48 protein-coding genes and 2 tRNA genes (2 of these 50 cut by a window edge) are annotated in these 57,671 nt (G+C 63.9%); 29 read left to right on the top strand and 21 right to left on the bottom strand.

Annotated features, from left to right (window positions below; genetic code table 11):
- On the top strand, positions 1-678 hold the 3' portion of the coding sequence (locus AC1TXO_RS07435; RefSeq protein ID WP_486405713.1) for an ABC transporter ATP-binding protein. Its footprint begins 312 nt before the window's first position; only the last 678 of its 990 coding nucleotides appear in the window; its start codon lies beyond the left edge, outside the window; its stop codon occupies positions 676-678.
- A 13-nt stretch (positions 679-691) separates the two neighbouring features.
- Complete coding sequence (locus tag AC1TXO_RS07430; protein WP_486405712.1) at positions 692-1,345, top strand: HAD family hydrolase; 654 nt, start codon at positions 692-694, stop codon at positions 1,343-1,345.
- Positions 1,346-1,404: 59 nt separating this feature from the next.
- Here AC1TXO_RS07430 and AC1TXO_RS07425 read toward each other — a convergent pair whose 3' ends face one another.
- A complete protein-coding gene (locus tag AC1TXO_RS07425; protein ID WP_486405711.1) occupies positions 1,405-2,367 on the bottom strand; it encodes an NAD(P)H-quinone oxidoreductase in 963 nt (320 codons plus the stop codon).
- A gap of 141 nt (positions 2,368-2,508) precedes the next feature.
- On the opposite strand from AC1TXO_RS07425, the gene AC1TXO_RS07420 reads away from it, so the two are divergent.
- Positions 2,509-4,590, top strand: a complete 2,082-nt coding sequence (locus AC1TXO_RS07420) for a carboxy terminal-processing peptidase (RefSeq protein ID WP_486405710.1) — start codon at positions 2,509-2,511, stop codon at positions 4,588-4,590.
- 121 nt (positions 4,591-4,711) lie between these two features.
- Positions 4,712-6,508 (top strand): bifunctional diguanylate cyclase/phosphodiesterase, encoded by a 1,797-nt coding sequence (locus AC1TXO_RS07415; protein WP_486405709.1) that lies wholly within the window; start codon positions 4,712-4,714, stop codon positions 6,506-6,508.
- A gap of 8 nt (positions 6,509-6,516) precedes the next feature.
- On the opposite strand, the gene AC1TXO_RS07410 is transcribed toward AC1TXO_RS07415, so the two are convergent.
- From AC1TXO_RS07410 to pcaQ, 5 genes are all read right to left on the bottom strand, one after another.
- Entirely contained in the window at positions 6,517-6,894 is a 378-nt protein-coding gene (locus AC1TXO_RS07410; protein WP_486405708.1) for a hypothetical protein, read from the bottom strand.
- The gene (locus AC1TXO_RS07405; protein WP_486405707.1) at positions 6,891-7,250 is read right to left on the bottom strand and encodes a helix-turn-helix domain-containing protein; all 360 of its coding nucleotides are present in this window, start codon (positions 7,248-7,250) and stop codon (positions 6,891-6,893) included. Before AC1TXO_RS07405 ends, AC1TXO_RS07410 begins: the two co-directional genes overlap by 4 nt.
- A gap of 88 nt (positions 7,251-7,338) precedes the next feature.
- On the bottom strand, positions 7,339-7,779 hold the full coding sequence (locus AC1TXO_RS07400) for a YkvA family protein (protein WP_486405706.1): 441 nt from the start codon (positions 7,777-7,779) through the stop codon (positions 7,339-7,341).
- Positions 7,780-8,068: 289 nt separating this feature from the next.
- Positions 8,069-8,803, bottom strand: coding sequence for a BamJ family beta-barrel-assembly machinery protein (gene bamJ, locus AC1TXO_RS07395; protein WP_486405705.1), 735 nt, complete (start codon positions 8,801-8,803; stop codon positions 8,069-8,071).
- Between the two features lie 143 nt (positions 8,804-8,946).
- The gene (pcaQ, locus tag AC1TXO_RS07390; protein WP_486405704.1) at positions 8,947-9,879 is read right to left on the bottom strand and encodes a pca operon transcription factor PcaQ; all 933 of its coding nucleotides are present in this window, start codon (positions 9,877-9,879) and stop codon (positions 8,947-8,949) included.
- A 149-nt stretch (positions 9,880-10,028) separates the two neighbouring features.
- On the opposite strand from pcaQ, the gene AC1TXO_RS07385 reads away from it, so the two are divergent.
- From AC1TXO_RS07385 to AC1TXO_RS07350, 8 genes are all read left to right on the top strand, one after another.
- A complete protein-coding gene (locus AC1TXO_RS07385; RefSeq protein WP_486405703.1) occupies positions 10,029-10,454 on the top strand; it encodes a DcrB-related protein in 426 nt (141 codons plus the stop codon).
- Between the two features lie 30 nt (positions 10,455-10,484).
- Positions 10,485-15,017 carry an RHS repeat-associated core domain-containing protein gene (locus AC1TXO_RS07380; RefSeq protein WP_486405702.1) on the top strand — a complete coding sequence of 1,511 codons (4,533 nt, stop codon included), beginning with the start codon at positions 10,485-10,487 and terminating at the stop codon, positions 15,015-15,017.
- A gap of 3 nt (positions 15,018-15,020) precedes the next feature.
- Entirely contained in the window at positions 15,021-15,494 is a 474-nt protein-coding gene (locus AC1TXO_RS07375; RefSeq protein WP_486405701.1) for a hypothetical protein, read from the top strand.
- A complete protein-coding gene (locus AC1TXO_RS07370; RefSeq protein ID WP_486405700.1) occupies positions 15,491-15,865 on the top strand; it encodes a hypothetical protein in 375 nt (124 codons plus the stop codon). Before AC1TXO_RS07375 ends, AC1TXO_RS07370 begins: the two co-directional genes overlap by 4 nt.
- 78 nt (positions 15,866-15,943) lie before the next feature.
- Positions 15,944-16,381, top strand: coding sequence for a hypothetical protein (locus tag AC1TXO_RS07365; RefSeq protein WP_486405699.1), 438 nt, complete (start codon positions 15,944-15,946; stop codon positions 16,379-16,381).
- Positions 16,382-16,536: 155 nt separating this feature from the next.
- Positions 16,537-17,145, top strand: coding sequence for a hypothetical protein (locus AC1TXO_RS07360; protein ID WP_486405698.1), 609 nt, complete (start codon positions 16,537-16,539; stop codon positions 17,143-17,145).
- Between the two features lie 57 nt (positions 17,146-17,202).
- A complete protein-coding gene (locus tag AC1TXO_RS07355; RefSeq protein WP_486405697.1) occupies positions 17,203-17,658 on the top strand; it encodes a hypothetical protein in 456 nt (151 codons plus the stop codon).
- Positions 17,659-17,719: 61 nt separating this feature from the next.
- Positions 17,720-18,217 carry an Imm42 family immunity protein gene (locus AC1TXO_RS07350; RefSeq protein WP_486405696.1) on the top strand — a complete coding sequence of 166 codons (498 nt, stop codon included), beginning with the start codon at positions 17,720-17,722 and terminating at the stop codon, positions 18,215-18,217.
- Between the two features lie 445 nt (positions 18,218-18,662).
- Here the strand turns inward: AC1TXO_RS07350 and nirD are convergent, their stop codons facing one another.
- From nirD to AC1TXO_RS07335, 3 genes are all read right to left on the bottom strand, one after another.
- The gene (nirD, locus tag AC1TXO_RS07345) at positions 18,663-19,025 is read right to left on the bottom strand and encodes a nitrite reductase small subunit NirD (protein ID WP_486405695.1); all 363 of its coding nucleotides are present in this window, start codon (positions 19,023-19,025) and stop codon (positions 18,663-18,665) included.
- A complete protein-coding gene (nirB, locus tag AC1TXO_RS07340) occupies positions 19,025-21,577 on the bottom strand; it encodes a nitrite reductase large subunit NirB (protein WP_486405694.1) in 2,553 nt (850 codons plus the stop codon). The genes nirD and nirB overlap by 1 nt, the downstream gene beginning before the upstream one ends.
- Positions 21,578-21,897: 320 nt before the next feature.
- On the bottom strand, positions 21,898-25,926 hold the full coding sequence (locus AC1TXO_RS07335) for a bifunctional nitrate reductase/sulfite reductase flavoprotein subunit alpha (protein WP_486405693.1): 4,029 nt from the start codon (positions 25,924-25,926) through the stop codon (positions 21,898-21,900).
- Positions 25,927-26,252: 326 nt separating this feature from the next.
- Between AC1TXO_RS07335 and AC1TXO_RS07330 the strand changes: the two genes are divergently transcribed.
- The 4 genes from AC1TXO_RS07330 to AC1TXO_RS07315 all read left to right on the top strand — a co-directional run bounded on the left by AC1TXO_RS07330 (position 26,253) and on the right by AC1TXO_RS07315 (position 30,667).
- Positions 26,253-26,456 (top strand): ParD-like family protein, encoded by a 204-nt coding sequence (locus tag AC1TXO_RS07330; protein WP_486405692.1) that lies wholly within the window; start codon positions 26,253-26,255, stop codon positions 26,454-26,456.
- On the top strand, positions 26,453-27,226 hold the full coding sequence (map, locus tag AC1TXO_RS07325; RefSeq protein ID WP_486405691.1) for a type I methionyl aminopeptidase: 774 nt from the start codon (positions 26,453-26,455) through the stop codon (positions 27,224-27,226). Before AC1TXO_RS07330 ends, map begins: the two co-directional genes overlap by 4 nt.
- A gap of 73 nt (positions 27,227-27,299) precedes the next feature.
- Positions 27,300-27,992 (top strand): DUF1266 domain-containing protein, encoded by a 693-nt coding sequence (locus AC1TXO_RS07320; protein WP_486405690.1) that lies wholly within the window; start codon positions 27,300-27,302, stop codon positions 27,990-27,992.
- On the top strand, positions 27,989-30,667 hold the full coding sequence (locus AC1TXO_RS07315; protein ID WP_486405689.1) for a molecular chaperone DnaJ: 2,679 nt from the start codon (positions 27,989-27,991) through the stop codon (positions 30,665-30,667). The genes AC1TXO_RS07320 and AC1TXO_RS07315 overlap by 4 nt, the downstream gene beginning before the upstream one ends.
- Before the next feature lie 16 nt (positions 30,668-30,683).
- Here AC1TXO_RS07315 and AC1TXO_RS07310 read toward each other — a convergent pair whose 3' ends face one another.
- Complete coding sequence (locus AC1TXO_RS07310; protein WP_486405688.1) at positions 30,684-32,390, bottom strand: Hsp70 family protein; 1,707 nt, start codon at positions 32,388-32,390, stop codon at positions 30,684-30,686.
- Positions 32,391-32,660: 270 nt separating this feature from the next.
- Here AC1TXO_RS07310 and AC1TXO_RS07305 point away from each other — a divergent pair, with 270 nt between their 5' ends.
- Positions 32,661-33,041 carry a COG4315 family predicted lipoprotein gene (locus tag AC1TXO_RS07305; protein WP_486405687.1) on the top strand — a complete coding sequence of 127 codons (381 nt, stop codon included), beginning with the start codon at positions 32,661-32,663 and terminating at the stop codon, positions 33,039-33,041.
- 131 nt (positions 33,042-33,172) lie between these two features.
- Here AC1TXO_RS07305 and AC1TXO_RS07300 read toward each other — a convergent pair.
- Both AC1TXO_RS07300 and AC1TXO_RS07295 read right to left on the bottom strand, forming a co-directional pair.
- Positions 33,173-33,249: transfer RNA gene (locus AC1TXO_RS07300), tRNA-Asp, on the bottom strand.
- A gap of 13 nt (positions 33,250-33,262) precedes the next feature.
- Positions 33,263-33,338 (bottom strand) — tRNA-Val (locus tag AC1TXO_RS07295).
- Between the two features lie 206 nt (positions 33,339-33,544).
- Here AC1TXO_RS07295 and rdgC point away from each other — a divergent pair.
- The 3 genes from rdgC (at position 33,545) to sugE (ending at position 36,107) form a co-directional block, all read left to right on the top strand.
- On the top strand, positions 33,545-34,465 hold the full coding sequence (gene rdgC, locus AC1TXO_RS07290) for a recombination-associated protein RdgC (protein WP_486405686.1): 921 nt from the start codon (positions 33,545-33,547) through the stop codon (positions 34,463-34,465).
- Between the two features lie 145 nt (positions 34,466-34,610).
- Positions 34,611-35,576 carry a bile acid:sodium symporter family protein gene (locus tag AC1TXO_RS07285; RefSeq protein WP_486405685.1) on the top strand — a complete coding sequence of 322 codons (966 nt, stop codon included), beginning with the start codon at positions 34,611-34,613 and terminating at the stop codon, positions 35,574-35,576.
- Between the two features lie 213 nt (positions 35,577-35,789).
- Positions 35,790-36,107 (top strand): quaternary ammonium compound efflux SMR transporter SugE, encoded by a 318-nt coding sequence (gene sugE / locus AC1TXO_RS07280; protein WP_486405684.1) that lies wholly within the window; start codon positions 35,790-35,792, stop codon positions 36,105-36,107.
- Positions 36,108-36,122: 15 nt separating this feature from the next.
- Here the strand turns inward: sugE and AC1TXO_RS07275 are convergent, their stop codons facing one another.
- The 7 genes from AC1TXO_RS07275 to AC1TXO_RS07245 form a co-directional block, all read right to left on the bottom strand.
- Positions 36,123-37,997 (bottom strand): MFS transporter, encoded by a 1,875-nt coding sequence (locus tag AC1TXO_RS07275; RefSeq protein WP_486405683.1) that lies wholly within the window; start codon positions 37,995-37,997, stop codon positions 36,123-36,125.
- 140 nt (positions 37,998-38,137) lie between these two features.
- The gene (locus tag AC1TXO_RS07270; RefSeq protein ID WP_486405682.1) at positions 38,138-38,971 is read right to left on the bottom strand and encodes an amidohydrolase family protein; all 834 of its coding nucleotides are present in this window, start codon (positions 38,969-38,971) and stop codon (positions 38,138-38,140) included.
- Positions 38,972-38,996: 25 nt separating this feature from the next.
- Positions 38,997-40,271, bottom strand: coding sequence for an MFS transporter (locus AC1TXO_RS07265; RefSeq protein ID WP_486405681.1), 1,275 nt, complete (start codon positions 40,269-40,271; stop codon positions 38,997-38,999).
- Positions 40,272-40,404: 133 nt separating this feature from the next.
- A complete protein-coding gene (locus AC1TXO_RS07260; RefSeq protein ID WP_486405680.1) occupies positions 40,405-41,136 on the bottom strand; it encodes a GntR family transcriptional regulator in 732 nt (243 codons plus the stop codon).
- Between the two features lie 271 nt (positions 41,137-41,407).
- Positions 41,408-44,467 (bottom strand): efflux RND transporter permease subunit, encoded by a 3,060-nt coding sequence (locus tag AC1TXO_RS07255; RefSeq protein ID WP_486405679.1) that lies wholly within the window; start codon positions 44,465-44,467, stop codon positions 41,408-41,410.
- A complete protein-coding gene (locus AC1TXO_RS07250; RefSeq protein ID WP_486405678.1) occupies positions 44,464-45,570 on the bottom strand; it encodes an efflux RND transporter periplasmic adaptor subunit in 1,107 nt (368 codons plus the stop codon). Before AC1TXO_RS07250 ends, AC1TXO_RS07255 begins: the two co-directional genes overlap by 4 nt.
- A gap of 79 nt (positions 45,571-45,649) precedes the next feature.
- Entirely contained in the window at positions 45,650-46,264 is a 615-nt protein-coding gene (locus tag AC1TXO_RS07245) for a TetR/AcrR family transcriptional regulator (RefSeq protein ID WP_486405677.1), read from the bottom strand.
- A 91-nt stretch (positions 46,265-46,355) separates the two neighbouring features.
- Between AC1TXO_RS07245 and AC1TXO_RS07240 the strand changes: the two genes are divergently transcribed.
- The 6 genes from AC1TXO_RS07240 to AC1TXO_RS07215 all read left to right on the top strand — a co-directional run bounded on the left by AC1TXO_RS07240 (position 46,356) and on the right by AC1TXO_RS07215 (position 52,474).
- A complete protein-coding gene (locus AC1TXO_RS07240; RefSeq protein WP_486405676.1) occupies positions 46,356-47,804 on the top strand; it encodes an efflux transporter outer membrane subunit in 1,449 nt (482 codons plus the stop codon).
- 76 nt (positions 47,805-47,880) lie between these two features.
- Complete coding sequence (locus AC1TXO_RS07235; RefSeq protein ID WP_486405675.1) at positions 47,881-48,249, top strand: YidH family protein; 369 nt, start codon at positions 47,881-47,883, stop codon at positions 48,247-48,249.
- A gap of 7 nt (positions 48,250-48,256) precedes the next feature.
- The gene (locus AC1TXO_RS07230) at positions 48,257-48,583 is read left to right on the top strand and encodes a DUF202 domain-containing protein (protein WP_486405674.1); all 327 of its coding nucleotides are present in this window, start codon (positions 48,257-48,259) and stop codon (positions 48,581-48,583) included.
- Between the two features lie 107 nt (positions 48,584-48,690).
- Positions 48,691-49,869 (top strand): MalY/PatB family protein, encoded by a 1,179-nt coding sequence (locus AC1TXO_RS07225; protein WP_486405673.1) that lies wholly within the window; start codon positions 48,691-48,693, stop codon positions 49,867-49,869.
- A gap of 13 nt (positions 49,870-49,882) precedes the next feature.
- A complete protein-coding gene (locus AC1TXO_RS07220) occupies positions 49,883-51,076 on the top strand; it encodes an MFS transporter (RefSeq protein ID WP_486405672.1) in 1,194 nt (397 codons plus the stop codon).
- Positions 51,077-51,181: 105 nt separating this feature from the next.
- Entirely contained in the window at positions 51,182-52,474 is a 1,293-nt protein-coding gene (locus tag AC1TXO_RS07215) for an SLC5/6 family protein (protein ID WP_486405671.1), read from the top strand.
- 7 nt (positions 52,475-52,481) lie between these two features.
- Here the strand turns inward: AC1TXO_RS07215 and AC1TXO_RS07210 are convergent, their stop codons facing one another.
- Positions 52,482-53,414 (bottom strand): LysR family transcriptional regulator, encoded by a 933-nt coding sequence (locus AC1TXO_RS07210; RefSeq protein WP_486405670.1) that lies wholly within the window; start codon positions 53,412-53,414, stop codon positions 52,482-52,484.
- Between the two features lie 104 nt (positions 53,415-53,518).
- Between AC1TXO_RS07210 and AC1TXO_RS07205 the strand changes: the two genes are divergently transcribed.
- Positions 53,519-54,826, top strand: a complete 1,308-nt coding sequence (locus AC1TXO_RS07205; protein WP_486405669.1) for an OprD family porin — start codon at positions 53,519-53,521, stop codon at positions 54,824-54,826.
- Positions 54,827-54,839: 13 nt separating this feature from the next.
- On the opposite strand, the gene AC1TXO_RS07200 is transcribed toward AC1TXO_RS07205, so the two are convergent.
- Positions 54,840-55,988: a TDT family transporter gene (locus AC1TXO_RS07200; protein WP_486405668.1), complete on the bottom strand. Its 1,149-nt coding sequence runs from the start codon at positions 55,986-55,988 to the stop codon at positions 54,840-54,842.
- 161 nt (positions 55,989-56,149) lie between these two features.
- Between AC1TXO_RS07200 and AC1TXO_RS07195 the strand changes: the two genes are divergently transcribed.
- Both AC1TXO_RS07195 and AC1TXO_RS07190 read left to right on the top strand, forming a co-directional pair.
- On the top strand, positions 56,150-57,334 hold the full coding sequence (locus tag AC1TXO_RS07195) for an MFS transporter (protein ID WP_486405667.1): 1,185 nt from the start codon (positions 56,150-56,152) through the stop codon (positions 57,332-57,334).
- Between the two features lie 194 nt (positions 57,335-57,528).
- Positions 57,529-57,671, top strand: the 5' end (the start) of a protein-coding gene (locus tag AC1TXO_RS07190; protein ID WP_486405666.1) for a hybrid sensor histidine kinase/response regulator. 3,334 nt of this gene lie beyond the right edge of the window; the window shows 143 of its 3,477 coding nt (coding positions 1-143); the start codon lies at positions 57,529-57,531; its stop codon lies beyond the right edge, outside the window.

Raw genomic sequence — 57,671 nt, 5'->3', positions numbered from 1 at the left:
GTCAAGGCCGACGAGAGCCAGACGCGCGTGCGCGAGGCCCTGGAACTGGTGGAGCTGGGCAGCTTCGCCGGGCGTTATCCGCACCAGCTGTCGGGCGGTCAGTGCCAGCGGGTGGCCCTGGCCCGTTCGCTGGTCACCCGCCCGCGCCTGCTGCTGCTCGACGAACCGTTGTCGGCGCTGGATGCGCGTATCCGCAAGCACCTGCGCGAACAGATCCGTGCGATCCAGCGCGAGCTGGGGCTGACCACCATCTTCGTCACCCATGACCAGGAAGAGGCGCTGACCATGTCGGACCGCATCGTCCTGATGAACCAGGGGCGCATCGTCCAGAGCGGCGATGCCGAAACCCTCTACACCGCCCCCGTGGACCTGTTCGCCGCAGGCTTCATCGGCAACTACAACCTGCTCGACGCCGACAGCGCTAGCCGCCTGCTGCAGCGCAGCGTGAGCGGTCGCCTGGCGATCCGTCCCGAGTCCATCAGCCTGGGGCTTGACGGTGAACTGGACGGTCAGATCCGCAGTCACAGCCTGCTCGGCAACGTGATCCGCTACCGGGTCGAGTCCCGCGGCGTGGAAGTGGTGGTGGATGTGCTCAATCGCTCGTCCGCCGACCTGTATGCCGACGGCCAGCGCGTGTCGCTGTCGATCGACCCCACCGCGCTGCGGGAAGTGGCTTAAGGAGATTCAAGCAATGGCACTGGCAATTTTCGATCTGGACGAAACCCTGATCCACGGCGACTGCGCGTCGCTGTGGAGCGAACAGATGGCCCGGCTGGGCTGGGTCGACGGCAAGGAATTCCTGCGTCGTGACCATGAACTGATGGAAGCCTACGGCAAGGGCCACCTGCAGATGGAGGACTACATGGCCTTCAGCCTGGAACCCATCGCCGGGCGCACGCTGGAGGAAGTCGAGCACCTGGTCGAGCCCTGGGTCGAGGATGTGATCGAGCCGATCATTCATGGCGATGCCTGCCGCTGCATCGCCGAGCATCGACAGAAAGGCGACCGCATCCTGATCATTTCTGCGTCGGGCACGCACCTTGTCGGGCCGATCGCTTCGCGCCTGGGCGTCGACGAGTACCTGGCCATCGAGCTGGAAGCGGTCAACGGCGTGTATACCGGAAAGACCCACGGCGTGCTGACCTACCGCGAGGGCAAGATCACCCGCCTGCTGGAGTGGCTTGATCAGGAGCAGGAAAACCTGGAGGGGGCGAGTTTCTATTCCGACTCGCGCAATGACCTGCCGTTGTTGCTGAAGGTCGATCATCCGTTCGCGGTGAACCCGGATGCGGTGCTGCGCGAGCACGCCCAGACCAACGGCTGGCCGGTACTGAGCTGGAGTTGAGGGCCCTCGGAGCGGGGCCACCTGCAGCGGCGAGCCGCCGCTGCAGAAGTACCCGTCGCCTACTGCAGGCCGGCGTCGATGACCATCACCAGCTTGCCGGACACCTGGTTGCTCTCGAGTTCGGCATACGCCGCCTGGGCAAACTCCACAGGGTAGGTATCGACCAACTGCGGCGACAACCTGCCTTCGTTGAACAGCGGCCACACCTGCTGCTGCAGGTCACGCAGCAGTTCGGCCTTGAAGCCGTCGTCACGGTTGCGCAGGGTCGAGCCGGTGATTTCCAGGCGCTTGCCCAGCACCAGCGCCAGGTCCAGTTCGAACTTGCGTCCGCCCATCAGGCCAATGATCACCCAGCGGCCATCGCGCGCCAGCAACTCGAGGTTGAGTGCGCCATAGCTGGCGCCCACCGGGTCGAGGATCACGTCGAACGGCCCGAAGCCCTTGAGATCGTCGAGGTTCTCGTTGCGCACCACGCCACCTGCAGCGCCCAGCGCCTTGCAGTAGTCCAGGCGGTCCTGGGAGCCGACACTGACCCACACCGGGCTGCCAAAGGCCTTGCCCAGCTGGATGGCCGCCGAGCCGACGCCACTGGCGCCAGCATGCACCAGCACCTTCTCGCCCGCCTTGAGCGCACCGAGCTGGAAGATGTTCAGCCAGGCCGTGGCGTACACTTCCGGCAGCGCCGCCGCCTCATGCAGGTTCAGGCCCTCGGGCACCGGCAGCACATGACGGGCATCGACCACCACTTCCTCGGCCATGGCACCGCTGGCCAACAGCGCACAGACCCGGTCGCCCACGCGCCAGTCGGCGCCGGCGCCCACTTCCTCGATCACCCCGGCGCACTCGAGCCCCATGTAGGGGCTGGCACCAGGCGGCGGCGGATACAAACCCTTCATCTGCAACAGATCGGCACGGTTCAACCCGGCCGCAGCCACTCGAATGCGTACCTGCCCCGCGTCGCAAACCGGACGTTCGGCTTCGACCCAGGCTACATGTCCGTCAACGCCTTGCAATGCCTTCACAGTGCCTCCATAGTTGAGTCATGACTGAGCCCGGGATCGCCATGTCCCGGGTTTTTTGCAGTATTCAGCCGGTTTCATGGAACCGGTGAAAGGAAAAGACGGCCTACTATGCGTGATCAATTGCCCCCACGTCGAATCAGCATGAAGCATTTCCTCCCCAGCACCGCCCTCGCCCTCATGGTCGGCCTCGGCAGCCTCACGCTCGGTGGCAATGCGGCCGCCGCCAACAAATGGGACAGCCTGCAGCCGGACCGTGACGAGATCGTCGCCAGCCTCAACGTGGTGGAGCTGCTCAAGCGCCATCACTACAGCAAGCCGCCGCTGGACGATGCCCGCTCGGTCATCATCTACGACAGCTACATCAAGTTGCTCGACCCGTCGCGCAGTTATTTCATGGCCAGCGACATCGCCGAATTCGACAAGTGGAAGACGCAGTTCGACGACTTCCTCAAGAGCGGCAACCTCGACCCCGGCTTCACCATCTACAAGCGCTACCTGGACCGCGTGAAGTCGCGCCTGGACTTCGCCCTGGCCGAACTGGACAAAGGCGTCGACAAGATCGACTTCACCGTCAAGGAAGACCTGCTGGTCGACCGCAAGGACGCGCCATGGCTGAAGAACGAGGCCGAGCTCGACGACCTGTGGCGCAAGCGCGTCAAGGATGAAGTGCTGCGCCAGAAGCTGGCCGGCAAGGATCCCAAGCAGATCCAGGAAACCCTGACCAAGCGCTACAAGAACCAGCTGGCGCGCCTGGACCAGACCCGTGCCGAAGACATCTTCCAGGCCTACATCAACACCTTCGCCCAGTCCTACGACCCGCACACCAACTACTTGTCGCCAGACAACGCGGAAAACTTCGACATCAACATGAGCCTGTCGCTCGAAGGCATCGGTGCGGTGCTGCAGAGCGACAACGACCAGGTCAAGATCGTGCGCCTGGTGCCGGCAGGCCCTGCGGCCAAGACCAAGCAGGTCGCCCCGGCCGACAAGATCATCGGCGTCGCCCAGGGCAACAAGGAAATGGTCGACGTGGTCGGCTGGCGCCTGGATGAAGTGGTCAAGCTGATCCGTGGCCCGAAAGGCTCGGTGGTACGCCTGGAGATCATCCCGGCCAGCAACGCGCCGAACGACCAGACCACCAAGATCGTCTCGATCACCCGCGAAGCGGTCAAGCTCGAGGAGCAGGCGGCGAAGAAGTCGGTGCTCAAGCTCAAGCAGGACGGTCGCGACTACAAGCTGGGCATCATCGAGATCCCGGCCTTCTACCTCGATTTCAAGGCGTACCGTGCCGGTGATCCGGACTACAAGAGCACCACGCGCGACGTGAAGAAACTGCTCACCGAGCTGCAGAAGGAGAAGGTCGACGGCGTGGTCATCGACCTGCGCAACAACGGCGGCGGCTCGCTGCAGGAAGCCACCGAACTGACCAGCCTGTTCATCGAGAAAGGCCCGACCGTGCTGGTGCGCAACAGCGACGGCCGTGTCGACGTACTCGAGGACGAAAACCCCGGCGCCTTCTACAAGGGCCCGCTGGCGCTGCTGGTCAACCGCCTCTCGGCCTCGGCCTCGGAGATCTTCGCCGGCGCCATGCAGGACTACCACCGTGCGCTGATCATCGGCGGCCAGACCTTCGGCAAGGGCACCGTGCAGACCATCCAGCCGCTCAACCATGGCGAGCTGAAGCTGACCCTGGCCAAGTTCTACCGGGTTTCCGGCCAGAGCACCCAGCACCAGGGCGTGCTGCCGGACATCGACTATCCGTCGATCATCGACACCAAGGAAATCGGCGAGAGCGCCCTGCCCGAGGCCATGCCGTGGGACACCATCCGCCCGGTGGTCAAGCCGGCGGCCGACCCGTTCAAGCCGTTCCTGGCTCAACTCAAGGCACAGCATGAAGCACGCAGCGTCAAGGATGCCGAGTTCACCTACATCCGCGATCGCCTGGCGCTGACGCAGAAACTGATGAACGAGAAGACCGTCAGCCTCAACGAGCAGGATCGCCGCACCCGCCACGATGAAATCGAGGCCAAGCAGCTGGCCCTGGAGAACACCCGGCGCAAGGCCAAGGGTGAAGAACCGCTCAAGGAGCTGAAGAAGATCGACGAGGACGCGCTGCCCGAGGAGAAGGACGATTCCAAGCCCGAGGACGACGCCTACCTGGCCGAGACCGGTCGCATCCTGCTCGACTACCTGCGCCTGAGCTCGCAAGTGGCGAAGAAGTGATCGACCCGACCGGGTGATGGCAGATTAATGTGACCTGTCATCAAACAGTCATCGCACTGTCGTGAAATGGAAGGGCCGGACGCGAAAAACGTCCGGCCTTTTCATTTTCAGGAAGCAGTCCATGACCGTCACCGAACAGCTCAGTGCCTTGAGCGCCATCCTGGCTCAGCGCAGCATTCACAGTCTGTTCCAACCGATCATCTGCCTCTCGCAGCGGCGCGTGCTTGGCTACGAGGCGCTCAGCCGAGGGCCGTCCAACAGCCCGCTGCATTCACCGCTGAACCTGTTCGCCATTGCCCGTCAGGCCGGACGCCTGAGCGAACTGGAAGTACTGTGCCGGGAAAATGCCTGCCGCCGCTTCAGCGAGCTGGGGCTCGAGGGCAAGCTGTTCCTCAACGTCTCGCCGGAATCGCTGCTCGAACCGCACTACCCGTCCGGGCGCACCCTGAAGATGCTCGAGCAGGTCGGCCTGCAACCGAGCCGGGTGGTGATCGAGCTGACCGAGCAGACCCCCACCGATGATTTCCAGCTGCTGTCCAACGCCCTGCACCACTACCGCGACATGGGCTTCTCCATCGCCCTGGACGATCTGGGCGCCGGTTACTCGAGCCTGCGCCTGTGGTCGGAGCTGCGCCCGGACTACGTGAAGATCGACCGTCACTTCATCGACGGCATCCATCAGGACCCGCTCAAGCGCGAGTTCGTCGGCTCCATCCTGCAGATCGCCCGGGCATCGAAAGCCCAGGTGGTCGCCGAAGGCATCGAGCTCGGCGAAGAGCTGGCGGTGCTGGCGGAAATGGGCGTCGACCTGCTGCAAGGCTACCTGCTCGGTCGCCCCCAGGAGTTCCCGCCGCGCGATGCCCTGGGCCTGCTGCCCCAGACCCAGGGCAATGTGCTGGCCGATGGCGAAGAAGGTGGCGACCTCGCCCCGCTGCTGATCGAACAGCCTGCCGTGGCCCTGGATACCCCCACCCTGCAGGTGCTGGAGGCTTTTCGCCGCCAGGCCAACCTCAACTCGCTGGCCGTACTCGATGCCCAGGGCCAGCCCTGTGGCATCGTCCATCGCCATTCGTTGTCCGACGCCCTGCTCCAGCCCTTTGGCACCGACCTGTTCGCACGCAAGCCGATCAGCCGGCTGATGAGCGAAGACTTTCTTGCCGTCGAGCGCAGCCAGTCGCTGCAGCAGGTCAGTCGCCTGCTCACCAGCCGCGCACGCCAGCGCATCGAGGAAGATTTCATCATCACCCACGCAGGCCGCTACCAGGGCCTGGGCCGGGTGATCGACGTGCTCAAGCTGATCACCGAGCAGAAGATCCAGCAGGCGCGCTATGCCAACCCCCTGACCCTGCTGCCGGGCAACGTGCCGATCCAGCAATGCCTGGCGCGCCTGCTCGAACAGCAGCGGGCCGCAGCGGTGTGCTACGTGGACATCGACAGTTTCAAGCCCTTCAATGACATCTACGGCTATGCCAGAGGAGATGAGGTGCTGCTGTGCCTGGCCCAGTGCCTGAACGACAGCGTCGAGCCGAGCCGTGATTTCGTCGGGCACATCGGTGGGGACGACTTCATGCTGGTACTGGGCTCGCCCGATTGGCGCGAACGCCTGCAGCGGCTGATCGACAACTTCCTGCGCGAGTGCCGGCGCTTCTATCGCAGCGAGCACCTGCAGGCGGGCTGTTTCATCGCCCACAACCGCCAGGGGCAGCGCGAGACCTTTGCCCTGCTGTCGCTGTCGATCGGGGTGGTGCTGCTGCGCCCCGAGCACTGCAGCCGCCTGGATGCGGCCCAGTTGGCCGACCTGGCTTCGCAGGCCAAGCGCCAGGCCAAGGATACCGCCGGCCCGAGCCTGAGCCTGATCGATACGGCGCAGGTCCAGGCGCTCTCCGACATGCACCTGCACTCGCCGCTACCGCGTTGAAGGTCGCCCTACCCCGCAGCGACCTCTTCGGGATAGCTGAACTCGAACACCCGCACCACCTCCGAAGCGTGCCACGATGCCGCTTCCATGCCATCGACCGGCCCGGAAAAACGCCCCAGGCGCTCGACGCATTCGAAGAAGCCGGTGCGCGGCAGGCGGCTGGCGCCTTGGCTGATCACCAGCGAACTGCGCAACGGCTGTTCGGCACGGGCGTCGAGCAGGGCCAGGTATTCGAGGGCGGCCGTCAGGGTCTGCATGGCGGGGCTGGGCAACTGCAAGCGCTCGAGCAGCGCCCGGTAGGTGAGCAGATGACGTTGACGGCGGGCCAGGTCTAGCTCGCCCAGCAGGCTTTGCCACTGCTGGCGGCTGATCCTGACCTGGCTCATGACGGCTGGCTCCAGCCGGCCACACCCAGGTGCCAGGCCAGGCTGCGCTGGATCGCCGCATCAGGGACACGCTCGCCCGACTCGATCATGGCCAGGTAGGAAGGGCTGATCCCGACAGTGCGCGCCAGTTGCTCGGGTGCCAGGCCCTTGGCCTCACGCAGCTGCGCCAGCTCACCGAGTGCGGGCAGGTTGACGCCTTCATCGACGCCCTGACGATTGCCTTCACCGAGCGCGGCCTGCTCGCCAGCAACGCCGTCGGGCGCCTGACCGGCTGCTGCGAGCAGCGCCTGGTACTCACTCCAGGGAACGACCGCGTACTCGGGCTGACCGTCCCGACTGATGACCTGAATACCCATACCACCCCCTGCTGCATGTAATCCGTCGGCATAATGCTTATGCCAATTATATGACCAAGCGCGGGCTTCTGTGCAGGTCAGGTCGTTTTCAAGGGTGAGGACGTTCCAGGCGCAATGCCTCGGGGGTATCCGGCAGACGCTCCACCACCCGCAGGCGCTCGGGCGACTGGCTGTCGCGCCAGGCTTTGAAGCGGGCCAGTTCGTCGGCGACGGTCTTCATCACCCAGCCCAGCACGGCGATGTCGTCGAGGAAACCGACACCGACGATCCAGTCAGGGATGGCATCCAGCGGGCTGACGAAGTACAGCAGGCCAGCGACGATGGTCACCAGCGCCCGTGGGCTCACCGCACGGTACTCGCCGCGCCACCAGGCCAGGCAAAGTGCCTGCATCAGGCGCAGGTCATCGCGCAGTTGACCCAGCTTGGGGCCTTTGCGGGCCACGGCGAACAACAGCGCCGGCAACCGACCGCGGCTGAGCAGGCGCTCGGCCAGGGGCAGGAAACGGGCAAAATTCCAGGGTGCGCTCATGAAGCCTCCAGCATCAGCCAGGAAGGTTATCCACATTTATTGTGGATAACCTTGTGAACAGGGCAGCATTTTCGGGCGCTGGGCGCCCACAGGGCAAGGGCCCCGCTCAGATCGGGCGTTTTTTACACAACCGTTTCAGACAGGCAAACGATTTGCGTCAGGATTGTGTTGGCCGCTGTGCAAGCGGCCTGTTACTCAGACAGTGGGACACCCACGGCGTTCGCGTCAAGCACAAGCCGAAACGAAAACGCCCCGTCGAAACGGGGCGTCTGCAACCACGGCGGCCGGATTACTTGGCCGGCGCTTCGGCAGGTTCGGCGTCCAGCTTGCTTGGGTCCTTGATGCCCAGCAGCTCGAGGTCGAACACCAGAACCGAGTTCGCCGGGATCAGCGGGCTCGGGCTCTGGGCGCCATAGGCCAACTCGGCCGGGATGTACAGCTTGTACTTCTCGCCGACATGCATCAGCTGCAGGCCTTCGACCCAACCCGGGATCACGCCGCTGACCGGCAGGTCGATCGGAGCGCCACGCTCGATGGAGCTGTCGAAGACCTTGCCATCGATCAGCTTGCCTTCGTAGTGGACGGTGACCACGTCAGTCGGCTTGGGCTGCGGGCCGTCTGCCTTCTTCACGACTTCATACTGCAGGCCGGAAGCGGTGGTGACCACACCCTGCTTCTTGGCGTTTTCTTCAAGGAACTTCTTGCCCTTGGCGGCGGCTTCCTCGCTGGCCTTGGCCAGACGCTCCTCGGCGCGCTTCTGCAGGGCGGTGAAGGCTTCGACCAGCTCTTCGTCCTTCAGACGGGGTTCTTTCTTGCCGACGGCATCCTCGATACCCTGGGCCACCGCCTTGGAGTCCAGGTCATCCATGCCTTCCTGTGCCAGGCTCTTGCCCATGTTCAGGCCGATACCGTAGGAGGCCTTCTGTGCCGGGGTCTTGAGCTCGACACTGCTGGTCTGAGCGTCGCAGCCAGCCAGGACCAGGCCTACCAGGGCAACCGCAGCCGCCAAACGATGCTGTTTCATGCTATTTCCTTGTTCATGCGCCATGAGGGCAATCAGGGTAAAGCCGCGAGCTTATCAGCGGCCATGACCAATGGCTACCGGCATAGGAGCGGGTTTGTAGCGGGAAGTTCCTGTATGAAGGGATGTTCATCCCGCAATGGAAATCAAGGGTAGCTTCCGGCACGGTATTCGTCCGCGATTTCGCGCAGCACCTCGCACGTCCATTGCGCGGCCAGGCCTTGCGCCAGCGCCGCGTTACGGCAGATGCCCACCGAGCCTCCCGGTTCGCGCACCCCCAGGTCCAGCTCGACCAGCTCACCGCGCTGCAGGTCGATCAGCACCGCATCGCGCGGTGCCACCCACACCGCATCGCTGCCCAGCAGGTAGCGCCGGCTCAGGGCCAGGGACAAGGTTTCCAGGCGCTGCGCTGGCATCGGGATGCCGCACTGCACGAACAGGCTGTCGGCATGCTGGCGGATGGTGGTGCCCGCAGGCGGCACGACCAGGGCGTGCTCGGCGATCTTGAGCCGATCCAGCGGCTGGCGTGCCAGCAGCGGATGACCAGGGCGCACCACCAGGCTCATGGACTCGCTGTACAGGTGCTCGAACGACAGTCCCTGGATCTGCGGGCTGTCGGTCATCCGCCCGACCACCAGTTCCAGCTCACCCAGGCGCAGTTGCCCCAGCAATTGTGCCCCGACGCCGGTGACCACGCTGATCACCAGCGCCTGGTGGCGCTGGTGCAGGCGGCACAGCACCTCCGGCATCAACAGCCCTTCGACGGTCGACAGCACGCCGATGCGCACCTGTGACGGCGCCCGGGCCTCGCCACGCACGCTGCTCACCCCCTCGCGCAGCGCCTGCACGCTGGGCCCGGCGTAGCGCATGAAGCGGGTACCCGACGCGGTCAGTTCGACGCCCTGGCGGCTGCGCTCGAACAGGCGCGTCTCGAGCAGGTCCTCGAGCTCCTTGAGGGTCTTGGAAATGGCCGGCTGACTGATCGCCAGCCCATCCGCCGCCCGCGCCAGGCTGCCCTGGCGGGCGATCTCCAGGAAACACAGCAGATGACGGTACTTGATGCGGGTATCGAGGTTCATGCACGGCAGTTTAACCGCGTGCCTGAGTGCTGCAAGTCGTCAGCATTGGAACTCTCCTACACCGACTTGATCGCAATCCGACAACCTGCGGCTTGCCCTCGGCACACAGGGTTTGTAGGGTGCGTATTTCACCGGCAAGGAGCCTGTCGATGCCCCTCTACCACACCCAGGACCTGCAGCTCGAACTGGGCGAAGAACCGCCCCAGGACACCAGCATGAACATGCTGGCATTCGCCGGGCGCGGCACCACCCTGGTAATTGCCCGCAGCCCGCTGCCGGTGGGCCAGCGCTTCGATGCGGTGTATCGCCAGCAACTCGAACAACTGCGCAGTCGTCTCGATGCGATCGTCAGCGAGCCGCAAGCGACCACCTGCGGCGCGTCGCACAGCATCGACGCGCTGGAAGTCGACCTGCAGTTCCAGCACGGCCAGATCCGTTCGCACCAGCGTCAGCTCGCTTATCCGCACGTGTCGGCGCAGCGCCTGATGGTGCTGAGCTACAGCAAGGAAACCCCGTTGACCGAACACGACCTCGCCCATTGGCAGGCGATCAAGGCCAGCCTGCAACTCATCTGACGACGCCCCCGCGAAAGGAAGCCACGGTTCATGGAGCAGGATCTCCACGCCGCCCGCAAGGACGATCTCATACTGCATCCGCCGCTGATGGCAGAGCTCACCAGCGCCCTGACCGAAGCGGTGGTGTATGCCGCCGCCACGGCGGCGGTGGCTGCAGCCCTGGGTGCTGCCGTAGCGGCCACCATCGGTACTGGCGGTGCTGCGGCGGCGCTGGTGCCGGTGGCGGCCGGTCTGCTGGTCGGCGCGGCCAGTTCGCTGCCTGGCGGCGACAAGAGCATCGGCGAACACATCTCCGGCTTCAGCGACTGGGTCGGCAATTCGCTGTTCCCGCCCGAGCCCCATGGCAAGATCCTCACCGGCTCGGCCAACGTCCACATCAACGGCATGCCCGCCGCGCGCGCCGCTGGCATCAGCCTGGGCGTCGAGGCGGCCCCGGCTGCGGCCGAGCCACCCTCGATCCTGGAAAACGTCGGCGCCTACGCCATGATCGGTGCCTCGATGATGCTGCCGATCATTGGCATGGCGCAGGATATCGCCAGCATCTTCAACCCGCCGATCACCCAGCATGCCGACCCCGGCACCCAGGAAAGGGGCGAGGATACCGTCGTCTGCAGCAAGCACCCGGGCAAGAACTTCCTCGCCCAGGGCTCGGACAAGGTGTTCATCAACGGCCAGCCCGCCGTGCGGGTGGGCGACAAGACCACCTGCGACGGCCCGGTGGGCATGACCTTCTCACCCGATGTGCGCATCGGCGGCGGCACCCTCACGGTGCGCGACATCCGCGACGGCAAGAGCGCCCTGGCCAAGATCGTCGGCATCGTCGCCGGCATGCTCCTGTCGCGACGTGGAGGCAAGGCCCGCGCACGGCCCGGCAAGGCGCCCAGGCCAAAGTCGATGATCCCCAAGTGCAAGGGCCATCCGGTGATCGTCTCCAGCGGCGGCAAATTGCTCGACGGCCCCGATGACCTGGATTTTGCCCTCCCCGGCCTGCTGCCAATCGACTGGGCACGGCGCTACGACAGCAACGACCTGCGCGACGACGGCATGTTCGGCCTGGGCTGGAGCCTGCCCTACGAAGTGCGGCTGGAGCGCGTCGCCCATCCTGAAAACGGAGAGTTGTGGATCTACGTCGACGAGGAAGGCACGCGGATCGAACTGGGGCGCCTGCAACCGGGCAGCGCGCTGGTCAGCAGCCTCGACGGGCTGGCGTTCTTCCACCAGGACGCCGGCATCACCGTGGTCGAGGACATCTACAGCGGCCAGTACCAGGTGCTGCACACCGACCCGCACAACCCCGGTCGTTCACGCCTGGTGCAGTTGGGCGATCGCAACCTCAACCGGCTCGACGTGCTCTACGACAACGACGGCCGCCTGCAGTACCTGGTCGATACCTTTGGCCGTACGGTGGTCGAGTTGAGCTACGACAGCGTGCATCCGCGCCGGGTCAGCCAGGTGCAGCGCCTGTTCCTGCTCGAAGGCCGCGACTTTGCGGTCGAGCGCCGGGAAACCCTGGCCAGCTACCGCTATACCCGCGCCGGTCAACTGAGCGAGGTGTACGAACCCGGTGGCCAGGTGCTGCGACGCTTCAGCTACACCCCCGAGGGCCTGATGGCCAGCCACACCCTGGCCAGCGGAGCGACCTTCCACTACCAGTGGCGGCGTTTCACCGCCCATCCTCGTCCGATCCCGGGGCTGGCGCCACTGCTCGAAGCGCAACCGGACCACGAGTGGCGAGTGGTTCGCCACTGGAGCGAGGACGGCGAGGATTACCAGTTCCACTACGATCTGCTGCAAGGCCACACCGACATCACCGACAGCCAGGGCCGCAGCGAGCATTTCGAGTGGGGGCAGCTGCATGAGGTCCTGCGGTATGTGGATGCCCTGGGGCAATGCTGGCGTGAGGAGATCGTCCACGGCCAACTGCTCGCCAGCATCGATCCGCAGGGCGCCGAGTGGCGTTACAGCTACGATGGGCTCGGTCGCTTGATCGAGAGCCGCGACCCGCTGGGGCGCAGCGAACGCATCACCTACACCGACCATTGGGCGTTGCCCACGCATATCAGCAATGCCGCCGGCCACACCCAGCGCAACCGCTACGATGCCCGCGGCAACCTGATCAGTGCCACCGACCCGCTCGGGCACACCACGCTCTACCGCCACGACCGGCAGGGCCGGGTCGAGCAGGTCACCGATGCCCTGGGCAAGACCCGCCATCTGCAATGGAACGAGCGGGGCCAACTGACCCGCTACGTCGATTGCTCCAACCGCACCACGACCTGGCGCTACGACGAACGCGGTTACCTGAGCGCGGTCTACGACGGGCGCAACCATTGCACCCGCTACCGCTTCGACGCCCGCGGTCACCTGCAGGAGCGCACCCGTGCCGACGGGCGGATCGACCGCTACCAGGTCAACCTGTCCGGGCAACTGACACAGCATCTGGACCCCGGCCAGCAACTGACCCAATGGCACTACGACGCGCGCGGCCGCCTCAGCCAGCGCACCGATGCCATGGGCCTGACCCTGCGCTTTGCCTGGGACGCCCACGACCGCCTGCAGCGCCTGGAAAATGAAAACGGCGAGCACTACGACTTCCACTGGGATGCCCTGGATCGCCTGGTCACCCAGCGCAATCTCGACGGCGGTGGTCACAGCTATCGCTTCGATGCCTCTGGCAACGTCATCGAGGCCCGGCTGCACCCGGCACGTGATACCGAGCCCGCCTTCCCCGGCAGCGCTCCGGAGCCCGAGGCGCCGGTACAGGTGCAAGCCTTCGAATACGACGCCGCCGGGCGCCTGTTGCGCAAGCGCACCGACGACGGCGTCACCGACTACACCTACGACCTCGCCGACAACCTGCTGACGATCACCTTCACCAACCTGCAGGGCGAGCCACGACAGCTCGCCTTCAGCCATGACGCCCTCGGGCAATTGCTGAGCGAAACCGGTGAAGCGGGCAGGCTCGCCTACGCGCATGACGAACTGGGCAACCTGCAGACCCTGACCCTGCCAGACGGCCGACGCCTCAACCATCTGTGCTACGGCAGCGGCCACCTGCATCAGCTCAACCTCGACGGCCGGGTAATCTGCGATTTCGAACGCGACGCCCTGCATGCCGAAGTCCTGCGCACCCAGGGGCGGATCCAGACCCAGACCCGCTACGACAGCAGCGGACGCCTGCTTGAAAAAGCCCTGCATGGACAAGGCGCAGGGCCAGGCAGCCTGGCCCTGCTGAGCAAGCAGTACCGCTACGACGACAGTGACAACCTGGTCGGCGAAGACTTCATCCAGTGCCAGCGAAGCCCCGACGGCGAGCCACCCGCGCAGGCGCAGATCATCGGCCGCCTGTTCGGTACCGACAGCCACGGCAACGTCCAGCGCGGGCAGGTTCGCTACGACTACGGCCCCACCGAACGCATCCACGGCGCCAGCCGCACCCAGGGGCATCGGGAAGGCCAACGGGTCGAGCACTATGGCTACGACAAGGCCGGCAACCTGCTCGACGGTTACCCGATCAAGGGCTACGTGCGGCACAACCGCCTCAAGGTCTACCAGGACAAACGCTACCGCTACGACCGCTTCGGCCGCCTCAGCGAAAAACGCACTGGCGCACACCTGATACAGCGCTTCGAATACGACGCCGAGCACCGTCTGATACGCGTGCACCAGCAGCGCGGCCCGGTGCTGGAACGGGTGGAGTTCGACTACGACCCACTCGGCCGCAGAACCGCCAAGCGCCTGTACCGCAACGATCACCCCAAGCCCGTCAGCCAGACGCAGTTCCTCTGGCAGGGGCTACGGCTGTTGCAGGAAATACAGGACGGCAAGCCCAGCCTGTACGTCTACGCCGACAGCGACAGCTACGAACCCCTCGCCCGCCTCGACGGCGCGCCGGGTGCCGAGCAGTTGTACTATTTCCACACCAACCTCGCCGGGCTGCCCGAGCAGCTCACCGATGAACACGGCGTGACGGTCTGGCAGGGCGAATTCGAGACCTGGGGCAAGTGCCGCGAAGAGTGGTACCACGGCGGGCAGAACCGGCAGCAGAACCTGAGGTTCCAGGGGCAGTACCTGGACCGGGAGACGGGGCTGCACTACAACACGTTCAGGTTCTATGATCCGGAGGTGGGGCGGTTTACGCAGCAGGATCCGATTGGGTTGGTCGGAGGGGCCAACCTCTACAAGTTAGCTGCGAATCCAATCAGCTGGATCGATCCACTTGGCCTTGCGCCCAAGGCGCCGCTGTCATTGCCTGAAGGCTATAGGGGAAGAATCGATCGATTCAACACCCAAGGCAGTAGCTCATTTGAGGTACACGTATATTCGCCTAATGGGCGCGAAGTTGGTGTATACGGCCCTAATGGCTTCTTCAACAAACACGGACATACTGCTAGTGAAATCAAGATTCCCGCAAGTGTCTCAAGAACGCTGAATGGTGTCGCGGTGGATGAATTAAGAAAAATGGGTGCTTTGCCAGCCAAAGGCACACCAGGAAGCAAAAAAGCTGTGAGAGAATACACTGAATCAGTCAAGGCCTCCGGTCACTCAGGATGCGATTTGTAGATCATGAAAATAATCAAACTCACTCAAAATCCCGATGGGTACACTCTAGACAGCAGCGAATATCCAGCTTATGTCGAGAGCGTAAAACATTTACTCCCAGAGAATATTTACAACTTTATGAGCAGTGCTTGGCACTATGACCCCTCCGACCCCCGATGTTTACATGACGCCCGGCTAAAGAGCATTACATTCGAAGAACATGACATCGACGAATGCTACACCAACACCGCTCAAATAATCCTTGATGGAGCTTATGGAGACACCCTGACACTTACCTATACAAAAGTCTCAAGTTACTCCATCGAAAAAAGCCCCACGGAATGGCCTGCCAATCAATCGACTCACGGCGATCTTATATGTGATGAAATGACCACAGTAGAAGACACAAGCAAATTTCAACACGAACTCATATTCGAAGACGCCGTCATAAAAATCACGTTCGAACACTTTGATTTCAAAATAGACACTCAAAAATGATCAAAGCACTTCTCCAAGGGCAAACTCTAATTTACGAAATCAAATCTGACACACCTCAATACAGAGCCTGGATAGAGTTATCCCTGCAGGATCATCTAACCCCTACATACCCATTCAGGGTCGAACCCTATTCGATGATCGGCCACTCCCCCTATGCCAACCAATGTCACATTGAAGACGCACGCTTCAAAACACGCTTAAACATATTCAACGCCGAAGATATAGAACAAGACCTTGACCCTTCATACGATCGTCTTGGCAATTTTAAAACACTCGATTCCGTCGATGAACTTATGGACTTTCTGAACGAAAAAAATCTGACGCTGGAGGACTTCATCGACACATCGAGCGTGGAAGATTACCCCTTGTGAACATCGTACAAAAATTAACACTTTGAAACTTATGACAATCCGCATCATTGAGTCCTTCGACTTTGCAGGGCGTAATTTATGATAAAGCTCGTCCCTCAGAAAGTTGATTTTGTCATCAACACTACACAGCTCAACGCAAATTACGACGAGACGGGTGCCGCATTGATACAGGTTGAGGCTCAGCGACTCGAACACATCGAGAAGGATACCTACGCCATGGCGACGCTCGTTTTTGAGCGTGTCGCTGAGATACGCTGTATCACACTTAACTTTTTTGAACGTGAGCATCGAAATTACGCCATTCTGGGCAGCCAAGGCGATGATTTAGAAACCTGGCGAGAGACCGGGCTTCATCCTGACCCAAAATTCTATGAGGTCGTCGAATCAGCGCTGTTGGCAGAAAAGAATTCGCTCTATGATCCCGCCAACTTTCTTTCATTGAAGCATTACATCGTCGCGGGGTACGACAGCTACGTCGAGATCATCGCCGGCAGCTATCGATACGCTCTTGAGTAATTTCCCATGCAGAAAGACATCGCAGCGGAAGCGGATTTGTCAGAGTGTGCATGGCAGATGCCTTTAAAGCTGCACCTGCGCAAGGTAGGTAGTGGAATTGTAGGTGGACGGCCATTCAAACCAGGCGCCAGAGGCATTAAAGGAGGGTGTTCATTGTGAAAAATACCAGTAGAGATGTTCAGAAAACACTCCTATCACTGTACCGTGAGCGCGACGCGGTCAACAGCCTCTGGCACAATAAACAATTCTTTTCAGAAATCCTGACCTTTGCACTTTCGGCCCAAGCCAGCCGACCGGTGGGCACCGAACTCAACGCCAGCGCAAACTACTTAATTAATCATACACTAGTATTTCTTATAGACTCATCTGAAACGTTAGTTATGCTATTGAAATTAATAGCACAAAAACCATTGCGCACCACTCTGATCAGCCAATGGGTTTCAAATGAACTCGTAGCACTTTCATACGTTTCAGATTTTGCGCAATGCGAAGACATGGGTGCTCTAGCAAACATCTCAGACACCGATACCGAGATGATTGCCAAACTTAGTGCACGCCACTTGATAAGACAAGCCGAGCCCAACAGCTTATCACTTTCAAACCTCACGCCCGCAAATTTAAACTTGAGCAGGCACCTGCAGGAATATTTGATCTCCTGGGCATACGAAGAAGAAAAACTTGACGAATGCTCCGTGAACACCTTTGAGCGCGAATACCCCAAGAAGTACAGCATGCTAAAAAAAATAAAAACGCAAAATTCTTGAACTAGCAAAAAAAAACAACAAATACCTGCAACCATTCAAGAACGCACGCACATAAAAATGGATCACACCCTGAGTAACAAACTGCTGACCCTGAGAGCACAAAAGTATGCTTCATACCTTCTTGGAATTCAGTCTTATAAACTTAAACATTTACAACCAGAAGATTTCTCTTGGCATAGAGAAACGATCAATTACATGCACGCTCTCGCTGAGAAGGCAGATGGATGCTTACTGCCTCACCCGACGAAAGAAAATGAATTCATATCAGCCTTAACTGATGCCTCGAACATAAACAAAGAATTTGAATGCTGGATTTTCTTCGAAAATAGAATCGGCCTAAATTTTCACGGGTACGATTTTGGTGCGTTTCTAGGGAGTTTATTCAGACTCGACAAAACCTACAATGTTCAATTGGCCTTCACTGATCCGGATTTCATCATATCGCTGAGCGACGATGAGCACGCCATCGAAATGCACATCGTCAGGTCGGCTCTGCCATCAAAAGGTATTTGACTCATGGTGATGGTTCGCACCCTCTCTGTCCATTCATCGATGCGAAAAAAAGGCCAGCAGCATGAGCTACTATAGCGCAGGAAACAGAGAGTCATTCTCAATCTGTTGTTCAGCTTTTGCACCAAGCTTCAAGTCAGGCTGGATGACCGTAAACCTATCTTTAGACAGTCACCTGATCGGTGCAAAAGAAGAGATCACACAGATCGACACCTTCTTGAACATGATCAATGTCAAATTCGATAATTATGATCTCGATTACGCTGACTCCCTGAGAAACCTGGAAAAATCAACCGTGCTTTCCCAGGTTGAGCAAGGGTACGAGCACTCCCAAAACTGGATTGTTTCTACCAAAATTGGTGCGCTGTTCTTATCGCTGAACCTGACACCCTGCCTTGATGGCGATGTCGTGGTCCTGCTCATGCTTGAAACAACGGACCGGGTCATTTGGAGAGCTCATGACGATGACGTGGTACGAGAAATTTTCCTACCTCCTGGGTACGTAAAAAACACACTGAATGATGTGGCAAGTTTTTTCAGACTCCCAAAAAATCATGATTAATTCTTTCGAAACCACCTTGCTCGAGGCACTCGGGCTAGTCGCAGATTACGATCCAGAGTACGCACAATGGAACTGCAGGTTCTGCGCAGGGCCCCTCCGGTTGGAGTTGGTCTACTCACTGGACGGCACTGTTTCGACCTCTCTGTATCTGGACGACCGGCTTCTTGCATTCACCTACGCCACCGGGTTGCAATCTCTTTCGATTACCGAGGACGAAATTTTCTGCGATGTCGTGTCCGGAGCACTCAATCGAACACTCTGCATCGATACCAAAGAGCTGAAGGTAACGTGGCAGGACTGTTGATCCAACCTGTGGGAGCGGGTTTACCCGCGAAGCAAACACCGCGGTGCATGGCACCGGCTTTGCCGGTGTTCGCGGGGCAAGTCGCAGCGGCGAACCGCCGCTCCCACAGGTACTGCACAGGCCAGGCAGGAGCCCTACCTGCTAGGAAAAGCGAATCTCGACCTGCCCCCGTTCCATCCTCACCGGCCACACCCGCAACCGCTGCCCTGCATCCTCCAGACAACGCCCATCGCGCAAGCTGAAATGCTGCTTGTACAAAGGTGCCGCCACCACCAACTCGCCCTGCAGGCTGCCGACCAGCCCCCGGCCGATGACATTGGCCCCCGAACGCGGGTCGCGGTTGTCTACGGCGTACAGCGTTTGCACCTGACCGGGCAGGTAGAACAGCGCGACCTGCTCGCCCTCCAGCCACACCACCACGCCGGAATCGGCGACCAGGTCATCGGCGCGGCATACCGCCAGCCAGTTATCGTGTTGCGCTACAGCAGCATTGGACAGGCTCATCAGACGATCTCCTCGACAGTGGGAATCAGGTGCAAGGGTGCCGCAGGCCGGCGCTGTTCGCGCTCGCGCACGAAATGCACGTCCGGGTCCGGACGCTGGTCGTTGACGAAGGTGCGGAAGCGCTTGAGCTTCTCCGGGTCTTTCAGGGCGTTGGCCCACTCGCATTCATAACGGTCGACCACATGCTGCATCTGCGCCTCCAGCTCATCGGCAAGGTGCAGGCTGTCGTCGAGGATCACCGCCTTGAGGTAGTCCAGCCCGCCTTCGAGGCTTTCGCGCCACACCGAGGTGCGCTGCAGTTTGTCGGCGGTGCGGATGTAGAACATCAGCACGCGGTCGATGATGCGCACCAGGGTGTCGTCATCCAGGTCGGTGGCGAACAGCTCGGCGTGGCGTGGACGCATGCCACCGTTGCCGCAGACATAGAGGTTCCAGCCCTTCTCGGTGGCGATCACGCCGATGTCCTTGCTCTGCGCCTCGGCACACTCGCGGGTGCAGCCGGATACCGCGAACTTGAGCTTGTGCGGCGAACGCAGGCCCTTGTAGCGGTCTTCGATGCGCAAGGCCATGGCCACGCTGTCCTGCACGCCATAGCGGCACCAGGTGCTGCCGACACAGGATTTCACCGTGCGCGTCGACTTGCCGTAGGCGTGACCGGTTTCGAAGCCTGCCTCGATCAGCTCGCCCCAGATCAGCGGCAGCTCGTGCAACTGCGCGCCGAACAGGTCGATGCGCTGACCGCCGGTGATCTTGGTGTAGAGGTCGTATTTCTTCGCCACCTCGCCAATGACGATCAGCTTGTCCGGGGTGATCTCGCCACCGGGAATGCGCGGCACCACCGAGTAGGTGCCGTTCTTCTGCATGTTGGCCATGAAGGTGTCGTTGGTGTCCTGCAGCGGCACCAGCGAAGGGTCCATGATCGGTTGGTTCCAGCACGAGGCGAGGATCGAACCCACGGTCGGCTTGCAGATGTCGCAACCGACGTGGCCCTTGCCGTGACGCTCGAGCAATTCGTCGAAGCTGCGGATGCCCTCGACCCGCACCAGCGCATAGAGCTCCTGGCGGGTGTAGGCGAAGTGCTCGCACAGGCTCTTGTCGACCGTCACGCCACGGGCGGTCAGTTCGTGCTCGAACACCTGCTTGAGCAGCGCCGCGCAGCCGCCGCAACCGCTGGCCGCCTTGGTGCAGCCCTTGACTGCGGCAAGGTCCGCGCAGCCGCTGTCGATCGCTGCGCAGATCGCACCCTTGCTGACGTTGTGGCACGAACAGATGGTCGCGCTGGCGGGCAGTGCATCGGCACCGAGCGTGGGTGCCCCGCCGCTTTGCGGGAGGATCAGCGCAGCCGGATCCGCTGGCAGGGCAATGCCGTTCTGCACGTGCTGCAGCAGGGTGTCGTAGTAGCTGTTGTCGCCGACCAGTACCGCGCCGATCACCCGCTTGCCGCTGGCGTCGATCACCAGGCGCCGGTAGCAGGCGTTGGCTTCGTCGATGTAGCGGTAGCTGCGCGCTCCGGGGGTCGCACCATGGGCATCGCCGATCGAGCCGACATCCACGCCCAGCAGCTTGAGCTTGGTCGACATGTCGGCACCGGCGAACTCGGCGCTGGCCTCACCGACCAGCAGCGCAGCGAGGTTGCGCGCCATGCTGTAGCCGGGCGCGACCAGGCCGAACACACTGCCGTTCCATGAGGCGCATTCGCCGATGGCGAAGATCCGAGGATCGCTGGAGCGGCATTGGCCATCGATGACCACGCCGCCACGCGGAGCAATCTGCAACTCGCACGCACGCCCCAGCGCATCACGCGGGCGAATACCGGCAGAGAACACGATCAGGTCGGTTTCCAAGGTCTCGCCGCCGTCGAAATTCATGCGGTGGCGATACGCTTCTCCCGCATCGATCGACTGGGTGGCGCGGGACAGGTGCACGCCGACTCCCAAGGCCTCGATCTGCGCACGCAAGGCCGCGCCGCCTTCCTGATCGAGCTGCACCGGCATCAGCCGTGGCGCGAACTCCACCACATGGGCTTCCAGGCCCAGCGACTTGAGGGCATTGGCTGCCTCCAGCCCCAGCAGCCCACCGCCAACCACCACGCCACGCCGTGCCCCTGCCGCCGAGGCACGGATAGCGTCGAGATCGTCGAGGGTGCGGTAGACCAGGCAGGCGGTACCGCTGGAGCCCTCGATAGGTGGCACGAACGGGTAGGAGCCGGTGGCCAGCACCAGCTGGTCATAACCGTAGCGGCCCTGGGCGGTGACGACCTCGCCCAGCCCCCGGTCGATCTCCAGCACGGCTTCGTGCAGATGCAGGTGCACGCCGTGCTGAGCATGGTAGCCAGGCTCGCACAGGGCCAGCGTCTCGGCGCTGCTGTCGGCGAAGTATTCCGACAGGTGCACGCGGTCGTAGGCGCGCTGGCGCTCTTCGCCGAAGACCCGCACCTCGAAGCGCGCCAGCGCGCCGCGCTCGATCAGTTGCTCGACCAGGTGATGACCGACCATGCCGTTGCCGACGATGACCAGTCGCTCTCGTTGTCCGTCGTTCGCTGTTGCCTTCATCGCCGATCCTCGATCACGGTGTGCGGGGTGACCCGCAGCCAAGACAAAAAAAGGCGCCTGGAGCCGAAGCTCCAGGCGCCTTTGCCTGTACTCATCAGTGTGAGGCCCCTGTCGATCGCCGTTGATCAATGGGGCTGTGTTGTACATCCTGCAAAGCAGGGAGCGTGCCAAGGTTGCAGTCGCTGCCGCAGCCATCGCCGCACAGGCCTGCCGCTGCAGGGTCTGCAGCGTTGCGCAACCTGTGGCAGCGCGCTGGTCCCGCGATGGCGCCGTACGCTGCACCGCCTCAAGCCGGTGCAGCCCTCCCCATCCCGGTGCACTCAGTACACATCGCGCCGATAGCGCTTGCTCTTGCCCAACCCCTCGACATAATCAGCTGCTGCCTCGGCGCTCATCTGCCCGTGCTCGGCCACCACCTGGCGCAGCGCGGTATCGACATCCCTGGCCATGCGCTGCGCATCGCCGCAGACATAGACATAAGCCCCCGCCTCCAACCAGCGCCACAGCTCGGCGCCCTCTTCGAGCATGCGCTGCTGGACATAGAGCTTCTCGGCCTGGTCGCGCGAGAACGCGGTGCTCAGACGCAAGTGACCACTGGCCTGCCAGGCCTGCAGCTGCTCGCGGTAGTAGAAATCCAAAGCGGCGTGCTGCTCACCGAAGAACAGCCAGTTGTCACCCTTGGCAGCACGCGCTTCGCGTTCTTCGAGGAAGGCACGAAACGGTGCGATGCCGGTGCCGGGCCCAACCATGATCACTGGCGTGGCGTCATCCTCGGGCAAGCGGAAGTGCCGTGCGACCTGCGTAAAGATCGCCACGTCCAGGCCCTCGGCGCGGTCGGCGAGAAAACTCGAACTCACCCCCTTGCGCCGGCCGTGACGCACCGTGGAAACGGTCAGGTGCACCTGCTGCGGGTGCGCCTTCGGGCTGGAGCTGATCGAGTACAGCCGTGGCTGCAAGGGCTTGAGCAGCGTCAGCCATTGCGTGAGCGCCAGTTGCTGGGGGAAGGCATCCAGCACATCGGCCAACTGCCGCCCCCACAACCACGCCTTGAGCTGCGCCTTGTGCTCGGGTTGCAGCAACCTGCGCAACTCGCCGGCACCGGCCGCCTGACTGAACACCTGCAGTTGCTGCGCAGTGACCCGGGCAATCTCCAAGTGCCGCCGCATAGCTTCGGCCAGCGGCATGGCCGGCAGGTCGGGCAACTGCACCCGGGTCTGCCCGTCGAGGCCCATCAGCGCGAGCGTTTCCTCCACCAGCGCCGGGCAATTGTGCGGCCACACGCCCAGCGCATCGCCCGCCTCGTAGACCAGCCCGGTGCCCTGCAGGTCGAACACCACCTGGCGCGTTTCCTTGGTGGCACCGGGGGCATTCAGCACGCGATTCTCGATGATCGGTGCCAGGCAGGGCTGCAGTTTGCCGACCGTGCCCGCAGGCACGGACAGCACAGGTTCGCTGCTCGCCGAACCGAGCAACGGCAACAAGGCCTGCAGCCACGCGGTGAACGGCAGGTCGAAATCCGCTTCGCAGTCGACCCGCTCGAGCAGGCGCCGTGCGCCAAGTTCCGCCAGGCGCTGGTCGAGCTTGCGGCCGAAGCCGCAGAACTGGTCGTAGCTCGAATCGCCCAGGGCCAGCACCGCGAACGGCAACGCCGACCACTGATCGCCCTGTGCGCCCTGCAGCGCCTGCCAGAACGCCGAAGCGCAGTCAGGCGCATCGCCGTCACCAAAGGTGCTGGCGATCAGCAGTACGCTGGCAGCCCCGTGCAACTGAGCGGGGTCGACCGCGTCCATGCAACTCAGCTCGACGGCCAGCCCCGCCTCGCGCAGGTGCCCGGCACATCGCTCGGCAAGCGCCTCGCCATTGCCAGTCTGCGAAGCCCACAGCACCCGGTGCCGGGCCGTCTCGCTCGGCGCAGTGGCCACGGCCGCAGGCTGGGCGAACAGTCCGGCGATCAGGCCATCGACGAACAGCCGTCGTGCAGGCGCCAGCGGTGCACTGGACGGCAGGCTGGGCACGCCCTCGACACGCGCCTGCGCCAGGCCGAGCAGAAAGCCCTGCAGGTAGTGACGTTCCTCGTCGGCCAGGACGGGTGCGGGCAGGCGATCCAGACCCAGCAGGCGAGACAGGGTATCGGTGGGCATGGCAGCAGGCTCCGTTGGCATCGCGCCGGGCAGTTCGAGCGCGTCGATACGCTCGCCCGCCACCCGCTCCAGGCTCACGGCGCAATGCTTGAAGGCAGGTTGCAGGGAGGTCGGATCGACCGCATCGCAGGTCACGGCGTTGATCGCCAGTTGCTCGCCATACAGGTCGTTCCAGTGAAAGGGGGCGAAGCAGTTGCCGACCAGCACCCGCTCGCTGATGCGCGCAGGCAGCACGGCCTGGCCACGGCGCGAGTGGATCGCCACTTGGTCCTTGTCGGCGATGCCCAGGCGCCGGGCGTCTTCAGGGTGGATCTCGACGAAGGGGCCGGGCTCGAGCTTGTTCAGGCTCGGCACCTTGCCGGTCTTGGTCAGGGTGTGCCACTGGTGCTGCACACGACCCGTGTTGAGCACCAGCGGATAATCCGCGTCGGGCAACTCGGCCGGCGCCAGCCAGGGCCGGGCGAAGAAGCGCGCCTTGCCGCTGGCCGTGGGAAAGGCCAGCGCGGGTCGCTGGCCCTGGGCGTCGTGCAGCAGCGCCTGGCTGCTGCCGTCGTTGAGGTAGCGCAGCGGGCTGCGGTCGTCGCTGCGACCCGGCGCGCACGGCCACTGGCGCGGCTTGTCGCGCAGCTCGGCATAGCCGATGCCGCGCAGGTCATAGCCGGTGGCGGGGTTCCAGAAGTGGCGGATCTCGTCGTACACCGCCTCGGCATCGGCGTAGCTGAAGGCCTCGGCATAGCCCATGGCACAGGCGATACGGGCGATGATGCGCCAATCCTCCAGGCTTTCGCCGGGTGCTGCAACCGCACGCGGCATCAGGGTCAGGTTGCGCTCGCTGTTGATCATCACGCCCTCGCCTTCGGCCCACAGCGCGGCGGGCAGGAGGATGTCGGCATGGCGGTTGGTCTCGGTGTCGAGGAAGGCGTCCTGGGCGATCACCAGGTCTGCCTTGGCGAGGCCGTCGATCACCTGCTGGCGGTTGGCGACGCTGGCCACCGGGTTGCTGCAGATGATCCAGCAGGCCTTCACCTCGCCGCGCTTCATCTGCTCGAACAGCGCCACCGTGCCCTCGCCGCCTTCGCTGCGCAGGGTTCCCGGCGCCAGGCGCCATTGCTGCTCGACGAAGGCACGGTCGTCAGTCACCTGCGCCGAGCGCTGGCCCGGCAGGCCCGGGCCCATGTAGCCCATCTCACGCCCCCCCATGGCGTTGGGCTGGCCGGTCAGCGAGAACGGCCCGCTGCCGGGGCGGCAGATCGCGCCGGTGGCCAGGTGCAGGTTGCACAACGCGTTGCTGTGCCAGGTGCCGTGGATGCTCTGGTTCAGGCCCATGGTCCAGCAGCTCATCCACTCCGACGCACCGCCGATCCAGGCAGCCGCCTGGCGGATATCGGCCTCGGCAAGACCGGTCAGGGCCGCGACCCGCTCGGGAGGGTAATCGGCGAGAAACGCTGGCATGTCGTCCCAGCCCTCGGTGTGCCGGGCGATGAAATCGGCGTCTGTATGGCCATTCTCGTGCAGCAGGTAGAGCAAGCCGTTGAGCAGGGCCAGGTCGCTGCCCGGACGCACCTGCAGGAACAGGTCGGCCTTGTCGGCCGTGGCACTGCGCCGTGGGTCGACGACGATCAGCCGGGCCCCGGCCTTGACCCGGTCGAGCAGGCGCAGGAACAGGATCGGGTGACAGTCGGCCATGTTCGCGCCAATGACGAAGAACACCTCGGCGCGCTCGAAATCCTGGTAGCTGCCCGGCGGGCCATCGGCGCCCAGCGACTGCTTGTAGCCGCTGCCGGCACTGGCCATGCACAACCGCGAGTTGGACTCGATGTGGCGGGTACGGATGAAACCCTTGGCCAGCTTGTTGGCCAGGTACTGGGCCTCCAGCGACATCTGCCCGGACACATACAGCGCCACCGCATCCGGGCCGTGCTCATCGATGATCGCCCGCAGGCGCGCTGCCGACTGCACGATGGCCTCGTCCATGCCCGTGCGCACCGGCTGCTGGCTGCGCTGCTGACGCACGAAGGCGTGCTCCATGCGCCCGGCAGCCGTCAACGGCAGGTGCGCAGTCAGGCCCTTGGTGCACAGGCGCCCGAAGTTGCTCGGGTGCTGCTTGTCACCACTGACCTTGGTGACCTTGCCCTGCGCCACGGTCATGACAATGCCGCACCCGACCCCGCAATACGGGCAAACGCTGCGCACCTCGCTGCTGCTCATGGGTGGTCCCCCTGGAAATGCAAAAGGCGCCGGCTGCCCCGGCCTGCAGGGCAAGCGGGGCAACACGGCGCCTTTGTCGTGAAGATGTAGGGCCCCTCGGCGTTGAGGGGTCCGGATGCAGCTGGATCAGCAATTTGCGGGCCAGTTGGGCGATTGCGGCGGCCTTTGCCCCCTCCCACAGGCCGCGCAGCTTCCAGGGAGGGGTCCAGCCGCGAAAAGACCGACGCGATATCCGCCCCGTCTTGATGCCCCACGCACCAGAAGGTGACACATCGCCCAACCGACTATATGATTCGTATACGCTTCATATATCAGGAAGACTTCCCATGGGCATCGTCAAGATCTGCGACGACCTCCACGAAGACCTGCGCATCGCCAGCGCCGCCATGTCGCGCTCGATCAACGCCCAGGCCGAACACTGGATCCGCATCGGCATGCTCGCCGAACTGCACCCCCAGGCCACCTACCAGGAACTGCTGCGTCATCTGCTGCGCCAGGAGCAGGCCAACCTCAAGGAGCTGTTGCAATGAGCAAGGTGATACTCAAGGACGAAGCGCAACTGGCGCTGATGCGTCGCGCCGGGCAGTTGCTGGCGCAGGTGTTCGCCGACCTCGACGGCTTCATCCGCGCCGGGGTGACCACGATGCAGATCAACGACCGCGCCGAGGCGTTCATCGTCGAGCAACTCAAGGCGCGTCCGGCGAGCAAGGGTCAGTACGGCTTCCCCTATTCGCTGAACACCTCGGTGGACCAGGTGGTCTGCCATGGCATGCCGCGGGCCGACGAAGTGCTGCAGGAAGGCTCGATCATCAATGTGGACATCACTCTCGAACAGGGTGGCTACATCGCCGACTCATCGAAGATGTACTGCATCGGTACGATCAGTGAAGAAGCCCGGCGCCTGGTCGACACCACCTACGAGGCACTGTGCAAAGGTATCGAGCAGGTCCGCCCCGGCGCCACCCTGGGCGATATCGGCCACGCCATCCAGCAGTTCGCCGAGGCGGCAGGCTACAGCGTGGTGCGCGAGTACTGCGGTCATGGCATCGGCCAGCAGATGCACGAAGCGCCACAGGTGCTGCACTACGGCCAGCGGGGCATGGGCATGAAACTGCAGCCGGGGATGGTGTTCACCATCGAACCGATGATCAACCAGGGGACTCGTGGCACACGCACCCTGAAAGACGGCTGGACGGTGATCACCCGCGATGGCGGGCTGTCGGCGCAGTGGGAGCACACGGTCGCGGTGACCGCGCAGGGCTGCGAGGTGCTGACCTTGCGAGCCGAAGAGCGCCGCTGACGCGCCGCACCATTGCCCACCTGCGCGCCGCCTCTCTACAATCGCGGCACATCTCCCGCCCCGGACCCTGTTCATGGACGAATCCGCACAGCACTGGCTGCACGCCCTCTCAGCGCCGATGGCGGCGCTCAACGGTGCCAGCTACACCGCCCCCGAATACTTCGAGGGTGAAGACCAGACCGATCTGGAAAGCGGCTGGGGCATCAGCACCCGCGCCCAGTTGCTGGACGTGCTTGGCATGGCCGACAACGGCCACGCCAGCGAGATGAGCAACGCCTACTGGCAGTTCCAGCGCAGCCTGCCGAGCCAGTGGCAAGCGCTGCTCGAAACCCTGCCCCCGCGTGAGCGGGTCAAGTACCAGTACGCCGCGCGCACCTTCCCCGACTGCGGCCCCGGCGGCACGCGGGCCTGGGACATCGGGCGCATGAGCTTCCTGCTGCGCGCCGGGGTCAAGAAGGGTCACCTCAGCCGCGACGAAAGCCTCTACCTGCACTATCGCCTGGCCCTGCGCGCGCGCCATTACTACAACCGCTGGGACAGCTACATCGCCGGCTACCTGTTCGGCAAGGCACTGTGGAATGTCTCCGACAGCAGCGACGAGACCTTCGCCGCCAACCTCGAGCGCCAGGGCAACGAGCACTGGAACCGCTGCATTGCCCTGAACCTGCGGATCGGCGCCAACGAACTGCTCGCAGGCATTCCCTGGGACCTGCCGCTGCCAGAGCCGGAACGCCCGGCGTCACTGCACGAGGAGTGCTGGTCATGAGTTGCTGGATCCGCCTGGGCATCGACCCGACCCAGGACCTCGACATCATTCGCCAGGCCTACCGCAGCCGCCTGCCGACACACCATCCGGAAACCGACCCGGAGGGCTTCCAGGCCCTGCGCGCGGCCTACGACGAGGCCCAGCGCCTGGCCCGCGAACACGCCGAGACTGGCCTGACCGCCGAACAGCCAGCGCCCGCCGAGACCTCGGAGCCACAACCGAGCGAGGCCCTGCAGGCGTTCCACGCCCTGCTCGAAGACACCCGCCGACGCTATGAGCCGCAAGCCTGGCTGGACTACATCGCGCTGCTCGACGATCTGCCGCTCGAACAACTGGAAGACCTCAGCTGGCGCCTGCTGCACGACCTGCGCAACTGCGGGCCTATCGCCCACCAGTGCGCGCGTCTGCTCGCCCTGCGCCTGGGCTGGGCCGAGCAACTGCTGCGCCTGGCGCCGGAAGAGACCCATGAGATCGAAGGTTTCCTGCAGCGCATCGAGGATCCCGATCCGTTCGACACCCGCCTGATGCGCGACTGGTCGGCCGCCGCACAACTGGAAAGCCTGTGGTACTTCCGCAGCCTGGGCTACTTCCACCAGGAGCGACCCCTGTTCGAATACGCACAGTTCGCCGAACGCGACACCTGCGTGGCCTTCCCCGCCGACGACGGCCTGGTCCAGCGCCTGACCGAGCAGTTCAGCCAGGTCGGCATCGGCAGTCGCACCCTGCATGCGCGCGTGCTCGAGCAGCACCTGCAGGCCCCGGACGATGTCGACCTGCTGTTCCTGCTGGCGCGCCAGGCCGATGCCCTGGGTGCCGAGCAGCAGGCGCTGGACTGCTGGCTACGGCTATGGCGTGAACACCAGCACCCGCAGGCCGAGCGCTGGCTGCTCGACCTCTGCGCCCGCTACCAGCCGCAGCGCCTGCCCCTGCTGATCCAGGCCCTCGACCAGCAGAGCACACCGCACAGCTGGCCAGCCGACCTGACCGACCCGGCCCAGGCCTGGGGCTGCCCCGCCCAATCGCCGCAGACCCTGGCTCGCTGGTCCGAAGCCTCGCGCCTGGGGCTCGACAGCATCGCCGCGACCTTCATCGACTGGCGCCTGGATGGCGACGACGAACTGCCTCTGCTCGCCTGGTTGCTGGCCGACCAGCCAGACCGCCCGCTGCAGCGCCGCTACTGGCAGGCCTGGGCCCTGCAACGCGGTGAGGCCGGCCTGCTGCGCAGCATCCTCGACGACCGCCCCGGCGACGATCCGCTCGACGTCCTCGTGCTCGAAGGCTTCCAGCGCCAGGCGGCGCAGCAACTGCACTGGCTCGAACACTCGCCGGTGGTGCGCGCGCTGGTCGAATACTGCGCCCGTGACGAAGGTCCGGTGGAACTGCCCGAGGCGCTCAAGGCCGACGCTCTGCACCCGGTCTGCCGCGAGTGGCTGCGACGCATGCGGGTCTATTCGCCCCGGGCACTGGCCGAGCTGAACGAGCATTTCGACATGCGCCGCATGTTCACCGTGCCGTTCGGCCTGACACTGATGGACGAACTTGCACTCAATGGCCTCGAGCTACCACCGATGGTCGAGGGCGAGGCGTTGTGGAACTGGCACCGCCAGCAACTGTTCATGCTGGCCACGGCCCTGAACCCGCAGCGCTGGCTGGACCTCGCGCCGCCTGACCTGCCGGGCCAGCTGAGCTATCCGTCCAGCCATCCGTTCGCCGCCCTGCACAGGATGCTGGTCGAGCGCCAGGCGCAGTTCAATGAACACAACGGCCTGCTCGCCTGGCTGGACGACCGCGACCCGATGCAGGCGCTGGTCGCCAGCCGCCTGCACACCCTGGGCTACGTGTTCAGCAGTACCCGCCTGCCCGGCGCGGTGCGCCTGCTCGAGTGCCTGGAGCAAGACTTCGGCACCCTCGACGAACACCCACTGGGCTACATGCTGCTGTGCGCCGTGCTGTACCACGATCCTGACCTGGACGCCGCGCAGCGCGCCCGTCTGCGCGACCGGCTCGAGGCCCTGGGCAACGACAGCCCGTGGTTCGCCCCGCTGCGCGATGGGCTGGTCGCCGGCAAGGTCAGGCAGCCGCCGCGCCAGGCGGTGGAGCGTGAAGAGAAGGTCGACGGCAAGTTGCTCAGGGATATCCTCGAGGCCTTCAATCATCTGGTCAAATCCGCCGCTCCACCCTCCACCCGCAGCCTGATGCGCCTGCAGAAGGCCAAGGACGACCCTGACCAGGACACCGGGCTGCGTTGCGCCTGCATGGCGATCCTGGCCCGTGCCGAACGCCTGCTGCTGGCCCGGGTCAGCCACACGCCGGCACCGTCCTGGGCCTTCTGGCGCCTGGACAGCCGCCTCAACCGCAGCGACCTGATCGCCCACGTGATCGTCCTGCTGCTGGCCGGCACGCTGCTGACCACGGCGACCAAGAGCCCGATGCTCTGGACCCTGGTGGTGTTGCTGCTGCTGACGTCCTTCCTGCGTCGCCTGCGCGACCTGGGCCAGGGGGTGTGGGCTCTGGTGGGATTGCTGGCGGTCAGCCGCCTGCTGCCGTTCGCCCCGCTGCTGCTGGTCGGGTTGCCGGGCGACAAGCTGGCGAACCGCTACGGCCCGTCACCGGACGACCCCGAACAGCTGCAACTGGGCCTGCAAGTGGCCCTGCGGCGGCTGAATCACCCTTGAACAGCCGCCGTCCTGATCAGTAGCGCAGCTCGTCCAGCGCCTGGCTCAACTGCTGGCGCTGGCGGCTGATTTCGCTGGCCTGCTGGCCGGCGAGCACGGCGTTGAAGGCGTCCAGCCAGCTGCCGATCAGGTCACGCTCATCGCCCAGGCTCTGCATCCAGGCCCGCTCCAGGCGCGCCAACAGCGTGCGGTTGGGCAAGGCGTCGCGCGGATGGATCTTCAGCCGCGCCAGGCGCTCGTGGCTGGCCTGGCGTGCCTCGCTGTCCAGCCCGGTCGGACTGCGGTCGATGCTGTGGCTGTGCTTGAGCCCGGTTTCGAGGAAGGTCACGTCCACCTCGAGCAGGCCGTTGATGTCGTAGCTGAAACGCACATCCAGCGACTGCACCTGTCCGGTCGGTTGCAGGGCGATCTCGAAGCTGTCGACCAGGATGTTGTCACGCACCCAGGGCCGCTCGCCCTGGTACACGGCGATGCGCACCACCTTCTGCTCGGGATGGCTGCTGTAGAAGCGTTGCACCCGCGAGGTGGGGATCACCGTGTTGCGCTCGATGATCGGGGTGAAGGCGCCGGAGACTTCCTCGCCACGCGACGAGGCCACACCCAGGGTGTAGGGGCAGACATCGGTCAGGATCAGTTCGTCGATTGCCGAGTCGCGCGCCTTGCAGGCCGCCTGGCTGGCAGCACCGAGGGCGACGATGGTATCCGGGTCCAGATGCCGGTAAGGCAGGCGACCGAACAGCTTGGCCACCAGTTGCTGAATCTGCGGCATGCGCGTGGCACCACCCACCAGCACCAGGCTGTCCAGTTCGCGCGGGCTCAGCCGGGCATCGCGCAGGGCCTGCTCGATGGGCGTGCGGACTCGCGCCAGCAGCGGCGCCCAGATCGACTGCAGGCGGGCCTGGTCAAGCACCCATTCGCGCAGCTGGCCGTCACCGTTCCAGGTCAGGGTGCGGCTACCCTCGCCCACTTCGCGCTTGAGCTGCTCGATGGCATCGTGCAGGCTCGATAGCGCCTGCGGCTCCAGGGCTTCGGCGCTGAGGTTCCAGTCGCGCAGGCAGGCCACCAGCAGCGCATCGGTGAAGTCTTCACCGCCCAGGTAGTTGTCGCCGGTCGAGGCGTGCACCTCGATCAGCGGCAGAGCGTATTCCAGCACGGTGACATCGAAGGTGCCGCCGCCCAGGTCGAATACCAGGGTGCGTTCGAATTTCTGCTCGTGCAGGCCGTAGGCCATGGCCGCCGCAGTCGGCTCGTTGATCAGGCGCTGCACTTTCAGCCCCGCGAGCTCGGCGGCGAATACCGTGCGCTTGCGCTGCTCGTCGCTGAAATAGGCCGGCACCGAAATCACCGCCTCGCTCACCGTGCAACCGAGATACGCCTCGGCGTCCTGTTTCAGCGCGCCGAGCACCAGCGCCGAGAGTTCCTCGGGGCTGAAGCGGTGCTCACCGAGTTCGAAACGCTTGTCGCTGCCCATGAAGCGCTTGAAGGCGGCAGCGGTGCGATGCGGGTGGGTGGTCAGCCGGGCGCGGGCGGCGCTGCCCACCAGGATGCTGCCATCGTCGTCGACACTGACCACCGATGGCGTCAATACCTCGCCCAAGGCATTGGCGATCAACTGCGCCTTGCCGTCCTGCCAGACCGCGATAAGGCTGTTGGTGGTCCCCAGGTCGATACCCAGCAATGGGGCTGACGGCACGGGCGTTGAAGAGGTGCTGGCGTCCTGCATGGTCGGTCTCTTGCTTGCAAGGTAGAGCCGGTGCGCGGCCTGCTGGCGGCATCCGACGTGTAGGGGGATTCTGACGCAATGCGCCAGCGAGTTGAAGGCGCAGATGCGAACCCTGCACGCCGACGCGGATCGGGGCGGGATCGGCGGCGGAAAAATAGTTACCGGGTACGGGAATAGAACCCGAGGCGGGGGCGTTGTTCCTGCATGAGCGATGCAAAAATGCCATCGCTTCCCCCGAACGGATTCGGATCACCGCCAGAGGTATCACTCATGTTGAAGAAAAGCGCACTCGTTCTCTCGTTGGCCCTGACCTGCGTGTCCGGCCTGGCCTTGGCGGATGCTCCCGCGAAGGTCGGCGACAGCGCCCTGGGCAAGGTCCTGGTCGACAGCAAAGGCCTGACCCTCTACACCTTCACCAAGGACAGCGCCGGCAAGTCGGCGTGCAACGGCCAATGCGCACAGAACTGGCCACCGCTGGCCGCCGGCCCCTACGCCAAGGCTGCCGACGGCTACAGCGTGATCACCCGTGACGATGGCAGCAAGCAGTGGGCCTACAAGGATCAACCGCTGTACGGCTGGGTCAAGGACCAGAAGCCGGGCGACACCAGCGGCGAAGGCGTCGGCCAGGTCTGGCACGTGGCCAAGCCCTGAAGCACGAACGCCCCGGCGGCTGTCGATCGGCAGCTCCCGGGGCGTGTGCGAAGATAGAAACAAAAAAAGCGACCCTAAGGTCGCTTTCTTTGTGGCTTCCGGGTGTTCAGTGGGCCCTGGAAGCTGGAATATGGCGCAGCGGACGGGACTCGAACCCGCGACCCCCGGCGTGACAGGCCGGTATTCTAACCGACTGAACTACCGCTGCGCTATACATCGAGTGGTGGGTGATGACGGGATCGAACCGCCGACCCTCTGCTTGTAAGGCAGATGCTCTCCCGGCTGAGCTAATCACCCTTCGTCTCGGTGTGGCGCGCATTCTACGGAGGAGCCTGCACCCTGGCAAGCACTTTTTTGAATTTTTTTTCGAAGCCTTTCAAGGACCTAGCGCCACCACCCTTTTCTGCATCAATAAGTCACTGCTGGCCCTCTGACAGGGTTGGCCTGCAACCACTGCTCGGAGAATAATGCCCGCCTTATGCATTAAGGAGAGATTCCCCCTCATGTGGTTCAAGAACCTGCTGACCTACCGCCTGACCCAGGATGTCCCGTTCGAGCCCGAAGCGCTGGAAGCCGCCCTGGCCAGCAAGCCGGCCCGCCCCTGCGCCAGCCAGGAGCTGACCACCTACGGTTTCGTCGCCCCGTTCGGCAAGGGCGAAGATGCTCCCCTGGTGCACGTCAGCGGTGAGTTCCTGCTGATCGCCGCGCGCAAGGAAGAACGTATCCTGCCCAGCAGCGTGGTCAACGACGCGGTCAAGGAGAAGGTCGAGGAAATCGAGACCGAGCAGATGCGCAAGGTCTACAAGAAGGAACGCGACCAGATCAAGGACGAGATCATCCAGGCCTTCCTGCCGCGCGCCTTCATCCGTCGTTCGATGATCTTCGCCGCCATCGCCCCGCGCCAGGGCCTGGTGCTGGTCAACTCGGCCAGCGCCAAGCGCGCCGAAGACCTGCTCTCGACCCTGCGCGAAGTCATGGGCTCGCTGCCGGTACGCCCGGCCACCGTGAAGATCGCCCCGACCGCGACCATGACCGACTGGGTCAAGTCGCAGCAGCCGGCCGAAGGCTTCTACCCGCTGGACGAATGCGAACTGCGCGACACCGCCGAAGACGGCGGCATCGTGCGCTGCAAGCGCCAGGACCTGGCCAGCGAGGAAATCCAGCTGCACCTGAGCACCGGCAAGCTGGTGACGCAACTGGCCCTGGCCTGGCAGGACAAGCTGTCGTTCGTGCTCGACGACAAGATGGTCATCAAGCGCCTGAAGTTCGAAGAGCTGCTGCAGGAGCAGGCCGAGCAGGATGGCGGTGATGAAGCCGCGCAACAGTTCGATGCCAGCTTCCTGCTGATGATGATGACCCTCAACGAATTCCTGCCAGTGCTGTTCGAAGCGCTGGGTGGGGAGGAGATTCCGCAAGGGGTCTGATTCAAACTGAAATGCCGGTGCTGGAGGGTTTGTCGACAGCACCGGCCTCTTCGCGGGACAAGTCGGGCGGCGGTCCGGCGCCCCGACTTGTCCCGCGAAAGGGCCAGTGAATTTCACAAAGCTATAAATAGAAAAGGATTCCACCATGCGCGCCCTCGCCGCCCTCAGCCGCTTCGTCGGCAACACCTTCGCCCTCTGGGTGCTGGTATTCGCCTGCCTGGCTTTCCTGCAACCACAGTGGTTCATCGCGCTGAAGGTGGCCATCGTGCCGCTGCTGGGGCTGGTGATGTTCGGCATGGGGCTGACGCTCAAGCTCGACGACTTCGCCGCCCTCGCCCGCCAACCCTGGCGTGTGGCGCTGGGGGTAGTGGCGCACTTCGTGATCATGCCCGGCGTTGCCTGGCTGTTGTGCCAGCTGTTTCACCTGCCGCCGGAAATCGCCGTGGGCGTGATCCTGGTCGGCTGCTGCCCGAGCGGCACCGCCTCGAACGTGATGGTCTGGCTGTCCAAGGGCGACCTGGCACTGGCCGTGGCCATCGCCGCGGTCACTACCCTGCTCGCGCCGCTGCTGACCCCGGCGCTGATCTGGTTCCTCGCCTCGGCTTGGCTGCCGGTCTCGTTCATGGACATGTTCTGGTCGATCCTGCAGCTGGTGATGCTGCCGATCGTGCTCGGCGTACTGGCGCAGAAACTGCTCGGTGCGCGGGTGCAGGTGGCGGTGCAGGTGCTGCCGCTGGTGTCGGTGGTGAGCATCGTGATGATCGTCTGCGCGGTGGTCGCCGCCAGCCAGGCGAAGATCGCCGAGTCGGGCCTGCTGATCATGGCGGTGGTGATCCTGCACAACAGCTTCGGCTTCCTGCTGGGCTATCTCACCGGCAAGTTGTGCAAGCTGCCGCTGGCCCAGCGCAAATCACTGGCACTCGAGGTGGGGATGCAGAATTCAGGGCTCGGTGCGGCCCTGGCTGCGGCGCACTTCTCGCCGCTGGCGGCAGTGCCCAGTGCGCTGTTCAGCGTCTGGCACAACATCTCCGGGGCGTTGCTCTCGACCTGGTTCAGGCGCCTGGAAGAACCCCGTAGTGCAGGGGGTGAACAGGCGCAGGTCGGGCGCTGAGCGTGCGGGCCTCTTCGCGGGCAAGCCCGCTCCCACAAGGCATCTGGCTGTCTTGAGTGTGGGAGCGGGCTTGCCCGCGAAGAGGCCCGGACAGGCACCACTTGCCTGCAAGCCTGCAGATGTGCAATATAGTGCTCACTGTGAGGACGACCTCACGACGCAGTGCGTGACCAATCCGGGGACGGCCCCATCTTTCAACGATGGAGAATCATCATGTCCTGGATCATCCTGTTCTTCGCCGGCCTGTTCGAAGTCGGCTGGGCGATCGGCCTCAAGTACACCGACGGCTTCACCCGCCCACTCCCTACCGCACTGACCGTCGCCGCCATGGCCGTGAGCCTGGGCCTGCTGGGCCTGGCCATGAAGGAACTGCCGCTGGGCACCGCCTATGCCATCTGGACCGGCGTCGGCGCAGTGGGCACGGTGATCGCCGGCATCATCCTGTTCGGCGAATCCATGGCCCTGGTGCGCCTGCTCAGCGTGGCGCTGATCGTCGCCGGCCTGATCGGCCTGAAGGTCAGCGCCAGCTGACCTTCATCTTCCCACTCAACGCAGGTTGCCGCGCAGGGCACTGACCTTCTCGCGCAGCACCTCGGGCTGGGCCGCCTCCACCGGGATGGCGGCACCGGCCACCAGCGTCACGCGCGACCACAAGCGGCGCAAGAAGCCCTTGGCCGGATCGCGACTGAAGAAACTCCCCCACAAGCCCTGCAAGGCCAGCGGAATCACCGGCACCGGGGTTTCCTGGAGAATCCTGTTGACCCCACCCTTGAACACGTCGATCTCGCCATCGGCAGTCAGCTTGCCCTCGGGGAAGATACACACCACCTCCCCGGCCTGCAGGTACTCGGCGATGCGCGCGAACGCGCGCTCGTAGGTCGCCTCGTCCTCGCTGCGCCCGGCAATCGGGATCGCCCCGGCGGTACGGAACACGAAGTTGAGCACCGGCAGGTTGTAGATCTTGTAGTACATGACGAAACGGATCGGCCGACGGATCGCCCCGCCGATCAGCAGCGCATCGACGAACGACACATGGTTGCACACCAGCAGCGCTGGGCCCTCGTCGGGGATGCGATCCAGGTCGCGGTGCTCGACCCGGTACATGGAATGGCTGAGCAGCCAGATCATGAAGCGCATGGTGAACTCGGGCACGATGCGGAAGATGTAGGCGTTGACCGCGATGTTGAGCAGCGACACCACCAGGAACAGCTGGGGGATGCTCAGGTCGGCGAGGCTCAGCAGGACGATGGTGACGATCGCCGACACCACCATGAACAAGGCGTTGAGGATGTTGTTGGCAGCGATCACCCGGGCGCGCTGGTCTTGCGCTGTGCGCGCCTGGATCAGGGCGTACAGCGGCACGATGTAGAAGCCGCCGAACACACCAAGCCCGACGATGGAAAGCATGATCCACCAGGCCTGGCTCATGCCCAGCAGGCTCAACCAGTCGTGCGGCGCCGCCGCCACCGGCACATCGCCGGAGTGCCACCACCAGAGCAGGCCGAACAGGGTCAGGCCGAACGAGCCGAACGGCACCAGACCGATCTCCACCTTGCGCCCGCTGAGGCGTTCGCACAGCAGCGAGCCGACGGCAATACCGACCGAAAACAGCGTCAGCACCAGGGTGACCACGGTTTCGTCGCCGTGCAGCCAGTCCTTGGCATAGGCCGGGATCTGCGTCAGGTAGATCGCCCCGACGAACCAGAACCACGAGTTGCCGACGATCGAGCGCGACACTGCAGGGGTCTGCCCCAGGCCCAGGCGCAGCGTGGCCCAGGACTGCTTGAAGATGTTCCAGTCCAGCTTCATCTGCGGCGCCACGGCCGCCGCCCGAGGAATCCAGCGACTGGCCAGGTAGCCCAGCACCGCGGTGCCGACGATGCCGCCGGCCACTACCGTTGCATAGCTGCCCGAGGACATCATCACCCCGGCGCCGATGGTGCCGGCCAGGATCGCCAGGAAGGTGCCCATTTCCACCAGCCCGTTACCACCGACCAGTTCGTCCTCACGCAGGGCCTGGGGCAGGATCGAATACTTCACCGGCCCGAAGAGTGCCGAATGGGTGCCCATGGCGAACAGCGTCAGCAGCATCAGCTCGAGATGGTTGGTGAGAAAACCCACCGCACCGATGAGCATGATCACCACTTCCGCCAGCTTGATCGCCCGGATCAGCGCGTCCTTGGCGAACTTTTCACCGAACTGCCCGGCCAGCGCCGAGAACAGGAAGAACGGCAGGATGAACAGCAGCGCGCAGAGGTTGACCCAGATCGAGCGGTCGCCCTCCAGGCTGAGCTTGTAGAGGATCGCCAGGATCAGCGATTGCTTGAACAGGTTGTCGTTGAAGGCGCCGAGCGACTGGGTGATGAAGAACGGCAGGAAGCGCCGCTTGCCGAGCAAGGTGAATTGCGAGGAATGACTCATCGTCCTTGTTCCTGAGAGGGCTTTGTCATTGGAGGTCCGCTCAACGCGAGAAGCCACAAATCTGCACGCGATTGCCCTTCCCTGGCAACTGCCTGCAGCGGTTTTTGCAGGCGCGGCCTCGCTTTGCGATGCGCACGACGCTACTCGAAGCCGAACAATGCTCGCGCCGTCTCCACCAGCAGCGCCCGACGCAGCGCCGCCGAGCACCCCAGCGCATCGAACTGCTCGACCGCCGTCGTGAAGCTCATCAGCGACTCATGCTGGGTATGCGGCCAGTCGCTGCCCCACAGCAGGCGGTCCGCACCGTAATGCGCTTCCAGCGCACACAGTGCCTGGCAGGCGAAGTCCAGGTTCTGCTCGGGCGAACCGCCCAGTCGATAGATCCCCGACACCTTCACCCACACCTTGCCCTGCCCGCCGAGCGTGAGCAGCTCGGCAAACCCTGGTTGCCCCAAACCCAGGCGCGCATCGGGCCTGCCGAAGTGATCGATCACCACATCCACGCCGTAGGGCTGCAACGCATGCACCAGCGCCGGCACATCAGCCACCTGGCGATGCAGCTCGACGTGCCAGCCCAGCTCGCCGATCAGCTCCAGCAACGGTCGCCATGCGCCGTCATCCAGGTCGGGCATGGCCTGGCCCATGAGGTTCAGGCGCATCCCACGCACGCCAACGCGGTGCATCTGCTCGAGGGTGGCGCGATCCACTCCCGGATCGAGCATCACCACCCCGCGCAATTGCTGCGCAGCGCTCTGCAGCGCCGCCAGCAGATAACGGTTGTCGGTGCCGAGAAAACTGGGCTGCACCAGCACGCCATGGCTGAAACCATGCCCGGCGAGCTGGGCCAGGTAGTCGCCCAGCGGCGCGTCGTAGGTCGGTGCATAGCGGCGCTCGGCAGCCAGGCTCAGCCCACGGCTGAACACATGGGCGTGGCTGTCGATCGCAGTGAACGGGGAAACAGGGGCTTGGGGCATGATGCTCATTCAGGACAATTGAGGGTTACTTGGCGACCGCACCGGCAACCTGCGGCGTGACAGGTGCCTCGAGATTGCGACCACGGGTTTCCGGCAGACAGAGCGCAGCGATCACCGCCACGCCATAGGCGATGCCGGCATCGATACCGATGGCCGCGCCCAGCGACATCGACTCACTCATGTGGCCGACCAGGAACGGGAACACTGCCGACAGCACGCGGCCGAAGTTGTAGCAGAAGCCCACCCCGGCGCCGCGCACTTCAGCCGGGTACAGCTCGTTGAAGAACGCCCCCAGGCTCGCGGGAATGCCCGCAGCGAAAAAGCCCAGCGGGAAACCGAGGAACAGCATCTGGGTATTGCTCAGCGGGAAGAACACATACGCCTGCACGGTCAGCACGCAGCACAGGGCGAACAGCAGGATGTTCTTGCGTCGGCCGATGCGGTCGATCAGCAGGCCACTGACCACGCAACCGCACCAGAAGGCGAAGATAATCACCGCCAGGTAGCCGCCGGAGTTGAGCACCGAGAGGTTGCGTTCGGTCTTGAGGAAGGTCGGCAGCCAGGTCATCACCGCGTGATAGCCGCCATGAGCCCCCAGGCCCAGCAGCCCGCCGAGCAGGGTCACGCGCAGCAGTTCGGGGCGGAAGATGCCGGCCATGGACTGAGCGAAGCTGGCCGGAATGGCCTTGTCCTTCTGCAGGCGCTGGAAGCTGTCCGGCTCCGGCACGTTGCGGCGCACCCAGATGATCAGCAGCGCCGGCAGCAGGCCGACGAAGAACATCACCCGCCAGGCGAACTCCTGCGGCACCAGCGAGTAGATCAGCGCGAACAGCCCCACCGCCAGGCCCCAACCCACGGCCCAGGCGCTCTGCACCGTGCCCATGACCTTGCCGCGGTACTTCGGGTTGATGGTCTCGGCCATCAGCACGGCGCCGGCGGCCCATTCGCCACCGATGCCGAAGCCCTGCATGGCCTTGACGAACAGCAGCGGATAGAAACCGGTGACGAAGGCCGAGAGGAAGGTGAAGAAGGAAAACCAGAGGATCATCCACTGCAGGGTGCGCACCCGCCCGTAGCGGTCGGAGAGCGTGCCGCCGAGCCAGCCGCCGATGGCCGAAGTCACCAGGGTCAGGCCGCTGATCAGGCCGGCATCGCCCTTGCTCAGGGAGAACGCGGCGATCAACGCCGGAATGGCCAGGCCGAACATCTGCACTTCAAGGGCATCGAGCGACCAGCCGCCAAAGCAGGCCCAGAACGTCTTGCGTTCACGCGAGGTGATTTCGCGATACCAACTGAACATGATTTCTTATCCTTCTATGTCGTGTGTGCTTGGTCGAATGTTGAACAGCCGGATGCACGCCGGCCAGGCAGGGGCAACCACGGCGCCGCTCAGGCTCGGCGCCGGATGTCACAACGCAACGGCGAGCGTCCGCTCAGCGAATGTCGATGCGGTAGCGGAAGTGCTGCGCGTGGCCGCGCGAGCGCCGCCACTCCAGTGGCTTGCCGGCGTAGTCGCGGGCCAGGCGCTCGATCACCACCACCGGGCTGCCCTCCGGCATCTGCAGCAGGCGCCCGTGAACGGCGTCGACCGACTCGGCGGTGAGGGTTTCCTCGGCGTAGGCCACGACCTGCCCGCACAGCTCTTCGTAGATCGGGTACAACAGCGGGCCCTTGCGCTCCAGGTCCACCTCCAGCAACGCCTGGAAGGTCTGGCGCGGTAGCCAGATGTCCTCGGCCAGCACCGGCTGGGCGCCGAGCAGGCGCAGGCGCACGATACGGATGACTTCCGCGTCCGGCGCCAGGCCCAGGGCACCGGCCACGGCCGAAGGTGCAGCCATCGGCCCGATGGACAGGATCCGACTCTCGGGCACGACGCGCTCGCCGTTGGCCGACTCGAAACGGAAGAAACGGAACAGCGAGGAATGGAATTGCGGGCGGCGAATGAAGGTGCCGCGGCCCTGCTGGCGTTCGAGAACCCCTTCGCTCACCAGCACATCGACCGCCTTGCGCACGGTGCCGACCGACATGTCGAACTCGCTCGCCAGCGCCGCTTCGGTGGGAATGGCTTCACCGGGGCGCCAGCGGTTGTTGGCGATCTGCTCGACCATATGGTCGCGCAATTGCTGGTAGCGGGGCAGGCGCGCATCACCGGGCAGTGTGTTCATGTAGGGCCTTTGCTGATCTTGTTATATAGACATATATATGAATTTTTCTGAAGTATTCCTCTCGTACTGAACGCTGTCAATCCTTCATCTGCCGAGAAACTCTCGCGATGTGATGAACGGCTCGATCGCCGGACACGTACCGCCCAGATCTGGCCCCCTGCCTCCTTCCGCCGGGGGCCAGGATCCTGGTAACGATCACCACACTGTCTCGCGAATGGATCGATGCACCCGTCCTGTGCGGCCGCCAGGCTCAAGGCGTTGGCGGCGACACTCAGGATGTCGGGCGAATCCGGAACCAGATGGCATACATCGCGGGCAGGAATACCAAGGTGATGGCGGTGCCGACGAGCGTCCCCCCGATCAAGGTGTACGCCAGCGTGCCCCAGAACACCGAATGGGTCAGCGGAATGAACGCGAGGATGGCCGCCAGTGCGGTCAGCAGCACAGGCCTGGCTCGCTGTACCGTAGCCTCGACGACGGCATTGAACGGGTCGAGCCCCTCGCTTTGGTTGTGGTGGATCTGCCCGATAAGAATCAGCGTGTTGCGCATCAGAATGCCCGACAGCGCGATCAACCCCACCAGGGCATTGATGCCGAACGGTTGCTGGAACAGCAGCAGTATCGGTACCACCCCGATCACCCCCAGCGGCGAGGTGAGGAACACCATGACCATGGCGGAGATCGAGCGCACCTGCAGGATGATGATCAGCAGCGTGAGTGCAACCATGATGGGCAGCAGAGGCAGGATTGCCTTGCTGGCCTTGCCCGACTCCTCGATGGAGCCGGCCATTTCGATACGGTAGCCGGCGGGCAACGTCTCGACGATCGGCTGCAACGCTTTCCAGATGGCTGCAGACACGTCCGGCGGCTGCAGCTGTTCGGCAATATCGCCACGTACGGTGATGGTGGGGGTGCGGTCACGGCGGCGCAGGATGGGGTCTTCCATGCGCACATCGACTTCGCCGACTTGCCCGAGCGGGATGCGCTGGCCAGCCGAACCGACCAAGGTGAAGCCTTCGATCATGGCGGGGTCGAGACGAATCGCCCCGGCTGCACGACCGACCACCTGCACCGCACGGATGTCTTCGCGCACCGACGTGATCGGTACGCCACTGAGCAGGAACTGCAATTGCTGGGCGACCGCGCTGGACGTCAGGCCCACGGCCTGAAGGCGATCCTGGTCCAGCGAGAAGTGCAGCGTCGGAACCTGCGGCCCCCAGTCGGCGTTCACCGTGCGCATCATCGGGCTGGCCTGCAACACGTCCTGCACGCGTGCAGCGATCTCGCGCAATTGCACAGGATCAGGCCCCATCACCCTGTACGCGACGGGGTATGGCGAGTAAGGCCCGAACACCAGTTGCGTGACACGCACCTTGGCCTCAGGCGCCAGACCTTCGGAGGCCGCTTCCCGGATACGCAACTTGAGCGCTTCACGGGCCTGCGCGCTGTCTGTCAGCACCACGATCTTGGCAAACGACGGATCGGGCAGTTCAGGCGCCATGGCCAGGAAGAATCGCGGTGGGCCCTGACCGATATAGGACGTGACGATCCTGGCTTCTTCCTGCTCACGCAACCAAGACTCGACCTTGATGGCGGTGGCGTTGGTCTGCTCGATGGAGGTCCCGTAGGGCATCTGCAGTTCAATCAGCACTTCGGGTCGGTCGGACGTCGGGAAGAACTGTTTCTTCACCAGCCCCATGCCGAGCATGGCCATGACGAACAGGGCAATCACCGCGCCCGCCACCAGCCACTTATGTGCGATGACCCGTGCCAGCAGTGTACGAAAACGGTTGTAGTGACGGCTGCTGTAGATGGCCGCATGACCGCCCTCGACCTGCTTGATGTTCGGCAACAGCTTCACCCCCAGGTAAGGGGTGAACGCCACCGCCACCACCCAGGAGGCGATCAGCGCGATGCCAACGATCCAGAACATGTTGCTGGTGTATTCACCGGCCGTGGACTGCGCGAACCCGTTGGGCATGAAACCGATGGCGGTGACCAGGGTACCGGACAGCATCGGTGCTGCGGTGTGACTCCAGGCATAGGCCGACGCCTTGAAACGGTCGTAGCCCTCCTCCATTTTCACCACCATCATTTCGATGGCGATGATGGCGTCGTCCACCAACAGGCCTAGGGCCAGAATCAGCGATCCGAGGGTGATACGGTCAAAATTCTTGCCCGTGGCCGCCATCACCACGAACACGATGGCCAGCGTTAACGGCACAGCCGCGGCAACCACCACCCCCACACGCCACCCCATGCTGAGAAAACAGACCAGCATCACGACCAGGAGCGCGACACAGAACTTGACCATGAACTCATCGACGGACGAGGTGATGTTCACCGCCTGATCGGTCACTTTGCTCAAGCTCATGCCCAGCGGCATGGCTTCATTGATGGCCGAGGTTTCGGCGTCCAGCGCTGCACCAAGATCGAGGCCGTTCCATCCCTCGCGCATCACCACACCGAGCAGCAACGCCGGCTCGCCGTCATTGCGAACCAGAAAGGTGGCAGGGTCTTCATACCCTCGGTCCACCGTTGCCACGTCGGAAAGCTTCAGCGTACGACCCTGAACGACAATCGGCGTCTCACGGATCTTCGCCAGTGTGTCGAAGGCACCATCCAGGCGCACCAGCACCTGCGGCCCGCGGGTCTCGACCGAGCCTGCGGGTGTCAGCGCGTTCTGGCTGGCGAGTGCGGCAAAGATGTCCTGCGGGGTCACCCCCAGGGTTGCCAGCCGGTCATGGGAGAAGGAAACGAAAATCCGCTCGGCCTGTTCGCCGATGATGCTCACCTTCTTGACCCCAGGCACATGCAGCAGTCGCTGACGCAGCAACTCGGCGTCGCGGACCAGCTGGCGCTGCGGCTCCCCCCTGGCCTTCAAGGCATACACGGCGAAGGTCACATCCGAGAATTCATCATTGACCATCGGTCCGACGACACCCGCAGGCAACGTCCTGGCTTCATCGCCAAGCTTCTTGCGGGCCTGATAGAACTCCTCCTGGACAGCCGGGGGCGGTGTACTGTCGAGCAACGACAGCACCGTGATCGCCAGCCCTGCGCGGGTGAAGGTTTCGCTGCGGTCATACCAGCGCAGTTCCTGCAGGCGCTTTTCCAGCGGTTCGGCGACCTGGTCCTGCATCTCCTGCGCGGTGGCGCCTGGCCAAGCGGTGATGATGGTCATCTGCTTGACGGTAAAAGGCGGGTCTTCTGCTCTGCCGAGCTTGAAGAACGCGAGGGTCCCGGCCGCTGCGATGAGCAGGATCAGAAACAGGGTGATGGAGCGCTCGCGCACGGCAAGTGCGGAAAGGTTGAAACGCGCTTCACTCATGGCTGGCTCCCGGCGACCGACGCCCCGGCCAGTCGAGCCAACCTCACCTCTTCGCCATCACGCAGCAGGTGCGCGCCCAGCGCCACGACCTGCTCTCCGGCCTCCAGACTGCCGACGACACGCGCCGCGTCATCAGTGAGGTTCACCACGCGCACGGGTCGCCAGACGAGCTTCGCCGGCTCGCCGGTGACCACCCAGACGCCTGTGCCATTGCCAGGGTCATGGAGCGCGGCGATGGGTACCTGCAGCACGGGAGCGAGGTCCTTTTCTTTCGCGATGCTCAGGGTAATGGTCGAACCGAGCGGTGCATTGGCCAGTGCGCCATCAAGCACATAGCGGGCTTCGAAGGTGCGGGTGGTGGCGTCGGCGGCCTCGGAGAGCAAACGCAATCTGGCCGTAACGGCAGGGCCACTGTCGCCATACAACAGGGCTTGAGCGGTGGAGCCCGGTAGCGGGCGCAAGGTTTCGGGCAGATGCACGACGGCTTCGCGCTGCCCGGCTCGCGCGAGCTGCACCACTGGCTGCCCGGCACTGACCACCTGGCCCGGTTCGGCCAAGGTATCCATCACCACGCCGTCGGCATCGGCCAGCAACGTAGCGTAGCCGGTGGCATTGCGCGCCACATCGGCCTGTGCCTGCGCCGCGCTTAGCTGGGCTTTTGCTGCGTCAGCCGCGGCCTTGATCCGATCGTAGGCAGATGCCGATACCGCACCCTCGGCGACCAGGCCGCGGTAACGCGCCTCGTCATCGCCCGTCTGGCTGGCCCTGGCCTGGGCGGCTGCCACCGCCTGCTGCTGCGCGCGCGCCTGCAGTTGCAGGTCAACAGGGTCAAGACGCATCAGTGGCTGACCGCGCTTGACTGTCTCACCCGTGTCGACCAGGCGCTCGAGCACCTTTCCCGCTACGCGAAAACCCAGGTCACTCTGGGTGCGTGCGACGACGACGCCAGTGAACGAGCGCGAAATGTCGACCGAGCGCTCGACCGACGCGACCCGGACCAACGGGGGTTTGGTACGGGGATCCTTGCTGACTGAGGAATCGCCGCACGCGACCAGGACGACAGGCAGTACGCAAACGGCGAAAGCGGTGGGTTTGAGGCGCATGGGGTTCGGTACTCATGAACAATGCTAGAGCCCCATTCTTTTTCTAGTGACCAATATTGTCAATAGTCACACGCCTTAACTACGGTGCCAGGCTCCGCAGTATCAAGGCCGGCAGATGCGCGGCCGCCTGCGAAGCGGTGTCGAGGTTGTACTGCAGTTGTGCAGAATTCACGTACGGTCGCAGGATCAGGAAAATCGCGTTGGTGGCTTCGTCCAAAGGTGTCTTGCGCTCGAACTCCCCGGCCTCACGACCATCGAGCAGGATCTGCCGGATGATTTCCTGGATACGCAGTTCGTGTGCCTTGACCGATGGCCACTGGTCACGCGAGGCAACCGCGGCGATGTCGTAAAGCTTGCGATCATGGAAGAAAAGATCGCTGCCCGCTTCTGAAATGGCGCGAAACAGGCGTCTGAGCTTCTCGGAAGCCGTCGGGGCCTGCTCGATCGCGGCGTTGACGATGTCCATGATCATGGCCAGTCGATTCGAGCAGATCACCTCACCGATGGCCTGCTTGGAATCGAAGAACTTGTAGATGTAGGCCTTGGAAAAGCCGATGGCCTTGGCCAGGTCGGACACGGTGGTCTTTTCGTAACCGTAGTGTCCGAAGTGGGTAGTGGCGGCCTCGATGACCTGATCGCGAACGTCATGATCCAAGGGGCCACGCGTAGAGGATGTACTCATGTTTTCATTCATGCTTGCAGCTTAGCTCCTGGGTGAGCCGATTGACAGCAAGTGACCAATCTATAATATGGTCACACCTTATGTCTCGCTTGAGAGTGACGCCATGCCTCCCTTCCGTATTCTTGCTCTCGCGGTGAGCGCCAGCCTGGCTGCAGGTTGCACGGTCGGCCCGGACTATCGGCCTGCGCACGCCCCCCTGGCTGATCGTTATCTCGGCCAGGCCGCCGTTGAGCAACGGGCTGCGAGCGAAGACAGCCATTTTGCACAATGGTGGGAAGGCTTCGCTGACCCCTTGCTGAGTATCCTGATTGCCAAGGCCCTGGAGCAGAACCTGGACATCGCGCAGGCTCAGGCTCGGGTTTCCCAGGCAAAGGCCGACCTGGGCGCGGCGAATGCTGCCCTGCTGCCGGCCGGTAACCTCGATGGGCACGCCGCACGCGCCTACCAGTCGGTGCAGACCCCACTGGGACAATTGCTCGACTCGACACCCGGCAATGACCGCTATGGTAATAGCTATGAGGCCAACCTCGAAGCACGCTGGGAACTGGATTTGTTCGGTGGCTTGCGCCGTGATCGAGAGGCGGCAGTGGCAGAGTACCAGGCGTCCGAGGCTGGCGTGATTGCCACCCGACTGGCCATTGCCGCACAGACTGCCGACGCCTATACCACCATTCGCGGGTTGCAGGCCCGCCTCGACGTTACCAGGCGGCAGATCGAAACCCAGGAGCAGTTGCTGGAAAAAGTCCGTCTGCTGCACCGCAGAGGCCTGGCCGCCGAGTATCAGGTTGACCAGACCGAGGGCGCACTTTTCCAGGTTCGGGCAATCGTGCCGGTGCTGCAGGCAAGGCTCGATGCTGCCATGAATGCGCTTGATGTGGTCCTCGGCACACCGGCCGGTACGTACCGTGACAAGCTGTCTGCAGCGGGCGCAATTCCGCGAGCCCCGCGGATTTCGGACATAGGCGCGCCAGCCGACCTGCTGCGCCGACGCCCCGACCTCATCGCTGCCGAGCGACGGCTCCAGGGTGCCAATGCGCGGATAGGGGCGGCGATGGGCGAGTACTACCCCAAGTTTTCACTGGGCGCGCTGATCGGCAGCGCGACCACCTCCGGCGGCAACCTGTTCAGCGGCGCAGCCAGTCAGTCAGCCGGGGTTCTGGGGCTGCGCTGGAGGCTGTTCGACTTCGGGCGGATCAATGCCCAGATCGACCAGGCCAAAGGGCTGGAGGCAGAGGCGCTCGCCGCCTACGCCCAGTCGGTGCTGCGCGCGGGTGAAGACGTCGAAAATGCATTCTCGGCACTGGTCAACCGGGAGGCCGAGGCAGCCATGCTGCAGGCCAGTGAGGCCTCCCTGGCCAGTGCCAGGCGGTCATCGTTCACTGCCTACCAGAAAGGGACCGCCAGCCTGATCGAAGTGCTCGATGCAGACGCCTCCGTGCTGCGAGCCAGCGACGCAACAGCCCAGGCGCAGACAGCGTCGGCACGTGCTGCCATCGCCACATTCCGGGCATTGGGCGGTGGGTGGGATCCGCAGTCTGCGGCCGTACGCTGAAATGAGAGTGGCCGACAGCGCGACACTGAGGCAGTCTGTGCGCGCCTGCTCTTCATCGCCGACATACGGAGATCCCATGCAGCTCAAGAAATGGTGGCACTCACTCAACCCGCAGCACCACGGCGAAGCCCCTGATCCGCGCTTCACCCTGGCCAACGAACGCACCTTCCTGGCCTGGATCCGCACCGGCCTGGCGTTCCTGGCGGCGGCGATGGCACTGGACCTGGTCCCGGACACTCTGCTTGCCGACCGCACCAAGCAGGTGGTGGTGATCGTGGCGTTGCTGGTGGTGATCTTCATCGGCCTGAGTAGTGCGCTGAGGTGGCGGTCGATCGAACTGGCGCTGCGTACCCGCCGGCCGTTGCCGATGACCGGGCTGATCCCGCTGCTCAGCGCTGCCCTGCTGCTGTGCGTGGGCGTGGTGGCCTGGGTGCTGTACCGGTGAGCCGCGCATGAATCGCCCTGCCGTGCATGACGATCCCGGCCTGCAACCCGAACGCACCAGCCTGGCCTGGCAGCGCACCCTGTGCGCCTTCGCCACCCTGGCTGCACTGTCGGCGAAGCTGCTCTCGAGCCATCTGGCACTGGCCTACTACCTGTTCCTCGGTCTGGTCATCGGCCTCTTGCTGTACAGCGCCAGGCGCCGGAAACACTACGTCCGGCAATGCCAGGCCATGGCGGGGGGCGACACCGGAGCCAGCGCCCAGGCCGTGCTGCTGACCAGCCTGACCCTCACGGCCAGCGCCCTGGTGCTGCTGTTCGACCTGTTGCTGCGCTGAACCTGCGCTTCAGTTTGTAGTATTTCTCACAGATCCAAGTCCAAAAATGCGCTTTGAGCACTTGTGGCCCTCCACCAGAATGGGTCGAAACAACAAGGGTTCATGCCATGTACGATTTCGATCAGGTCCCGGATCGACGCTTCAGCAATTCCATGAAGTGGTCGACCGCCCACAACCGTCTCACCCCCGCCCAGGCTGCCTGCGAGCCACTGCCGATGTGGGTGGCCGACATGGACTTTCGTGTCGCCGAACCGATCGTCCAGGCCCTGCGCGAAGTGGTCGACTTCGGCGTATACGGGTACGGCTCGGTGCCGCCATCGTTCGTCGAGGCCGTGATCGACTGGCAGCATCGGCGTTTCGGCTGGAAGCCACAGGCGCAGTGGCTGGTCAATACCCCCGGCATCGTCAACGCCATCAACATGGCGATCCAGGCCTTTTCGGTGCCGGGCGACCACGTGCTGATCCAGACGCCGGTCTACGTACACTTCCACTACGACGTGGAAATCAATGGTCGGCGCCTGGCCGAGGCGCCGCTGTCGTTCGACGGCGAGCGCTACCACTTCGACGCCGAACGCTTCGAGGCGGCGATCAAGCCGGGTACCAAGCTGTTCATCCTGTGCCATCCGCACAACCCCACCGGCAATGTCTGGAGCCGCGAAGAGCTGCAGGCCATGGCACGGATCTGCGCCCGCCACGGCATCATCGTGGTCTCCGATGAAGTGCATCAGGACCTGGTCTGGGACCCGTCGCTCAAGCACATTCCCTTCGCCTCGGTCAGTGACGAGGCCGCGGCGATCTCGGTGGTCTGCACAGCCCCGAGCAAGACTTTCAACATGGCCGGGCTGCAGTGCTCGAACATCTTCATCCCCGATCCGCAGCTCAGGGCCGCGTTCCGCGCCCAGTGCGAAAGGGCCGGGATCAACCTGGTCAACGTCATGGGGATCGCCGCCTGCGAGGCGGCCTACCGTCACTGCGAAGGCTGGCTGGATGCCCTGCTGCCCTACCTGGCAGAGAACCAGAGGCTGTTCGCCAGGCTGATCAACGAGGCCGGTGTGCCCATGCGCGTGGTGCCGACCGGATCGCTGTACCTGGCCTGGATCGATTGCCGCGAGATGCCCTACAGCGTGCGCGACCTGCACGACCACATCCTGCGCAATGCCCGCCTGTGGCTGGATCCGGGGCCCAAGTTCGGCCTGGGCGGCGACGGCTTCATGCGGATCAACCTCGCCTGCCCGCGCCAACAAGTGCAAGAAGCCGCACAGCGTCTTCTCGGCCTGTTCGACTGAGCCCGGAGCCTTTATGTCCAGTGTCTGGAAAAACACCAGTGTGCTGCGCCTGGTCTGCGCCCAGGCGATGGCCGGGGCGAACGCGGCAGTGGTCTACGCCACGGGCGCGGTGATCGGTCACGCGCTCTCGCCCGACCCGGCCTACGCCACCCTGCCCATCTCGATCTTCGTCATCGGCATGGCCAGCTCGACCCTGATCACCGGCTACCTGCTGCGGCGTTACGGACGTATCCGTTCGTTCATGTTCGGCAATGCCTGCGGTGTGGTGGTCGGCCTGCTGGCAGCCTGCGCATTGCTGGTGCACTCCTTTGCCCTGTTCTGCTTCGCCATGCTGTTCGGCGGTGCCTACGCCGCAGTGGTGCTGACCTTCCGCTTCGCCGCCACCGAATGCGTCGACCCGCCGCAGCGGGCCAAGGCCCTTTCGGCAGTCATGGCCGGCGGGGTGTTCGCCGGCGTGCTGGGGCCGCAACTGGTGTCGCTGACCATGCAGTGGTGGCCCGGTGTCGACTTTGCCGCGACCTACCTGGCCGCTGCCGTGGTGGCGGTGCTCTCCGCCCTGCTGCTGTCACGGGTACGCTTCAGCGAGCAACAGGGCGTCCAGGCCAGCACCGCCGGCCGGCCGCTGGGCGAACTGCTGCGCCAGCCACGCCTGCTGGTGGCCATGCTCTGCGGCCTGGTGAGCTACACCGTGATGAACTTCCTGATGACCTCCGCCCCCCTGGCCATGACCCTGCACGGCATGCACCAGCAGGACGCCAACCTGGGCATCCAGTGGCACATCGTGTCGATGTATGGCCCCAGCTTCTTCACCGGCTCGCTGATCATCCGTTTCGGTGCCGCGCGCATCGTGCTGCTGGGCCTGGCGCTGCTGGTGAGTTCGGCTGCCATCGGCCTGATGGAACCGACGCTGATGCACTTCTGGGCGCTGCTGGTGCTGTTGGGAGTGGGTTGGAACTTCGGTTTTCTCGGCGCTTCGGCTCTGATCCTGAGCTGCCATCGCCCCGAAGAGAAAGCCCGCGTGCAATCGCTCAACGACTTCGTGGTCTTCGCCGCAGTGGCGGTCGGTTCGCTGGCCTCGGGCAACCTGTTGAACACCTACGGCTGGCAGACCGTGTGCCTGGCGATCATCGCGCCGATCCTGATCGCCGCCCTGATCATCCTGTTGCATCTGTTCAGCCAGCGCTCGGCACTGGCCGTGGAGCCTTGACGAAACAGCAACGACCCTGACGCACTTCCCCGACTGCTCAAGTTCAGCGCGGCTCATTCGCGTGCCGCGCGCCACACATAAATACAATATTGGCAGGAACATATCTTGGACACGTTAAAATACCCAGGCCGTATTTCCGGCGCGGCCGGAAAAGTTATTCCCTTCACCAGTTACGACTTCGGCTGGGTGCTGTTATGCATTGGCATGGCCATTGGTTCGGGCATTATCTTCATGCCGATCCAGATGGGCGTCAAAGGTATATGGGTGTCGCTCACCTCCATCGTGATTGCCTACCCGGCCGTTTATTATATTTCCGATATCTTCCTGCGCTCGTTGTCACGCACCGACGCCTGCGATGACTACACCAGTATCGTGACCCAATACCTGGGCAAGAACTGGGGCATGGCCCTGAGCGTGTTGTACTTTCTGATGCTGCTCAAGGGCATGCTCGCCTATTCGTCGACCATCGTCAGCGACGGCGCGTCCTACCTGCAGACCCTGCATGTCACCCACACGTCCGTCGCCGCCAGCCCCTGGTTCATCTTCGGCCTGATCGCGCTCATGGTCGCCCTGGCCTCGCGTGGCGAGCGCTTCCTGTTCAAGGTTTCAGGCCCGATGATCGGCGTGAAGCTTTCGATCATCCTGTTCCTGGCCGGCGCCATGCTGCCCTACTGGAAGATCAGCAACCTGGGGCTGCAGGTGGTGCCGGACGCACTGAGCTTCATCCGTGACGTCTGGCTGACCCTGCCGTTCGCCATGCTGTCGATCTTCTTCGGCCAGATCCTCAACCCGATGAACGTCGGCTTTCGCAAGATCGAGGCAGACAGCGAGATCGCGACCTACCGCGCCCTGCGCGCCAGCCGCATGGCCTTCGTGGTGCTGGTGGTCGGCGTGGGTTTCTTCGGCCTGTCGTTCCTGCTGTCGATCGATCACCAGGGCGCCGCTTCAGCGCTGCAGCAGAACATCTCGGCGCTGGCCCTGGCGGCGCAGGTCATTCCCGGGGACACCGTGCGGGTGCTGTCGATCGTGCTCAACCTGATCGCGATCTTCACCGCTTTCTTCGGTATCTACCTAGGCTTCCAGGATGCCCTGAGCGGGATCGTCACCAACCTGGTCGACCGTTTCTGGACCCGCGGCGAGCGCTTCAACCGGGCCCTGCCCTACCTGATCGCAGCCCTGTCGATCCTGCTGCTGGCCAACTGGGTGCTGTTCGGCATCTCGGCCATGCTGCTCATGCAGATCACCGTGCCGGTGTTCGGCGTGGTGGCCTGCCTGATCCCGGTCTACCTGATCTTCCGGGTACCGTCACTGCGCGACCTCAAGGGCTGGCGCATGTACTACGTGCTGCTGTTCGGCATCACCCTGGTACTGGTGCCGCTGCTCAAGCTGTTCGAGTAGCGCCGGATCATTGCCGCGCCTGTTCCAGGACCCGCTCCCACGGTGAACTGTCGCCGAACTCTGCCACCAGGAAGTCGATGAAGCTCCTGACCAGCGGATTGGCGTACTTGGAGCGGTAGTACATGGCGTACAGGGTGTGCTGCAGGTCGCTGCGGTAGGCCGGCAGGACGATCTGCAGGCGCTGGCGCACGATCGGCTCGGCTACCAGATACGCAGGAAGACAGGCGATACCCTGGCCTGCCAGGGCCGCCTCCATCAGTGCCAGGCTGGAGTTGGAAGACAGCCGTGCCTTGACCTGCACCTGCGAGATGCTGTCGCCCTTGATGAAGGACCAGCGGTTGTCGCGGGTCATCTGCGGGTACACCAGGCACGACTGTTCGGCCATGTCCGCCGGACAACGCACCGGTTCATGCGCGGCCAGGTATTGCGCCGAGGCGCAGTAGATCCAGCGGATCGTCGCCAGCTTGCGTGCGGCATAGAGGGTGTTGGTATCGGAGGTGATGCGCAGTGCCACATCGTACTTTTCTTCGGCGAGGTTCACCCGGCGATCTTCCAGGGCCAGGTTCACGTCGACCTTGGGGTACAGGTTCAGATACTGGCTGATCAATACCGACGCCTGCTTGCAGCCGAAGGCGATCGAACTGGTGACCCGCAGGCTGCCTTCCGGCCTGCCGAACTGCCGGGCGATGTCCAGGGTGTTTTCCACATCGGCAATGATCGCATTGGCCCGCTCGAGAATGATCTGACCATGTTCGGTCAGGGTCAGGCTGCGCGTCGAGCGCTTGACCAGCAATACGCCCAGGCGCTCTTCGAGTTGGGCAAGACTTTTACTGACCGCCGAGGGCGTGAGATTCAACTCGCGGGCGGCCGCGGACAAACTGCCCAGTTCGGCAATCTTTGAAAATACGGATATCTGCGACAGCGATCCGAAATGCTTCATGGACGGTGACCGATGGCAATTGATACAGCGGACATCATCGCACGGACGCGCTTGGCTTCCTACCGCAAACACCACGCCTCTGCACAACATGAGAACTTATAGAAATGCGCGTGACTACAACAATTAAAACAGCCTTTGTCTGCACTTCACTTGTTTGCCAGAACTTGCATGCCGACCTGCTTGCCGACAGTAAGACACGCCTGGACTTTCGTAACTTCTATTTCAATAACGACAATCGCAGCCCCGCCGCGAAGCCGTCGAAAACCGAAGAATGGGCGCAGGGTTTCGTGTTCAGGCATGAATCCGGTTATACCGATGGCCTGGTGGGGGTGGGATTCGATGTCACCGGCATGCTGGCCGTCACGCTCGACAGCGGCGGCGGCCGTCACACCGGCAGCTCGATGATCCCGTCCGCCAGCGACGGCACGGCGGTCGGCCAATGGAGCCGGCTGGCAGGGACGGCCAAGCTCAAGCTGTCGCGCACCGAGTGGCGCCAGGGCTCGCTGGCCCCAAGGTTGCCGATCCTGCAGGCCAACGATGGTCGGGTGCTGCCGCAGACCTTCGAAGGCACCCTGGTCACTTCCCGCGACCTGCCTGGCCTGACCCTCAATCTCGGACACCTCGACAAGGCCGTGGGGCGCGGCTCCAGTGACCGCACCGGCCTGGCGGCCCAGGGCGGCATGCGCCAGAGCGATGGATTCTGGTTCGCCGGAGGCGACTGGCAGGCCACGCCACAACTGACGACGCAGTACTACTTCGCCCACCTGCAGGATTACTACGACCAGCATTTCCTCGGCCTGCAGCACAGCTGGCCGATTGCCCAGGGCCGACAGCTGCGCACCGACCTGCGCTACTTCAGGACCCAGGCGTCGGGCAACAACCGCGCCGGTACCGCGGGCTATCGCATCAACGGCTACACCGACGACAACGATGGCAGGATCGACAACGTCACCTGGAGCGCCGCCGTCACCTACAGCCAGGACGCCCACACCTTGATGGCAGGCTACCAGCGCATCTCCGACGCCAGCGACTTCACCCAGCTCAACCAGGGGCGCCTGCCCGGCAAGGGCGCCGCCGGCACCAGCCTCTACCTGTACACCGACCGCCTGGTGCAGAGCTTCAACCGCGCCGGCGAGCGCACCGGGTTCGCCCAGTACGCCTACGACTTCACCGCGCTGGGCGCACCAGGCCTGACCGCGTCCCTGGCCTATCTGTCGGGACGCGGCATCAAGTCACGCAGTGGCGCCTCGCTCAACGAATGGGAGCGCGACCTCGGCCTGGATTACGTGGTGCAGTCCGGTACGTTCAAGGGTCTGGGGTTCGGCTGGCGCAACGGCACCTCCAACAGCCAGGTCGACGGCGACCAGGACCAGACCCGGGTGTACATCAATTACAGCCTGCCGCTGCGCTGACAGCGCCCCACACTCAAGGCTGCTGGGGCCTGGCAATGCACGGGGAGACGAACAACTCGCCACGCCAGGCGCCCTTGACGGTACGGCTGGCGACCACCAGCCAGAGCAGCACCAGCATCGCCACCAGCACCTGGCCGAACACCAGGAAGAAACTCAGCCCCAGCCAGGCCGCCAGCTTGAGGGTGGCCAGGCTGTAGACGCCCAGCGGAAAGGTGAACCCCCACCAGCCGAGGTTGAACGGCATGCCCTGGCGGATATAACGCAAGGTGATCAGCACCGCCGTCAGCAGCCACCACAGGCCGGCGCCCCACAGCACCATGCCGGCCACCAGCCCGAGCCCGCGCGCCACCTCGCCCATGCCCCCCAGGCCATTGGCAGCGAACACCAGCGGGGCATCACCGCCCAGCAGCAACATGCCCAGCGCCCCGGTGCCGATCGGACCAAGCGCCAGCCAGCTGGACGCGGCCATGTTGGCCGGCGGCAGCTTGTGCAGCGCCATGCGCAGCATGAGGATGGTCAGGATGCTGAACGCCACCGGCAACGACACTGCCCACAGCACGTAGCTGGTCACCACCACCAGGAACTGTGCATGCGGATCGACCAGGTGCGGCACCAGCAGGCCGCCGCTGGCTGCGGCCACCTCCGCAGCCACTACCGGCAGCAGCCACACGGCCGTCATCTGATCGATGCTGTGCTCCTGGCGCGTGAACATCAGGTAGGGAATGGCCACGCCGCACAACAGCGCCATCGCCACATCCAGCCACCACAGTGCCTCGATCCAGGGCAGCACGCCGTCTCCCCAGCGGGCCAGGCCGAACACCAGGCCACCGTTGAGGATGGTCGCCAGGCCCATGGGAATGGTGCCGAAGAACATCGACACCGTCGAATGGGCGAAAATGCGCCGCGCCTCGTCGAAGAACAGCAGCCAGCGCGCGCCATACAACACGCAGAACAGCACGAACAGGCCGATGGTCAGCCACCACAGCGCTTCGGCCAGGCCGGCCAGCGCCGGTATCTCCAGCTGGCGCAAGGCCAGCGCCAGAACACCGGTACCCATGGTCGCGGCAAACCAGTTCGGGGTGAACTGGCGGATCACTTCCAACGGCCGGGCCAACTGATGAAAGGGCCGGAGGGACAGGGGTCGGGTCTGCGGGCAGGTCATGGCGGCTTCCTCGTGTAAGGTGCAATCATCTTATGCCATCAGGAAATATCCATATAACGGGTAATTTCTGTATCTGTTATCTATTTTACAGATATAGCGCAAGCCAGAGCCGGTGGCTTATGCTTGTGGCCGGCAACAACTCCAACAACAAGGACGTGGCAATGCTCGCCGCACTCAAACGCTATCCCTCGGCAGTCCGCCTGCTGCTGCTGACCACCTTCGTGCTGACCCTGGCGCGGGCGATCACCCTGCCCTACCTGGTGGTCTACCTGTCGGATCACTTCCAGCTATCGGTCAGCCATATCGGCCTGCTGATTGGCGGCGCGCTGATCGTCGCCTCGTTGCTGAGCCTGTACGGCGGCCACCTGGTCGACACCCTGCGCAGCCATACGGTGATCATCGTTGCGACCCTGGTGTTCACCCTGTCGTTCGCCGCCGCCATGCTCAGCCCATCGGTGGCGCTGTTCTTCCTCTGCCTGGTGCTGATCAATCTCACCCTGGCGGTGGTCGACATCGCCAGCAAGGCGGGCTTCTGCGCCCTGCTGCCGGTGGAGGCGCGTGCCGAGGTGTTCGCCATCAAGTACACCCTGAGCAACATCGGCTATGCCCTCGGTCCATTGCTCGGGGTGGCGTTGATCGAGCTCGACGGCCACCTGCCATTTCTGGTGTCGGCGTTGATCGGCCTGCTCATGTGCCTGACCTACCAGCGCCTGGGCGACCGCCAGTTGCGCCCCAGCGAGCCGCAACTGCCCGGCGCCGGCTTCATGCAGGTGGCCCTGGGGCTGGCGCGGGACCGGCGCCTGGTGTGCTTCACCCTCGGCGGCGCCCTCAGCGCCGTGGTGTTCGGCCAGTTCACCGCCTACCTGTCGCAGTACCTGGTGGTGACCGCCCATGCCAGCGAAGCGGCACGCCTGGTCGGGGTGCTGGTGACGACCAACGCGGTGACGGTGATCGCCCTGCAATACCTGATCGGCCGACGCATCAGCCGCCAGCACCTGATGCCCTGGCTGATGGCCGGGATGGGGCTGTTCGTCGCCGGGCTGCTGGGCTTCTCGCTGGCAGGTTCGGTGCTGGGCTGGTGCCTGGCGATGCTGGTGTTCACCCTGGGCGAGATCATCGTGATTCCGGCGGAGTACATGTTCATCGACCTGATCGCCCCCGAGCACCTGCGTGGCGTCTACTATGGCGCGCAGAACCTCTCCAACCTTGGCGCCGCGCTGGGACCGGTGCTGGTCGGGTTCGCCCTGGGGTATGTGGTGCCGGTGGCGGTGTTCTACCTGCTGGTGCTCTCGGTGCTGCTGGCGGCGTTGTTCTACTGGCTGGGGACCCGGGGCGCGAAGGCTTAGAGCGGCGCTGGCCGTTTCGCGGGCAAGTCCCACAGACTGGACTGTCCCCAGTGGGAGCGGGCTTGCCCGCGAAAAGGACAGCACCGCCCCTGCGACCACCTGCCACTGCGACCATCGTCTGCGCTGACGAACCCGCGCCCGCGTGCCAGACTGATTGATCGGGACCGCGTTTTAATCTTTGCTCCGGAGTTTGCATGTCGTTGTCCAGCGGGCTGATCGCCGTGGTCGCCCTGGCCTATATGGCCATCATGTTCGCCATCGCCTTCTACGGCGACCGCCGCAGCACCCCGCTGCCGCCGCGCCTGCGCGCCTGGGTGTACAGCCTGTCGCTGGCGGT

The organism is Pseudomonas sp. FA117 (assembly GCF_057370475.1).
Note: the sequence above shows the minus strand (reverse complement) of the source record. Positions and strands in the feature narration are given on the sequence as shown.

Excerpts from the sequence above, each read along its gene's own strand:
- AC1TXO_RS07430 (WP_486405712.1), top strand. The coding sequence starts at position 692 with ATGGCACTGGCAATTTTCGATCTGGACGAAACCCTGATCCACGGCGAC.
- AC1TXO_RS07420 (WP_486405710.1), top strand. The coding sequence starts at position 2,509 with ATGAAGCATTTCCTCCCCAGCACCGCCCTCGCCCTCATGGTCGGCCTC.
- AC1TXO_RS07415 (WP_486405709.1), top strand. The coding sequence starts at position 4,712 with ATGACCGTCACCGAACAGCTCAGTGCCTTGAGCGCCATCCTGGCTCAG.
- AC1TXO_RS07410 (WP_486405708.1), bottom strand. The coding sequence starts at position 6,894 with ATGAGCCAGGTCAGGATCAGCCGCCAGCAGTGGCAAAGCCTGCTGGGC.
- AC1TXO_RS07405 (WP_486405707.1), bottom strand. The coding sequence starts at position 7,250 with ATGGGTATTCAGGTCATCAGTCGGGACGGTCAGCCCGAGTACGCGGTC.
- AC1TXO_RS07400 (WP_486405706.1), bottom strand. The coding sequence starts at position 7,779 with ATGAGCGCACCCTGGAATTTTGCCCGTTTCCTGCCCCTGGCCGAGCGC.
- bamJ (WP_486405705.1), bottom strand. The coding sequence starts at position 8,803 with ATGAAACAGCATCGTTTGGCGGCTGCGGTTGCCCTGGTAGGCCTGGTC.
- pcaQ (WP_486405704.1), bottom strand. The coding sequence starts at position 9,879 with ATGAACCTCGATACCCGCATCAAGTACCGTCATCTGCTGTGTTTCCTG.
- AC1TXO_RS07385 (WP_486405703.1), top strand. The coding sequence starts at position 10,029 with ATGCCCCTCTACCACACCCAGGACCTGCAGCTCGAACTGGGCGAAGAA.
- AC1TXO_RS07380 (WP_486405702.1), top strand. The coding sequence starts at position 10,485 with ATGGAGCAGGATCTCCACGCCGCCCGCAAGGACGATCTCATACTGCAT.
- AC1TXO_RS07375 (WP_486405701.1), top strand. The coding sequence starts at position 15,021 with ATGAAAATAATCAAACTCACTCAAAATCCCGATGGGTACACTCTAGAC.
- AC1TXO_RS07370 (WP_486405700.1), top strand. The coding sequence starts at position 15,491 with ATGATCAAAGCACTTCTCCAAGGGCAAACTCTAATTTACGAAATCAAA.
- AC1TXO_RS07365 (WP_486405699.1), top strand. The coding sequence starts at position 15,944 with ATGATAAAGCTCGTCCCTCAGAAAGTTGATTTTGTCATCAACACTACA.
- AC1TXO_RS07355 (WP_486405697.1), top strand. The coding sequence starts at position 17,203 with ATGGATCACACCCTGAGTAACAAACTGCTGACCCTGAGAGCACAAAAG.
- AC1TXO_RS07350 (WP_486405696.1), top strand. The coding sequence starts at position 17,720 with ATGAGCTACTATAGCGCAGGAAACAGAGAGTCATTCTCAATCTGTTGT.
- nirD (WP_486405695.1), bottom strand. The coding sequence starts at position 19,025 with ATGAGCCTGTCCAATGCTGCTGTAGCGCAACACGATAACTGGCTGGCG.
- nirB (WP_486405694.1), bottom strand. The coding sequence starts at position 21,577 with ATGAAGGCAACAGCGAACGACGGACAACGAGAGCGACTGGTCATCGTC.
- AC1TXO_RS07335 (WP_486405693.1), bottom strand. The coding sequence starts at position 25,926 with ATGAGCAGCAGCGAGGTGCGCAGCGTTTGCCCGTATTGCGGGGTCGGG.
- AC1TXO_RS07330 (WP_486405692.1), top strand. The coding sequence starts at position 26,253 with ATGGGCATCGTCAAGATCTGCGACGACCTCCACGAAGACCTGCGCATC.
- map (WP_486405691.1), top strand. The coding sequence starts at position 26,453 with ATGAGCAAGGTGATACTCAAGGACGAAGCGCAACTGGCGCTGATGCGT.
- AC1TXO_RS07320 (WP_486405690.1), top strand. The coding sequence starts at position 27,300 with ATGGACGAATCCGCACAGCACTGGCTGCACGCCCTCTCAGCGCCGATG.
- AC1TXO_RS07315 (WP_486405689.1), top strand. The coding sequence starts at position 27,989 with ATGAGTTGCTGGATCCGCCTGGGCATCGACCCGACCCAGGACCTCGAC.
- AC1TXO_RS07310 (WP_486405688.1), bottom strand. The coding sequence starts at position 32,390 with ATGCAGGACGCCAGCACCTCTTCAACGCCCGTGCCGTCAGCCCCATTG.
- AC1TXO_RS07305 (WP_486405687.1), top strand. The coding sequence starts at position 32,661 with ATGTTGAAGAAAAGCGCACTCGTTCTCTCGTTGGCCCTGACCTGCGTG.
- rdgC (WP_486405686.1), top strand. The coding sequence starts at position 33,545 with ATGTGGTTCAAGAACCTGCTGACCTACCGCCTGACCCAGGATGTCCCG.
- AC1TXO_RS07285 (WP_486405685.1), top strand. The coding sequence starts at position 34,611 with ATGCGCGCCCTCGCCGCCCTCAGCCGCTTCGTCGGCAACACCTTCGCC.
- sugE (WP_486405684.1), top strand. The coding sequence starts at position 35,790 with ATGTCCTGGATCATCCTGTTCTTCGCCGGCCTGTTCGAAGTCGGCTGG.
- AC1TXO_RS07275 (WP_486405683.1), bottom strand. The coding sequence starts at position 37,997 with ATGAGTCATTCCTCGCAATTCACCTTGCTCGGCAAGCGGCGCTTCCTG.
- AC1TXO_RS07270 (WP_486405682.1), bottom strand. The coding sequence starts at position 38,971 with ATGCCCCAAGCCCCTGTTTCCCCGTTCACTGCGATCGACAGCCACGCC.
- AC1TXO_RS07265 (WP_486405681.1), bottom strand. The coding sequence starts at position 40,271 with ATGTTCAGTTGGTATCGCGAAATCACCTCGCGTGAACGCAAGACGTTC.
- AC1TXO_RS07260 (WP_486405680.1), bottom strand. The coding sequence starts at position 41,136 with ATGAACACACTGCCCGGTGATGCGCGCCTGCCCCGCTACCAGCAATTG.
- AC1TXO_RS07255 (WP_486405679.1), bottom strand. The coding sequence starts at position 44,467 with ATGAGTGAAGCGCGTTTCAACCTTTCCGCACTTGCCGTGCGCGAGCGC.
- AC1TXO_RS07250 (WP_486405678.1), bottom strand. The coding sequence starts at position 45,570 with ATGCGCCTCAAACCCACCGCTTTCGCCGTTTGCGTACTGCCTGTCGTC.
- AC1TXO_RS07245 (WP_486405677.1), bottom strand. The coding sequence starts at position 46,264 with ATGAATGAAAACATGAGTACATCCTCTACGCGTGGCCCCTTGGATCAT.
- AC1TXO_RS07240 (WP_486405676.1), top strand. The coding sequence starts at position 46,356 with ATGCCTCCCTTCCGTATTCTTGCTCTCGCGGTGAGCGCCAGCCTGGCT.
- AC1TXO_RS07235 (WP_486405675.1), top strand. The coding sequence starts at position 47,881 with ATGCAGCTCAAGAAATGGTGGCACTCACTCAACCCGCAGCACCACGGC.
- AC1TXO_RS07230 (WP_486405674.1), top strand. The coding sequence starts at position 48,257 with ATGAATCGCCCTGCCGTGCATGACGATCCCGGCCTGCAACCCGAACGC.
- AC1TXO_RS07225 (WP_486405673.1), top strand. The coding sequence starts at position 48,691 with ATGTACGATTTCGATCAGGTCCCGGATCGACGCTTCAGCAATTCCATG.
- AC1TXO_RS07220 (WP_486405672.1), top strand. The coding sequence starts at position 49,883 with ATGTCCAGTGTCTGGAAAAACACCAGTGTGCTGCGCCTGGTCTGCGCC.
- AC1TXO_RS07210 (WP_486405670.1), bottom strand. The coding sequence starts at position 53,414 with ATGAAGCATTTCGGATCGCTGTCGCAGATATCCGTATTTTCAAAGATT.
- AC1TXO_RS07205 (WP_486405669.1), top strand. The coding sequence starts at position 53,519 with ATGCGCGTGACTACAACAATTAAAACAGCCTTTGTCTGCACTTCACTT.
- AC1TXO_RS07200 (WP_486405668.1), bottom strand. The coding sequence starts at position 55,988 with ATGACCTGCCCGCAGACCCGACCCCTGTCCCTCCGGCCCTTTCATCAG.
- AC1TXO_RS07195 (WP_486405667.1), top strand. The coding sequence starts at position 56,150 with ATGCTCGCCGCACTCAAACGCTATCCCTCGGCAGTCCGCCTGCTGCTG.